The 57,671-nt window shown below is 70.5% G+C and carries 50 protein-coding genes (2 of these 50 only partly in view); 31 read left to right on the top strand and 19 right to left on the bottom strand.

All coding sequences use genetic code 11. The features are described from left to right. From OV207_RS15795 to OV207_RS15775, 5 genes are all read right to left on the bottom strand, one after another. Positions 1–224: the start of a GNAT family N-acetyltransferase gene (locus tag OV207_RS15795; protein ID WP_227027439.1), read on the bottom strand. The gene continues 373 nt to the left of window position 1, outside the view; the window shows 224 of its 597 coding nt (coding positions 1–224); it begins with the start codon at positions 222–224; the stop codon falls past the left edge of the window. 73 nt (positions 225–297) lie between these two features. Beyond that, positions 298–1,203 (bottom strand): response regulator, encoded by a 906-nt coding sequence (locus tag OV207_RS15790; protein ID WP_267556033.1) that lies wholly within the window; start codon positions 1,201–1,203, stop codon positions 298–300. Between the two features lie 14 nt (positions 1,204–1,217). Further along, the gene (locus tag OV207_RS15785; protein WP_267556032.1) at positions 1,218–2,801 is read right to left on the bottom strand and encodes a sensor histidine kinase; all 1,584 of its coding nucleotides are present in this window, start codon (positions 2,799–2,801) and stop codon (positions 1,218–1,220) included. 102 nt (positions 2,802–2,903) lie between these two features. After that, positions 2,904–4,154: an OmpA family protein gene (locus OV207_RS15780; RefSeq protein WP_267556031.1), complete on the bottom strand. Its 1,251-nt coding sequence runs from the start codon at positions 4,152–4,154 to the stop codon at positions 2,904–2,906. 33 nt (positions 4,155–4,187) lie between these two features. Next, positions 4,188–4,553 (bottom strand): DUF4398 domain-containing protein, encoded by a 366-nt coding sequence (locus OV207_RS15775; protein ID WP_193349827.1) that lies wholly within the window; start codon positions 4,551–4,553, stop codon positions 4,188–4,190. Positions 4,554–4,808: 255 nt separating this feature from the next. Between OV207_RS15775 and OV207_RS15770 the strand changes: the two genes are divergently transcribed. The 4 genes from OV207_RS15770 to OV207_RS15755 all read left to right on the top strand — a co-directional run bounded on the left by OV207_RS15770 (position 4,809) and on the right by OV207_RS15755 (position 7,605). After that, entirely contained in the window at positions 4,809–5,693 is an 885-nt protein-coding gene (locus OV207_RS15770; RefSeq protein WP_267556030.1) for a 5'-3' exonuclease, read from the top strand. Positions 5,694–5,703: 10 nt separating this feature from the next. Continuing rightward, positions 5,704–6,144 (top strand): group II truncated hemoglobin, encoded by a 441-nt coding sequence (locus OV207_RS15765; protein ID WP_227027438.1) that lies wholly within the window; start codon positions 5,704–5,706, stop codon positions 6,142–6,144. A gap of 41 nt (positions 6,145–6,185) precedes the next feature. Continuing rightward, a complete protein-coding gene (locus OV207_RS15760; protein ID WP_267556029.1) occupies positions 6,186–7,016 on the top strand; it encodes a hypothetical protein in 831 nt (276 codons plus the stop codon). A gap of 109 nt (positions 7,017–7,125) precedes the next feature. Next, a complete protein-coding gene (locus tag OV207_RS15755; RefSeq protein WP_267556028.1) occupies positions 7,126–7,605 on the top strand; it encodes a DUF4126 family protein in 480 nt (159 codons plus the stop codon). 13 nt (positions 7,606–7,618) lie between these two features. On the opposite strand, the gene OV207_RS15750 is transcribed toward OV207_RS15755, so the two are convergent. Then, positions 7,619–8,470: a hypothetical protein gene (locus tag OV207_RS15750; protein WP_193349823.1), complete on the bottom strand. Its 852-nt coding sequence runs from the start codon at positions 8,468–8,470 to the stop codon at positions 7,619–7,621. Positions 8,471–8,599: 129 nt separating this feature from the next. Between OV207_RS15750 and OV207_RS15745 the strand changes: the two genes are divergently transcribed. The 6 genes from OV207_RS15745 (at position 8,600) to OV207_RS15720 (ending at position 16,109) form a co-directional block, all read left to right on the top strand. Further along, complete coding sequence (locus OV207_RS15745) at positions 8,600–9,319, top strand: sterol desaturase family protein (protein WP_267556027.1); 720 nt, start codon at positions 8,600–8,602, stop codon at positions 9,317–9,319. 46 nt (positions 9,320–9,365) lie between these two features. Further along, positions 9,366–11,159, top strand: coding sequence for an amidase (locus OV207_RS15740; RefSeq protein WP_267556026.1), 1,794 nt, complete (start codon positions 9,366–9,368; stop codon positions 11,157–11,159). Positions 11,160–11,211: 52 nt separating this feature from the next. Further along, positions 11,212–11,790 (top strand): TetR/AcrR family transcriptional regulator, encoded by a 579-nt coding sequence (locus OV207_RS15735; protein ID WP_267556025.1) that lies wholly within the window; start codon positions 11,212–11,214, stop codon positions 11,788–11,790. A gap of 93 nt (positions 11,791–11,883) precedes the next feature. Further along, positions 11,884–13,002, top strand: a complete 1,119-nt coding sequence (locus OV207_RS15730) for an aldo/keto reductase (protein ID WP_267556024.1) — start codon at positions 11,884–11,886, stop codon at positions 13,000–13,002. 118 nt (positions 13,003–13,120) lie between these two features. Beyond that, positions 13,121–14,899 carry an alpha-12C2-mannosidase gene (locus OV207_RS15725; protein WP_267556023.1) on the top strand — a complete coding sequence of 593 codons (1,779 nt, stop codon included), beginning with the start codon at positions 13,121–13,123 and terminating at the stop codon, positions 14,897–14,899. 91 nt (positions 14,900–14,990) lie between these two features. Next, complete coding sequence (locus OV207_RS15720) at positions 14,991–16,109, top strand: spore photoproduct lyase family protein (RefSeq protein ID WP_267556022.1); 1,119 nt, start codon at positions 14,991–14,993, stop codon at positions 16,107–16,109. 194 nt (positions 16,110–16,303) lie between these two features. Here OV207_RS15720 and OV207_RS15715 read toward each other — a convergent pair whose 3' ends face one another. Both OV207_RS15715 and OV207_RS15710 read right to left on the bottom strand, forming a co-directional pair. Further along, on the bottom strand, positions 16,304–16,585 hold the full coding sequence (locus OV207_RS15715) for a hypothetical protein (protein WP_267556021.1): 282 nt from the start codon (positions 16,583–16,585) through the stop codon (positions 16,304–16,306). Between the two features lie 206 nt (positions 16,586–16,791). Continuing rightward, positions 16,792–17,379, bottom strand: coding sequence for a Crp/Fnr family transcriptional regulator (locus OV207_RS15710; protein WP_267556020.1), 588 nt, complete (start codon positions 17,377–17,379; stop codon positions 16,792–16,794). Positions 17,380–17,444: 65 nt separating this feature from the next. On the opposite strand from OV207_RS15710, the gene OV207_RS15705 reads away from it, so the two are divergent. Next, positions 17,445–18,692, top strand: coding sequence for a sterol desaturase family protein (locus OV207_RS15705; RefSeq protein ID WP_267556019.1), 1,248 nt, complete (start codon positions 17,445–17,447; stop codon positions 18,690–18,692). 43 nt (positions 18,693–18,735) lie between these two features. Here OV207_RS15705 and OV207_RS15700 read toward each other — a convergent pair whose 3' ends face one another. From OV207_RS15700 to OV207_RS15685, 4 genes are all read right to left on the bottom strand, one after another. Next, positions 18,736–19,950 carry a methyltransferase gene (locus OV207_RS15700; RefSeq protein ID WP_267556018.1) on the bottom strand — a complete coding sequence of 405 codons (1,215 nt, stop codon included), beginning with the start codon at positions 19,948–19,950 and terminating at the stop codon, positions 18,736–18,738. 213 nt (positions 19,951–20,163) lie between these two features. After that, complete coding sequence (locus OV207_RS15695; RefSeq protein ID WP_267556017.1) at positions 20,164–21,396, bottom strand: hypothetical protein; 1,233 nt, start codon at positions 21,394–21,396, stop codon at positions 20,164–20,166. 54 nt (positions 21,397–21,450) lie between these two features. Next, on the bottom strand, positions 21,451–21,780 hold the full coding sequence (locus tag OV207_RS15690) for a hypothetical protein (protein ID WP_267556016.1): 330 nt from the start codon (positions 21,778–21,780) through the stop codon (positions 21,451–21,453). Beyond that, entirely contained in the window at positions 21,777–23,342 is a 1,566-nt protein-coding gene (locus tag OV207_RS15685; RefSeq protein WP_267556015.1) for an alpha/beta hydrolase-fold protein, read from the bottom strand. Before OV207_RS15685 ends, OV207_RS15690 begins: the two co-directional genes overlap by 4 nt. Before the next feature lie 328 nt (positions 23,343–23,670). Here OV207_RS15685 and OV207_RS15680 point away from each other — a divergent pair, with 328 nt between their 5' ends. The 10 genes from OV207_RS15680 to OV207_RS15635 all read left to right on the top strand — a co-directional run bounded on the left by OV207_RS15680 (position 23,671) and on the right by OV207_RS15635 (position 34,626). Further along, positions 23,671–25,812, top strand: coding sequence for a hypothetical protein (locus OV207_RS15680; RefSeq protein ID WP_267556014.1), 2,142 nt, complete (start codon positions 23,671–23,673; stop codon positions 25,810–25,812). Between the two features lie 16 nt (positions 25,813–25,828). Beyond that, the gene (locus OV207_RS15675) at positions 25,829–26,914 is read left to right on the top strand and encodes a hypothetical protein (RefSeq protein WP_267556013.1); all 1,086 of its coding nucleotides are present in this window, start codon (positions 25,829–25,831) and stop codon (positions 26,912–26,914) included. A gap of 34 nt (positions 26,915–26,948) precedes the next feature. Next, entirely contained in the window at positions 26,949–27,230 is a 282-nt protein-coding gene (locus OV207_RS15670; RefSeq protein WP_324291532.1) for an urease accessory protein UreD, read from the top strand. A gap of 82 nt (positions 27,231–27,312) precedes the next feature. Next, a complete protein-coding gene (locus OV207_RS15665) occupies positions 27,313–27,516 on the top strand; it encodes a YtxH domain-containing protein (RefSeq protein ID WP_193349810.1) in 204 nt (67 codons plus the stop codon). 236 nt (positions 27,517–27,752) lie between these two features. Then, positions 27,753–30,242: a sensor histidine kinase gene (locus OV207_RS15660; RefSeq protein ID WP_324291531.1), complete on the top strand. Its 2,490-nt coding sequence runs from the start codon at positions 27,753–27,755 to the stop codon at positions 30,240–30,242. Next, the gene (locus OV207_RS15655; protein WP_267556012.1) at positions 30,242–31,027 is read left to right on the top strand and encodes an AraC family transcriptional regulator; all 786 of its coding nucleotides are present in this window, start codon (positions 30,242–30,244) and stop codon (positions 31,025–31,027) included. The genes OV207_RS15660 and OV207_RS15655 overlap by 1 nt, the downstream gene beginning before the upstream one ends. A gap of 37 nt (positions 31,028–31,064) precedes the next feature. Beyond that, positions 31,065–31,442: a VOC family protein gene (locus OV207_RS15650; RefSeq protein ID WP_267556011.1), complete on the top strand. Its 378-nt coding sequence runs from the start codon at positions 31,065–31,067 to the stop codon at positions 31,440–31,442. Between the two features lie 62 nt (positions 31,443–31,504). Beyond that, on the top strand, positions 31,505–32,239 hold the full coding sequence (locus OV207_RS15645) for a hypothetical protein (RefSeq protein ID WP_227027436.1): 735 nt from the start codon (positions 31,505–31,507) through the stop codon (positions 32,237–32,239). A gap of 25 nt (positions 32,240–32,264) precedes the next feature. Beyond that, positions 32,265–32,852, top strand: coding sequence for a hypothetical protein (locus tag OV207_RS15640; protein ID WP_267556010.1), 588 nt, complete (start codon positions 32,265–32,267; stop codon positions 32,850–32,852). A 190-nt stretch (positions 32,853–33,042) separates the two neighbouring features. After that, entirely contained in the window at positions 33,043–34,626 is a 1,584-nt protein-coding gene (locus OV207_RS15635) for a response regulator (protein ID WP_267556009.1), read from the top strand. 15 nt (positions 34,627–34,641) lie between these two features. Here the strand turns inward: OV207_RS15635 and OV207_RS15630 are convergent, their stop codons facing one another. The 5 genes from OV207_RS15630 to OV207_RS15610 all read right to left on the bottom strand — a co-directional run bounded on the left by OV207_RS15630 (position 34,642) and on the right by OV207_RS15610 (position 38,679). Further along, on the bottom strand, positions 34,642–34,908 hold the full coding sequence (locus OV207_RS15630; protein WP_267556008.1) for a hypothetical protein: 267 nt from the start codon (positions 34,906–34,908) through the stop codon (positions 34,642–34,644). 5 nt (positions 34,909–34,913) lie between these two features. Continuing rightward, complete coding sequence (locus tag OV207_RS15625; RefSeq protein WP_267556007.1) at positions 34,914–35,669, bottom strand: RCC1 domain-containing protein; 756 nt, start codon at positions 35,667–35,669, stop codon at positions 34,914–34,916. After that, positions 35,651–37,084 carry a carboxypeptidase regulatory-like domain-containing protein gene (locus OV207_RS15620; protein ID WP_267556006.1) on the bottom strand — a complete coding sequence of 478 codons (1,434 nt, stop codon included), beginning with the start codon at positions 37,082–37,084 and terminating at the stop codon, positions 35,651–35,653. Before OV207_RS15620 ends, OV207_RS15625 begins: the two co-directional genes overlap by 19 nt. A gap of 177 nt (positions 37,085–37,261) precedes the next feature. After that, the gene (locus OV207_RS15615) at positions 37,262–37,990 is read right to left on the bottom strand and encodes a double-CXXCG motif protein (RefSeq protein WP_267556005.1); all 729 of its coding nucleotides are present in this window, start codon (positions 37,988–37,990) and stop codon (positions 37,262–37,264) included. 5 nt (positions 37,991–37,995) lie between these two features. Next, a complete protein-coding gene (locus OV207_RS15610; protein WP_267556004.1) occupies positions 37,996–38,679 on the bottom strand; it encodes a TIGR02269 family lipoprotein in 684 nt (227 codons plus the stop codon). A 158-nt stretch (positions 38,680–38,837) separates the two neighbouring features. Between OV207_RS15610 and OV207_RS15605 the strand changes: the two genes are divergently transcribed. From OV207_RS15605 to OV207_RS15595, 3 genes are all read left to right on the top strand, one after another. Continuing rightward, the gene (locus OV207_RS15605) at positions 38,838–39,764 is read left to right on the top strand and encodes an ABC transporter ATP-binding protein (RefSeq protein ID WP_267556003.1); all 927 of its coding nucleotides are present in this window, start codon (positions 38,838–38,840) and stop codon (positions 39,762–39,764) included. Further along, a complete protein-coding gene (locus OV207_RS15600; RefSeq protein WP_267556002.1) occupies positions 39,761–43,369 on the top strand; it encodes a M1 family aminopeptidase in 3,609 nt (1,202 codons plus the stop codon). Before OV207_RS15605 ends, OV207_RS15600 begins: the two co-directional genes overlap by 4 nt. Before the next feature lie 126 nt (positions 43,370–43,495). Next, entirely contained in the window at positions 43,496–44,185 is a 690-nt protein-coding gene (locus OV207_RS15595; RefSeq protein WP_267556001.1) for a hypothetical protein, read from the top strand. Here the strand turns inward: OV207_RS15595 and OV207_RS15590 are convergent. Beyond that, positions 44,182–45,675, bottom strand: a complete 1,494-nt coding sequence (locus tag OV207_RS15590; RefSeq protein WP_267556000.1) for a DUF4397 domain-containing protein — start codon at positions 45,673–45,675, stop codon at positions 44,182–44,184. The genes OV207_RS15595 and OV207_RS15590 overlap by 4 nt on opposite strands. A 393-nt stretch (positions 45,676–46,068) precedes the next feature. Here OV207_RS15590 and OV207_RS15585 point away from each other — a divergent pair, with 393 nt between their 5' ends. The 6 genes from OV207_RS15585 to OV207_RS15560 all read left to right on the top strand — a co-directional run bounded on the left by OV207_RS15585 (position 46,069) and on the right by OV207_RS15560 (position 52,917). Continuing rightward, positions 46,069–48,093, top strand: a complete 2,025-nt coding sequence (locus OV207_RS15585) for an alpha/beta fold hydrolase (RefSeq protein ID WP_267555999.1) — start codon at positions 46,069–46,071, stop codon at positions 48,091–48,093. A 110-nt stretch (positions 48,094–48,203) separates the two neighbouring features. Continuing rightward, positions 48,204–48,758 carry a hypothetical protein gene (locus tag OV207_RS15580; RefSeq protein ID WP_267555998.1) on the top strand — a complete coding sequence of 185 codons (555 nt, stop codon included), beginning with the start codon at positions 48,204–48,206 and terminating at the stop codon, positions 48,756–48,758. 218 nt (positions 48,759–48,976) lie between these two features. Continuing rightward, positions 48,977–49,447 (top strand): hypothetical protein, encoded by a 471-nt coding sequence (locus OV207_RS15575; RefSeq protein ID WP_267555997.1) that lies wholly within the window; start codon positions 48,977–48,979, stop codon positions 49,445–49,447. A gap of 45 nt (positions 49,448–49,492) precedes the next feature. Beyond that, positions 49,493–51,214, top strand: coding sequence for a hypothetical protein (locus tag OV207_RS15570; RefSeq protein WP_267555996.1), 1,722 nt, complete (start codon positions 49,493–49,495; stop codon positions 51,212–51,214). A gap of 10 nt (positions 51,215–51,224) precedes the next feature. Then, a complete protein-coding gene (locus tag OV207_RS15565) occupies positions 51,225–51,866 on the top strand; it encodes a hypothetical protein (RefSeq protein WP_267555995.1) in 642 nt (213 codons plus the stop codon). A 19-nt stretch (positions 51,867–51,885) separates the two neighbouring features. Next, positions 51,886–52,917, top strand: a complete 1,032-nt coding sequence (locus OV207_RS15560) for a hypothetical protein (RefSeq protein ID WP_267555994.1) — start codon at positions 51,886–51,888, stop codon at positions 52,915–52,917. A gap of 12 nt (positions 52,918–52,929) precedes the next feature. On the opposite strand, the gene OV207_RS15555 is transcribed toward OV207_RS15560, so the two are convergent. Further along, entirely contained in the window at positions 52,930–55,542 is a 2,613-nt protein-coding gene (locus tag OV207_RS15555; RefSeq protein WP_193349789.1) for a GAF domain-containing protein, read from the bottom strand. A 330-nt stretch (positions 55,543–55,872) separates the two neighbouring features. Between OV207_RS15555 and OV207_RS15550 the strand changes: the two genes are divergently transcribed. Then, a protein-coding gene (locus OV207_RS15550) for a potassium transporter Kup (RefSeq protein WP_193350035.1) crosses the window boundary here: on the top strand, positions 55,873–57,671 show its 5' portion. The gene runs 49 nt beyond the window's last position; only the first 1,799 of its 1,848 coding nucleotides appear in the window; its start codon is at positions 55,873–55,875; its stop codon lies beyond the right edge, outside the window.

Raw genomic sequence — 57,671 nt, 5'->3', positions numbered from 1 at the left:
ACGCGCAGGGACATGTCGTGACGGAAGTCCTCGCGGTCCTGCGCCAGGCGCGTGCGCCAGTAGGCGGTGGAGAAGAAGGTCGCCGGGCGATCCGGAGACACCGGCCCCAGGTGCTGCTTGTTCTCCAGTTGGTACGTGAGCACGCGCTCCGCCGCGTCGGGGGGCAGCAGCATGAGGTGGAGGCGCTCGGTGGTGAGCAGAAGGGGCGACTTGTCGGTCGACATGGCGGGGCCGGACTTCATCTCACCTCAAAGCTAGCGGCGGAGGGGGACTGCCGCCGCTGTGAATCAGGCGCGGTCAGGACTCGCTGTTGCCGCTCATGACCGCACTTTCGTGCAGCTTCTTGAAGGTTTCGTTGCGGTTCGCGGAGTGCACCAGTGCATCCAGTTCCGTGGGCCCAACGGCGACGACCAGGTGGTCATCCTTGCGGAAGGTGGCGGAGCGGCTGTGGAAGCCCTCGGTGAAGCCCCCCGCGGCGACGAAGAAGCCCAGGCGGCAGCGTCCACCCCGGTTCACCAGCTTGTCGCGGAAGATGATCAGCTCGCCGGGCCCTACGTGTTTCGACCAGTTCTTGCACTCGACGAGGATGTAGGAGCTGCGCTCGCCGGCCCAGAACGGGTCCTGGGATTCGTTGCGGATGATGATGTCGATCTCCTCATCCGCACTGGTCCGGTTGGTGCTGGTGTTCATCAGCCCGGGAACGGTTTTGAAGAGGAGGACGAGCAGTTCTTCCAGCAGGCGTCCCTTCCGGTTGCCGTTCGTTTCGGTCCGGCAGGCGTTCCACAACCCCCGGATTTCCTCTTCCCGCTGCGCGTCGCTGAGGGAGGCGAGCCTCCGCTCCCGCACGGCTTCGGAGGCATTGCGCACTTTGATGCGGAGCATCATGGGGAGGGTGGGGAGCTTCTCCAGGTAGTCGTAGGCGCCGTCCTTGAAGGCCCGCTCGATCATCTTCTCGTCGGCGTAGGCGGTCGCGACGATGACCTTCGCGCCCGTGGGGACGATCTCCGCGATGAGGTCGATGCCGGAGTCGCTTCCGGCGGAGCCCTGGAGGCGTTGGTCGAGCACGACCACGTCCCAGGTGGACTCCTGGAGCTTCGCCTGAGCGCTCTTGCGGTCGGCGGCCCAGTCGATGCGATAGCCCTCGGGGACCAGGATGTCCTGGTAGGTCTCGAAGAAGGCCCGCTCGTCATCAACGATCAGCACGTTGCCCGGAGGAATCATCGTGGGGTCCTCTCTGCCACAGGCAGTCGCATCCGGAAACGGGCACCACCATCGGGCTTGTCCACGCAGGCGATTTTTCCACGCAGTTCGATTTCGACCACCTCCTTGACCAGGGCCAGACCCTCGCCCGCGCCTCCAGAGCGCAGGGAGATGCCGCGCTGGAAGATGCGCTCGCGGTCCGCTGCGGGAATGCCGGGGCCGTCGTCGTCCACGGTCAGGAGGATGTTCCGGTTGTTGTCCTCCAGGACGCTCTCGATGAGGACCTGCTGGGCTCCCGCCTGCTCGGCGTTTCGCAGCAGGTTGACGATGGCGAGGACGAAGCGCTCCCGGTATCCGGAGAGCGCGGGAAGGTCGGTAGTGCCTTTCAGGTGGATGCGCAACGGTGTGGAGAGGCTAGACACTGCGTCCGCGAGAGACCGGAGGAGGTCGAAGGCTTCGGGAACCCGGGAGACCAATTCAGAGGTCTTGAGCAGGTCAGTCACGAACTTGAGCGCCCGGTCGATGCCTGGATCAATGCGAGGCCGGAACCGCTCAAGCGCGGCTTCGCTTTGGCTTCCCACGATTGAACTGTAGAGCGACCCCAATGCGATCCGGGCGGGAATCAAGGCGTTCCTGATTTCGTGGACGACGAGCCGCGCCTGCCGAGCGGTGGCCACAGCCGAGGAATCGAAGTTGGAACCCAAGCCACCTTGCTTTCCATCCCGATCCAATGCGGCCATTGCCTCATCTTGACTGAGTGTGGCGGCCAGTACGGAGAATGGACTTCCATTGGGCGCGAGCAACTCTTCGAGGATGCGCTTCCCGTTTGGAAGAAGGCGGTAGCCAAAGGAGTCTCCGCCGTATTCACCGTCGTCCAGAACGGTGAGGATTCCCAGCTTGCCAAGGCGACGAATGATTCTCCAGTGGTAGAGTGGTTCGTAATCCCAAGCCTCGGTGGACAGCTCCTCTTCTGGGGTCATCAGGAGGTGTTCGGCGGTGCTTCGGCTCAGACGCCAGACGTCTGTCGGCCCTGTCGACTGAGCCATTTCTATGTGTAGAAGCCAATGAATGGCGTCCCGGCCCGTGAGGGACAGGAAAACGTCACCGATGGGGGCAAGTTCAATGCCACCGTGCTTCGCTCGAGCAGCTCGGATTTCCAAGGCATAGTCTGGAGTTTCGCTGTCTTGGGCACGCTGTGGAGCCATGACGGAATGCCAGGCAATGTTCGAGAGCCTGGCTAGCTCCAGGTCGCGGGCGAGTGTGGCGGCAGCTTCATTCAGGCCCAATTGACGCGCCAGCGCGATGCGGATGTGCTGTTTGATGACATCAGGTGGAGCTTCGTGAAGGAAATTCTCTTGTAGGAGTGTCGCGAGAGCGGCTGAGTAGCGCAGGGTCCGCTCATCTTTGCTCCAGGTTCTGTGTATGTCCGTAATATTGTTGAGATTTGTTTTGGGTTGTTCGAGGTCGAGGCGCTCCAGAAGTTCGATGAAGGTGGTGTGGACCCAGTTGGAGTCTGGGGTGAACGGAGCGGAAGAGGTCTTTCTGGCCGGCGCACTTCGAATCTTTTGAAGATATTCTTTTAAGTCCTCAAGGAAGTTCATGGGGCAGCAGCATCTCATTGATCCGGCGGGCCATGGCAATGCGATGGGGGCTCGTCGCGGCTGAGCCGCGACGAGCCCCCATCCTAACCCTGCCTCATCTCATCACTCCCCGTGGTCCTGCGGCTGCTCGGGCGCCTGCTGCCGTGCTCCGCTGCCGCCGGTGCCCTGCTCCGGGGCCGGGGCCTGGTGGTCGATGCCCGCGCCATGCGGCTCCGGCGCCGCGCCGCCGCCACCCGTGCCGCCGGGCGGCTGCGCGTTCTGGCCGCTCTCCTTGTCGCCTTCCGCGGGCGGCTGCGCGCCGCTGCCGCCCACGCCTCCGGAGCGCGACGGCTGCGCGCCCGCCACGTTGCGCTCCACCACGATCTCCACGCGGCGGTTGTTGGCGCGGCCCTCCGCCGTGGCGTTGCTGGCCACCGGCCGGTCCTCACCCATGCCCCGGATGTCGATGCGGTCGGCGGGCACGCCCTGGTTGATGAGGAAGTTGCGCACGCTCTGCGCGCGCCGCTCCGACAGCTGCTCGTTGTAGCCCTCCGTGCCGCGCGAGTCCGTGTGGCCCTCGATGAGGAGCGGGTTCTGGGACTCCTTGAGCGCCGTGGCCACGTCGGACAGCCGGTCGCGCGCCGCGGGCAGCAGGTCCGTCGCGTCCGTCGCGAAGAGCACGCTCCCGGACAACGTCACCACCGTGCCGCGCGCCTCCTCGCGCACCTTCACGTCCTTGTCCTGCAACTGCGTCAGGGCCTGGGCCGCGCGCTGCTCGGCCTGGAGCCGCGCCTGCCGCTCCGCCTCCAGTTGCTGCGTGCGCTGCTGGAGGTCCTGGTTGAGCTGGGCCATCCGCTGCGCCTCGGCCTCCTGCTGCTGCCGCGTCTGCGCATCCGCCGTGCGCATGCGCTCCATCTCCTGCTGACGCTGGGCCTCGAACTGCTGGCGCTGCTGCTCGTATTGCAGCCGCTGCTGCTCGTACCTGGCGCGCTCCTCCTCCTGCTGACGGGTGAGCGTCTGCGCGCGCGACTCCTGCTGCTGGCGCAGCTCCGCCTCCGCCACGGCCCGCTGCTGCGCGGCCAGGTCCGCCTGTCCCCGGGCCTCCGCGATCTCCGCCTTGCGCAGCGCCACGTACGCCAGCGACCGGGTCTTCACCGAACCCTGGCTCTCCACGTACTCGTTCTCCGCCTCCTGCAACGCGGCCCTCGCCGCCGCCACGTCCGCCGGGCGCTCGCGGCCTTCGGGGCTGCGCGCCACCTCGTGGTACGCGGAGCGGGCCGCGGTCAGCTCACTGGGCGGAGGACCATGGGCGCACCCCACCGTGAGCGCGGAGGCCCCGGCAAAAGCCAACCATCCAAATTTCCAACGCTGCATGACGCTCTCCTCACAGACAAAAGGGGGTGGAACTCAGGGCTGACCACGGCGCATGGACTCGACCTGCTCGGACGCCCGACGCGCCTCGGTCCGCATGGGCACCGCGCGGGCCAGCGCCGACGCGAGGTCCGCGTCCGCCGCGGCCTGACGGAAGCGCAGCTCCGCGGCCTCCTGCTCACCTTCCTGGATCAACCGCTCCCCGTCGGAGATCTGCTGCCGCGCGAACTCCAGGTGCCGGGCCGCCTCCGGGATGTTGGGGGCCTGCGAGTTCTCAGCCGAGCGCAGGGCCGCCTCGGCCTGGACGCGTTGCTGGTGGGTGGCGTTCGTAATCACCTGCTTGCCTGCACAGCCAACGGTGGCGAAGCAGAGCAGGGCGGCGGCGAACAGCTTCGGGCGCATGGGTCACCTCAAGCCGGGTGGGTTGGAATGCTGGGACGCACCGGCGGCCCCAGGGGGAGTCGGTTCAGAAAATGGGGGGCGTCGGTCCGCTCGGCATCGGCGTCCCATTCCCCTCAGGCTCGCTGGCCAAGGGGGTTGACAGGCGTCGTGTAGGGAACGAGGCGCACAGGCGGCAGAAGCTCCGCCAGCGTGTCGCCGGCTGTCCGGCCGCACGGGCTGCTGGCCGCGCGGCGGGAGGGGCGCTAGAGGTGGAACATGCGCCTGCACCTCGTGGACGGCACGTATGAGCTGTACCGGGCCCACTATTCGCCCCGGCCGGGCACCACCGCGCCGGACGGGCGCGACGTGAAGGCCACGGCGGGGGTGATGGATTCACTGCTCTCGCTGTTGCACGACGACGCGGAGGCGGTGACACACGTGGCGGTGGCGTTCGACAACCCCATCCGCTCGTTCCGCAACGCGCTGTTCGCTGGCTACAAGGGGGATGACGGCGTGCCGCCGGAGCTGCGCGCGCAGTTCGACCTGGTGGAGCAGGCGGTGGAGGCGCTGGGCGTGCGCGTGTGGTCCATGAAGGACCATGAAGCGGACGACGCGCTCGCCACGGCGGCGGCGCGCTGGGCCGCCGAGGTGGACCAGGTGCGGCTGCTCACGCCGGACAAGGACCTGGGCCAGTGCGTGCGGGGCCAGCGCGTGGTGCAGGTGGACCGGCGCCAGCAGAAGGTGATGGACGCGGAGGCCGTGGAGGCGAAGCTGGGCGTGGCCCCCAGGAGCATCCCGGACCTGCTGGCCTTGATGGGCGACGACGCGGACGGCATCCCCGGGCTGCCGGGCTTCGGGGCGAAGGGGGCGGCGACGGTGCTCCAGGCCTACGGGCACCTGGAGGCCATCCCGGACAGCGCGGCGGAATGGACGGCGAAGCCCCGGGGGGCGGACAAGCTGGCGGCGACGCTGAAGGCACACCGTGAGAACGCGCGGCTGTACCGGACGCTGGCCACCCTGGTGGAGGACGCGCCGCTGCCGGGCACGCAGGCGCTGGCGGACCTGGAGTGGAAGGGCGTTCCGGAAGCGCGCTTCAAGGCGTTCTGTGAAGGATTGGGATTGAAGACCCTCCAGCGGCGACCAAAGCGCTGGGCGGTCTGAAGAGGAAACCATGAGCATCGAACTGAAGCCGCCGTCGTCGGATGACTGGGTCCCCACGCTGGAGGACACGCCGTTCGCCCGGGTGGGGGGCGAAGAGGCGGTCCACGCGCTGGCGGAGGCCTTCTACGACGTGATGGACGCGGAGGAGCCCGCGCTCGCGCACGTCCACGAACTGGATGCGCAGGGGAAGGTGAACCGGGGCACGCGCGAGCGCTTCGGCATGTTCCTGGTGGGCTGGCTGGGCGGTCCCCAGCACTACAGCGCGACGCACGGGCACCCCCGGCTGCGCATGCGCCACGGCCACGTGCCGGTGGACCTGTCGATGCGGGATGCCTGGCTGCGCTGCATGCACAAGGCGATGGACCGCCAGGGCATCACGGGCGGCCTGCGCCGCTTCCTGGAGGACCGCTTCGCCCACACGGCGAACTTCCTGCGCAACACGGAGGGGTGAGGCGGCGGCGGACGGTCTCCGGTCTGGCGTAGCATCGCGCCATGCGCACGCAGCCGCGGCCCCCGCGCCCTGAAGCCGCTTCCGACGATGATGCCTTCGCCAGCCCGTCCGTCGACGGGCTGGTGCCCCTGTTCGAGCGGGCGCTGGCGGATGCCACCAGCGCTTCGAGCAGCCGGCAGGTCGCGGCCCTCAATGCCTGCATCGAGCGGATGGCCCGGACGGAGGATCCGGAGAAGCTCGCGCCCGTCCTGCATGCGCTCCTCGCGAAGGACGGGGTGAACCGCCTGGTGGACGAGCAGGGCGTGCCCGTTGGCATCGCCGCCACCCGGGCGTTGCTGGCCCTGTCCTATCCGCATCCGCTGGAGGTCTCTCCGGAGCGCCTGGAGACCCTGCGCCAGTTCGACGACTTCATCGTGCCCCCGGCCCCGAGCGGCAAGCTGTTCGTCGTGCTGGCGGTGGCGGCCCTGTTCCAGGCGATGTTCTTCGTCACCACGCATGGCAGCCCCTTCTTCGAAGGGCTCAGCGTGGAGGCCCTCGCGGGAATGGACCCCGCGTCCCTGCCGCCCCCCACCCTCTGGGAGCGCATCAAGGACGGCCTCGCGCCCTTGGGGAAGGTCGTGAAGCCCGCGGTGCCGTGGATCCAGTTCATCGCCAGCGCCCTGGGCTACCTCTTCGCGGTCGCCATCGCGGACACGGCCCGGGAGCGGCTCCTGGCCCGGCGCGGTTTCGTGGTGCTGGGGACCCTGGGCCTGGCGGCGGGCTTCCTGTTGCCGCTGCATGGCTCCCAGCCCCTGGGGGCCTTCGCCTCCGCCATCGGGGCATTGCTCGCGGCGCACAACCTGCCGAAGCCCATCGACCGACGGACCGCCTGAGTGCCCGCCTGCTCCGTCATGGCCAGACGGACACGGCGCCCCCACCCTCTCCTTTTCACCAGCAGGGGCTCGCTGCTCAGGTCAGTGGCCCGGACGGGAGTTGGGACAGATGCGCTCGAACAATGATGTCTGGAAGGCGGCGGGCTTCGGGGTGCTGGCGGGCATGCGCACCATGACGGCGCCCGCGTTCCTCGCGGCCTCGCTGTCGAAGAAGCCCAGCCGCGTGTTGAAGCGGGCCTTGCCGGGCCTCACGTCGCAGAAGGCGGCCCACAGGCTGGGCCTGATGGCGCTCGGGGAGATGGTGGCGGACAAGTCGCCCAAGGCCCTGCCGCGCATCGACCGCAAGGTCATCGCCGGCCGCATCATCGCCGGGGCCATCACCGGCGCCGCCGTGTCGCGTGAGCGCAAGGGCGCCAGGCTGGGGCTCGCGCTCGTCGGCGCGGCGGCCGCCATCGCCTCCAGCTACTTCTTCTACGGCTTCCGCACGCTCGCGTCGGACAAGCTGAAGGTGCCCAACCTGCTCGCGGGCCTCATCGAGGACGGCCTCGCGCTGGCCCTGGGCTCCCGCCTCTCCGGACAGCTGCGCTAGCAAGGCCGCGGGCTCACCCCGGCGCCCTGCCGGCGGTGAGCCGCGCCTCCAGCCGCTCCAGCACCGCGTGCTCCGCCCGCGCCCGCTCCGCCAGGGGCGCGAAGAGCAGTCGCGAGCGCAGGCCCATGCCTTCCGTGAGTTCGAACCGGCGCAGGTCCTCCGGCAGCGCGAGCAGCACCTCGCCCAGCGGACGGACCCGGTGCAACTGATAGGAGCCCGCGGCCTCCAGGGCGCGCACCACGTCGGCCTCGGATTCGGCGCGTGAGAGGGCCTCGCGCGCCTGCTCCTCGTAGCGCAGCCCCGCCTCCACCCGCTCCTCCAGGTCCGCGAGCACCGCGGCCGAGGTGCGCTGGGCCTCCCTCAGGAGCCGCAGCGGATCCAACGCCCGCTCCACCCGGCGCCGCACCGCCGGAGACGGCGCCCGCGCGCGCCCCTCCACCCGGGACAGCACCGCGTCGCGGTAGCTCGCGGCGAAGCAGACCACGAACAGCGCCTCCTCCAGCGGCGCCCGCTCACGCCCGGCCAGCCCCTCCGACAACGAACCCAGGCCTTCTCCGGTGAGCACGTACCGGCGTCCCCGAGGCAGTCCCTTCACCGCCGCGCCCGTGGCGGCCTCCGCGTGGCCCGCGCGCACCAGCCGCTCCAGCGTCCGCCGCACCTGCGTGAGGTCGATGTCCTGCGAAGGCCGGGTGACGTCGTGCTCCACCCAGTTGGTGAACAGCAGGAAGAAGAAGCGCACGTCCGACACGCGGAAGCCGCCCGCCCGCGCCCCCGCGCCATGCGCCGCGAGCAGGGCCGCCTGCACGAACGTCGCCTGCGTGTCGATGTAGCCCAACCGCGCCGTCAGGGTGCTGTTCCGCGCCATGTCTCCCAGGATGCCAGCACCCGCCGCCGCCGTCGCCTTGCTCACAGGTGACAGTGTCAGCTCGGGTGGGGCACAGGAACTCCGGGTCCGCCCGTATGAAGCACAGCTCGCATTACCGGGAGGACACCCATGCTGCCCTGGCTCTTCGCCATCGCCGTCGTCTGCTTTTTCATCGAGCAGCGCTTCCATGGCTGGAGATTGCCCCGCGTGCGCGGCTGGCACCTGCGCGTGGTGATCATCAACCTGGCGCAGGTGGGCGTGGTGGTGCTGGCCGGCTACACCTGGGAGAGGTGGCTCTCCGCCTTCTCCCTCTTCCACCTGTCCCGGCACGTGGGGCCGGTGGTGGGGGGCGTGGTGGCGTACCTGGTGGCCACGTTCGTCTTCTACTGGTGGCACCGCGCCCGGCACGAGAGCGACCTGCTCTGGCGGCTGTTCCATCAAATCCATCACAGCCCCCAGCGGCTGGAGGTCATCACCAGCTTCTACAAACACCCGCTGGAGATGATGGCCAACAGCATCATCGGCGGGGTGCTCGTCTACACGGTGCTGGGCTTGAGTCCGGCGGCGGGCGCCATCTACACGGCCTGCTGCGCGCTGGGCGAATACTTCTATCACACCAACATCCGCACCCCGCGCTGGGTGGGCTGGTTCTTCCAGCGGCCGGAGATGCACCGCATCCACCACGAGCACGGCAAGCACCGCGACAACTACGGGGACCTGCCGCTGTGGGACATGCTGTTCGGCACCTACGCGAACCCCGCCACCTGGGACGCCACCTGCGGCTTCGACGACGCGCGTGAGCAGCGGCTGGGCGACATGCTCGCCTTCCGGGACGTGCACCGCCCATGAGCGGTGGCACACTGGCGCCCCCCGCTTGTTTCGTGAGGTTCGTCCCATGGCCAGCTCGCGCCGGCAGTTCCTGACCCACACCGTGATTGGACTCGCGAGTACCACCGTCTCCGCGGCCCCGGACGCGGGCTCGTCCCCTCCCGCCGGGGCCCCGCCCACCTTTGGCGCGGGTCCCACGGTGGGTCCGGAGGTCAGCCCCGTCACCTTCGCGGAGGCGGAGAAGCTGATGCAGGTCCAGCTCACGCCCGCCGAGCGCACCCAGGCCGCCAGCAACTGGCGCGTGTCCATGGCCCCGCTGCACGAGCGCCGCAATGGCCCCCGCAAGCTCGCGCTGGAGCCCACGCTGTCGCCCGCCTCCCAGTGGAACCCCACGCTGCCTGGACAGCAGGAGACGCGCCCCGCGAAGGCCCGCTTCGTCCGGAGCCGCGACGCGAAGACGCCCCTGCCCACGAAGGACGAGGACATCGCCTTCGCGCCGCTCTCGCAGCTGGCCCGCTGGGTGGAGTCGCGCGCCCTCACGTCGGAGCGGCTCACCCAGCTCTACCTGGAGCGCCTGAAGCGCTTCGACCCGAAGCTCCAGTGCGTCATCACCCTGACGCCGGAGCTGGCGCTCGCGCAGGCCCGGCAGGCGGACAAGGACATCGCCGCGGGCCGGTACAAGGGCCCGCTGCACGGCATCCCCTGGGGGGCCAAGGACCTGGTGGACACCGCGGGCATCCGCACCACCTACGGCGCCGAGCCCTTCCGCGACCGCGTCCCCACCACCGACGCCACCGTGGTGGACCGGCTGCACAAGGCGGGCGCCGTGCTGGTGGCGAAGCTCAGCCTGGGCGCGCTGGCGCTCAATGACGTCTGGTTTGGCGGCGAGACGAAGAACCCGTGGCTGCTGGAAGAGGGCTCCTCCGGCAGCAGCGCGGGCCCGGGCGCGGCGACGGCGGCGGGGCTGGTGGGCTTCTCGCTGGGCAGCGAGACGGGCGGCAGCATCGTGTCCCCGTCCATGCGCTGCGGCATCACCGGCCTGCGGCCCACCTTCGGCCGCGTGCCGCGCACCGGCGCGATGACGCTGTGCTGGTCGCTGGACAAGCTGGGGCCCATGACGCGCGGGGTGGAGGACTCGCTGCTGGTCCTCGCCGCGCTCAACGGCCCGGACGCGGGCGACGTGGCGAGCGTGCCCGCGAAGCTCGACTTCGACGCGAACGCGAGCGTGAAGGGCCTGCGCGTGGGCTACGTCCCAGCGTGGATGAAGGAGAGCCCCGCGACGGACGTGGACCGCGCGGCGCTGGAGGCGCTCAAGGGCCTGGGGATGACCCCGGTGGAGGTGCGGTTCCCCGACTGGCCGTACTCCGCCCTCAACGTCATCCTCTTCGCGGAGGCCGCCGCCGCCTTCGAGGACCTCACGCTCAGCCACGGCGTGGACGCGCTGAAGATGCAGGTGCCCGACGCGTGGCCCAACCTCTTCCGCCAGTCGCGCTTCCTGTCCGCGGTGGACTTCGTGCAGGCGGACCGGCTGCGCCGCAAGGTGGCCCAGGAGATGGCCCGCGTCATGTCCCAGGTGGACGTGCTGCTCGTGCCTTCCCTGCGCGACGAAGCCCTCACCATCTCCAACCACACCGGCCACCCGTCCCTCACCCTGCGCACCGGCTTCGTGGAGGTGTCCAAGGCCCGCAGCGACTGGGCCCCGGACCCCAGGCGCCCCATGCCCACCTTCGCCACCCCGCGCCGCGTGCCCCACGGCGTGACGCTCATTGGCCAGCTCTTCGACGAAGGCACCCTGGGCCGCGTGGGCATCGCCCTGGAGCGCGCGGCCGGCGTCGCGAAGGAGCGCCCGGCCGGCTTCTAGGCCTCTGGGCGATTGATTTGACAGGTCAGTCCAGAATCCTTAAGTAGTCCCCATGGCTCGCACGAAAGAGTTCGACCGCGATGAGGCCGTCCGGCGGGCCATGACCGTGTTCTGGGAGCAGGGCTACGAGGCCACGTCCACGGACGACCTGCTGCGCGCCATGGGCATCGGGCGCCAGAGCATGTACGACACGTTCGGGGACAAGCACGGCCTCTACCTGGAGGCCGTGCGGCGCTACCAGGCGGAGTTTGGCGCCAACATGATGGAGCGCCTGCGCTCCAAGGCGTCGCCCCTGGCCTGCATCCGGGAGTTCCTCCTCTCCATCCCCAATGGCAGCCCCAGGGAGCGCGCCCGGGGGTGCTTTTCGGTGAACGCCACCACGGAGCGGGCGCACGCGGATCCAGAGGTCGCCTCGCTGCTCAAGTCCAACGTGGGGCCGGAGGTGATGACGCGCGTCGTGCGCGAGGCCCAGCAGAAGGGGGAGCTCAACCCCCGCCTGGACGCCCGCGCCGCCGCGAACCTCCTGCTCACCACCACCGCGGGCCTGCGCGTGAGCGCCAAGGCGGGGCTTCCTCCCGAAGCCCTCCGCGACGTCGTGGACCTCACCCTCGCGGGCCTCAAGGCCCAGTAACCCCGCCTGCCTTCGTCGAAGACCCGGCTGGCGTCTTCGCATGCCTTTATCTGGATTGTTCAGTCAAATATCCGCCGTGAAGGAGTCCACACCATGTCGATGGATCGCTACTACCTGTTGGGCCGCTCGGGGCTGCGGGTCAGCCCGCTCTCGCTGGGGACGATGACGTTCGGGAAGGACGGGCCGTACGGCGGCGCCTGGGGTTCGACGGACGCGACCTCCCGGGCGTTGTTCGACCGCTACCTGGAGGCGGGGGGCAACTTCATCGACACGGCCGACTACTACACCGCGGGCACCAGCGAGACGCTGCTGGGGAAGTTCATGGAGGAGCGGGGCGTGCGGGACCGCGTCGTGCTGGCCAGCAAGTACTCCTACAACAGCACCACGCCGGGCGACCCCAACGCGGGGGGCAACGGCCGCAAGAACATGATGCGCGCGGTGGAGGCGTCGCTGCGTCGGCTGCGCACGGACTACATCGACCTGTACCTGCTGCACACCTGGGACCGCATCACGCCGGCGGAGGAGGTCGTCCGCACGTTCGACGACCTCGTGAGGGCCGGGAAGATCCGCTACGCGGGCCTGTCCGACGTGCCGGCCTGGTACGCGGCGCGCGCGCAGACCTGGGCGGAGGCCCACGCGCTGACGCCGATCATCAACCTCCAGCTCCAGTACTCGCTGGTGGAGCGCTCGCTGGAGCCGGAGTTCGCGCCGCTCGCGCAGACGCTGGGCATGGGCATCACCGCGTGGAGCCCCCTGGGCATGGGCCTGCTCTCCGGCAGGTACAAGCCCAGCGAGGGCCGCCCCCAGGGCGAGGGCCGGCTCACGTCGGCGGTGGGCGGTGAGCATTTGGGCTTGTTCAACGAGCGCAACTGGGGCGTGGTCGCCACGCTGGAGAAGGTGGCGAAGGAGCTGGGCCGGGACATGTCCCAGGTGGCGCTCAACTGGGTGGCGACGCAGCCCGGGGTGGGGTCCGTCATCATCGGCGCGAGCAGCCTGACGCAGCTGGACGGCAACCTCGCCGCGCTCGACTTCACGATCCCCGCGGGCCTGCGCCAGCAACTGGAGGAGGTCAGCGCTCCGGCCGTGCCGTTCCCCCACGGGATGTTCTCCAATCCCTACCAGCTCAACATGCACGGCAACGCGGCGGTGGGGGACAAGCCCGCGGGCTACACGTCCCCGGTCTTCACCGGCCTGGCGCCCACGGTCGGCTAGGACACGTCCGTCCCCTCCAGCGGGGCGGGGGGGACGGCGAATCCGCGTCCGCGGAGCCACTGGGCTTCGTGGACGCGCGCCTACACCTTTCCACGCTTCTTGAAGCCAGGGAGGGTGTATGTCATTGAGACGATCAGGGGTGGGGTTGTGGTGGACGCTGGCGCTGCTGGTGGCGCCGGGCGCCCATGCGTTCAGTGATGCGGACGCGGTGCGGGTGTTCACCTTCGCCCGCGCGCAGCTCGCGGACACCACGGCGGAGATGCCGAGCGTGAACCGCTCGCCCAAGGCCTCGCTGTCCAATGGGACGTGGACCACGGTGGCCAACACCGACCGCATCGCCTGGACCCAGGGGTTCTTCCCCGGGAGCATGTGGTTCATGTACCAGGTGGCGAGCGAGCCCGTCTGGCGCGACCGCGCGGACCTGTGGACGCGGCCCCTGGAGGTCCAGAAGACGAACACGGAGACCCACGACCTGGGCTTCAAGATGTTCCTGAGCTACGGCAACGCCTGGCGACTCACAGGCAACACGTACTACCGCGACGTGCTGCTCACCTCCGCCGGGTCGCTGGCCACGCGCTACAACAGCACCATCGGCATCATCGACTGTTGTGATTGGAACTCGAGCTGGGACATCCCGCTCGTCACCGACACGATGGTGGACATCGAGCTGCTGCTCTGGGGCGCGCAGAACGGCGGCCCGGCCGTGTGGCGCACCATGGCGGTGAACCACGCGCTCAAGACGCTCGCGGACGCGGTGCGCCCGGACGGCAGCTCGTACCACTACGTGGACTACCGCGCGAACGGCACCATCCGTTCGCGCGGCACCTTCCAGGGCTACTCCAGCACGTCCACCTGGGCGCGCGGGCAGGCGTGGCTCATCTACGGCTACACGATGGTGTACCGCTACACGGGCGACGCGCGCTTCCTGGATGCGGCGCGCAAGGTGACGGACTACTACCTGGCGAACCTGCCCGCGGACCGCGTGCCCAACTGGGACTTCAATGCGCCCAGCCAGTCCAAGGACTCGTCCGCCGCGGCCGTCGTCGCGTCGGCGCTGCTGGAGCTGAGCGCCCTGGAGACGGACGCCGCCCGGCGCACGACCTACCGCAACGCCGCGCTGGGGATGCTCGACTCGCTGGTGTCGCCCGCGTACTTCGCGCAGGGCACCAACAGCCCGGGCCTGCTGCTGCACGGCGTGGGCAACTTCCCCGCGGGCCAGGAGATCAACGTCAGCCTCATCTACGGCGACTACTACTTCCTGGAGGCGCTGCTGCGCTTCAACCCGCGCCCCAACTACCCCTGGTACTCGAAGCTGGACTTCTACCGGAGCCAGCACCTGCTGGGCACCACCAACACGGGCATCCGCAACGTGGAGTTCGACCTCACACCGCTGGCGGACAACCTCAACGGCGGCGTCGTGGGGTGGGCGGACAGCTCCACGGAGGTGACGTCCTTCACGCGGCTGAACATGGCGGTGCGCATGAGCCCGGAGGGCATCTTCCAGGTGCGCAACGGCGGGGGCTACTCGTGGATCCGCCGGGTGCCGTACGTGCGGGGCCAGACGTACCACTTCCGCATGCGCGTGGACCTGAATGCCCGGCGCTACACCGTGTGGGTGACGCCGCCTGGCGCCGCGGAGCTCCTGCTGGTGGACAACGTCGCCTTCCGCTCGGATGCGCCGGCCATCAACGACCTGGGCCGCGCCGCGGTCATCTCCACCGTGGTGGACAGCGACTTCCGGGTGAACAACCACCGCGTCTTCGCGCCCGCGCTGGCCCCGGGCGTGACGCAGGCCGCAGGGGCGGCGCCACCCGCGCCCCTGCCTGAGGCCCTGTGGCGGGAGCTGGATGCCCCGGAGCGGGTCTCTGCCGGGCCCGCCGGGCCGTCCGAGCGCTGACGGCACGTCCGCCGCCCGGTGGCCCGCCCGTAGGGAGGGATGGGCCGCCGGGGATGCGTCGGGCCCCGGAGGCGATTAAATCCGCCGGGTGATGAACCTGGACCTCTTCCCCCCGGAGCCGCCTGCACGCCCCCCGCCGGGCCCTGGCCCGCTCGACCGGCTGCTCAAGGTGTCGCGCATCTACCTGGAGCCGGCGGTGGAGGAGCACGCGCGCGGCCGGGAGATTTTGGCGCGCTTCCCGGACGCGGAGCGGGTGGTGGTGCCTTCCCACCAGAACATCCCCGGCCTGTTCGGCAACGCCGGCAACGTGGAGTCGTGGAACCGCATCAAGGGCAGCACCCTGGTGCTGGGCGTGAAGAAGACGCTGTCCTTCATCGCCAATGATCGCAGCTCGGACTTCATCGCGCCCTCGACGGCGAACGGCTGCGTGATGGCGTGCGCGTACTGCTACGTCCCGCGCAACAAGGGCTATGCGAACCCCGTCACGGTGTTCGTGAACATCGACGGCATCGCGGCGGCCCTCCGCAAGCACGCGCACAAGCGGGGCCCCAAGCTCGTGCACAACACCGTGGATCCGCGCTACTGGGTCTACGACATCGGGTGCAACAGCGACTGCTCCGCGGACGCCGCCCTCAGCGACAACGTGAAGGACCTGGTGCGGCTGTTCACCACGCTGCCCAACGCCAAGGGCAGCTTCGCCACCAAGCTGGTCAACCGCGAGCTGCTCACCTACGAGCCCAAGGGCAAGACGCGCGTGCGCTTCAGCCTGATGCCCCATGCGCAGGCGAAGCTGCTGGACGTGCGCACGGACCCCATCGCGGAGCGCATCGCCGCCATCGACGACTTCGTGGCCGCCGGCTACGAGGTGCACCTCAACTTCTCTCCCGTCGTCCTCCAGGAGGGCTGGCAGGACGCCTACGCGGAGCTGTTCCAGCAGGTGGACGACGGAATTGGCGCCGCGGCGAAGGCGCAGCTCGCGTGTGAGATCATCTTCCTCACGCACAACGCCGGCCTGCACGAGGTGAACCTGCGCTGGCACCCGAAGGCGGAGGCGGTGCTGTGGACGCCGGACATCCAGGAGACCAAGGTGTCCCAGGGCGGCGGCGTCAACGTGCGCTATCGCACCGGTTTCAAGGGACGCCACGTGGCGGAGTTCCAGGAGCTGCTCGCGCGGCACCTGCCGTATTGCCGCGTGCGGTATGCCTTCTAAGTTGGAGCGATGCACGGGCTGCTGCGGGCCGCTGCTGCGGCTGGAGAGCGCGCCTCCTGCACCTGGGTCTGCTCACCCCTCACGACGCGCACTGCGGCCACGCTGACGAGCCTCTCGTGGCCCTCGGAGGCCGCAGGCCTTACCGAACGCCATCTGGATCCGCGCCCCGCGCGGCCTGCCTCTCCACATCTGTCCTAAACCAAGGGGAGCCGTGCCGTCAGGAAGCGCACGGCCTTGTCCGACAGACGCAGCGGCTGCGGACCGCCCCCCTCCAGGAACTCCCTGACGCCAGGGCTTGCCTCCTTGCGGCCGCCCACGAACACGATCCAGGTCCCGTCGCCACGGTAGTCGTGAGCGTACCGGGCGACGAGCGTCCCCTCGCGGAAGATTTCATAGTGATAGTCGCCGAATGGCTCGCGGCCGTGGCCCACCTGCTTGACGGTCAGCCGTGGAGGCGGCGCGGACGTACGTTTCATCGCGGGAGACTCACTGTGGCTTCGGGCCTGGGGTGGAGCATGAGGTGGAGTGAGTCATTGCGTGGTGGGTGCATTGACGTTCCCACATCCGCTCAGCCCCAGGCCAGACATGGCTGGTTTCGAGGCCGGGGGTGAGGTCGGGCCTGGCTTGGGCCTTCGCTCCCGTTTCCCGCCGCATCCGTAGCGCTCACCAGCAGCGGGCCCGCTCACTCCGCCCGCTTGCGGCGCCGCGACATGATGCGGCTCAGGGCCACCTCGGTGATGCCGAGGTAGGCCGCCACATCGCGCTGGGGAATCCTCCCCTTCAGGTGGGGGTGCTCCTCCCAGAACTTCACGAGGCGCTCCTCCGCGGACAGCTCCAGGAAGTCCTGCTCACGGCGCTCCTTGAGGACGAAGTGCTGCTCGGCCACCCGGCGCGCCAGTCGCTCCCAGCACACGTGGCCCCGCTCCAGTTGCTGGAAGTCCTGCGTCTGGAACACCAGCACGTGGCTCGGCTCGAGCGCTTCAATCGAAGTCATGGACGGCAGCCGCTGCAACATCTCCGCATAGGCGCCGATCAGCTCTCCCTCGGCGCGGAAGGCCTTGATGGACTCGACCCCGCTTGGCGACACGCGCACGCCCCGGAAGACGCCCTGGAGCACCACGGCGAACCGGTCCGCCGGGTCCCCTGGACGCATGAAGTGTTCCCGCTTCGCGAGCGACTGCTCCTTCGCCACGGCTTCGGCCTTCGCCCACTCCTCGGGAGGGAGCGGGACCAGGGTGGCGAGGCGCTCGAAGAGCTTCGGGAATCTCACGTCGCGGGACCTGGGCTTGACCTGGGTTAAGGCGGAGGCGGCTTCGGGAAACATATACCGGGGGCATGTCCCTCAACGTCTATGCCGTGGCCACGCCCTTCGTCATCGCCCTGGCCCTGGCGGAGTTCGCCTGGTGCGTGGCGCGGCGCAACGGCTACTACAGCTTCCAGGACTCCATCGCGAGCATGGGCACGGCGGTGATGAACCAGTGCGTCAACGTCGCGGTGGCCCTGCTGGTGCTGCCCCTCTTCACGCAGCTGGGCCAGTACGCACCGTGGCAACTGGACGCTTCGTCGCCGCTGTCGCTGGTGGCGCTCTTCCTGGGCGTGGACTTCCTCTTCTACTGGTTCCACCGCTTCGGGCACCGCACCAACATCGGCTGGGCGGCCCACTCGCCGCACCACTCCACCGAGGAGCTCAACTACGCGGTGGCCTTGCGCGCGAGCGTGACGCAGCGCCTCTTCTCGTTCCTCTTCTACTGGCCGCTGGTGGTGGTGGGCTTCCCGCCGGAGGCGGTGCTGGCGATGGTGGCCTTCCACCTGGTGCTCCAGTTCATCCCGCATACGCGGGTCATCCCCAAGCTCCCCCGGTGGGTGGAGTCGTGGCTGAACACGCCGTCGCACCACCGCGTGCACCACGCGCGCAACGACGCCTACATCGACAAGAACTACGCGGGCTTCCTCATCATCTGGGACCGGATGTTCGGCACCTACGCGGAGGAGACCGAGGAGTGCTCCTACGGCCTGACCACCCCGGCGAACACCTGGGACCCGACGGCCATCAACTTCCAGGGGTGGGCCCGGCTCGTCGCGGACGCCGTCGCCACGAAGAGCCTGTGGGACCGGCTGCGCATCTGGGTGATGCCCACGGGCTGGCGGCCCTCGGACCTCCCTCCGCGCGCGTTGGGGTACTGGAAGCAGGAGGGCGTGGAGGTGAAGTACCACTCCCAGGAGCTGTCCGGCGTCCGTGGCTACCTCGTCTTCCAATTGTTCGCGTCGATGCCGTTCATGCTCCTGGTGAGCCACCATGCCTCACCGCTGTCGGGCTGGCAGAAGGTCGCGTTGAGCCTGCTGCTCTGGGCGATGGCGACCGCCTGGAGCGGGATGCTGGAGTCGAAGCGGTGGAGCGAACCGCTGGAGCTCGCGCGGGTGCTCGCCATGGGCGTGGGGGTGACGCTGTGGCTGGTGGGGGCCAGCGCGCCCCCGGCGTGGAGCGCGCTCACGGCGTCGTGGCTGATGGTCTCGCTGGTCTGGCTGCGGGTGGCGCGCGGTGGCGCCGGCCGGAAATCCCAGACGACAGCCTTCCCAGGCTGAGAGGAGCGCGTGCCCGCTCCCCTGGGGGGCGGCCGGCACGGGCTCAAGCGCCCTGCGACGCGATGAGCGCGAGGTTGCGCGGAGACAGGCGCGGATCAAAGAGCTGGAGGAGTTCGACCTGGAAGCCCAGCTCCTCCAGGAGGAACGCGCGATCCAACAGGAGCACGACCTCCAATGGCCTCGCGAAGCGGTCTCGCAGCAGATGGCAGAGCAGGAGGTCCCGCGTCTCGGCGCGAACGGACACCTCGAAGGCATCCAGCTCGGCGTCCGTCATGCCGGGATCGAGTTCCAGGCGCTCCAGGCGGTCGCGTGCGTAGACGGCGAAGCGTCCGTCATAGAGCGCCCGGGGCGCGTCTCCTGCCCTCACGAAGCCGCGCTCCGGAAAGCACCGCCTCGACAGGAGACCGAACGCGAAGCGCCACGCGTACACCCGCTTCATCCGCGCGAACTCCGCCTCGGTCTTGTGATGCCGTCCCCGCGTCGTCAGCGCCAGCGCATGCGGGGTGAAGGGCAGCGGATGCACGCCCCCGAAGCGGGAGACGGGGTAATCCCGAGGGGCCTCCAGCTTGTCGTAGCAGCAGCCGATGTTCAGGACGAAGCCCGCCCCCTGGCTCTTGCGGAGCTGCGTGAGGGCGAGCGGCCCGCAGGTGTGCAGGCCGATGGAGGCCCGGTCCCGGCCGGAGAAGAGCGGATCAATCCGCGGTTGGAGCCCGTCCTCGACGGAGGCCTGGATGAAACACAGGGTGTCCCCGTTCAGGGAGTGGGTTCTCGTCAGCCACCGCCGGCCCTTGTCCTGCAACGCGGCGTCCCGGTCGATGCTGTGGAAGGTCCACCCGAACGTCCGCGCACAGAGGCGGGCGAGGTGTCCCATGCCGCCGCCGATATCGACCGCCTCGCGAATGAAGCGCGTCCTGGGCGCGAGCAGGTCGAGCACCCGCCCGAGCTCGTGGGTCTTCTTGGCGCTGAGCCCCTGCGTCTGGGCGACCGTCAGCGCGTGATGGCCCTCGTGCCAGGGCAGCGCCGTCAGTTCCTGGAGCGCGCCCAGGAGCGTGCTCAAGGACGGAGGCGGGACGCCCACGAGCGCCCCCTGGTCCAACTGGCGCTCGCCCGCTTCATCAAGCGACCGGGCATAGGCCAGCCAGTCCTCGGGCCAGGCGGCGCCGGACCCGGGCCAGCCCTGGAGGATGGAGCGGGACCAGAGCGGGGACCAGGGCCGGAGTTGGTGCGTGAGCGCCTCGAGTCGCGCCTGGAAGTCCATGGCGGCGCATCCTATGCGCCACCGCTCCGACAGTTCGTGATGACGGGGCCGAACTCCCAGGGGATTGGAGGCGATCCTTCGGAAGCGCGCGGAGACCCCGGGGTGAAGACGAGAAGGCCCCCGGTCCACGATGCGCGGGCAGGGGGCCTTCAGGACAGCTCAGGTCAGCGGTTGGCGTCAGGCGCACCGCATGCGCATGTCACCGGCCCTGGCTCAGATTTCGTGCCGGATGAGCCAGAACACCGCCGTCTGGTGCGACACCGGGAAGTAGACGACGTAGACGCCGTGGTAGTCCTTCGCGCCCGGGGCCACCGGCTCGCTCGCGTAGAAGCGCGCCACCTGCGCCACCTCCGTGCCATTGCCCAGCGCGCCCGGCAGCGCGGCCACCAGCTCCGGGAAGAACTGCTCCACGTGGTCACCGAACTCCGCGTACGTCAGGTCCTCCAGGCGTTCGAACTGGAGGTTCTGGTTCGCGCTCAGCGCGGGGATGGACGCGAACGCCCCTTCCGCCACGCGGTCCAGGGACACGGGCGGCGTGCCGACCACGGAGGGCACGTTGAGGGCCCACAGGGACTCGTCACACCAGTTCTCGCCCGTCTTGCAGCGCGTGTGGCCCGCCGCCTGCGCCGCCTGGAGCGTGCTGCCCAGCGGGAGCTGAGTGAGGGGCAGCGGCCCCGCGCCGTAGTAGCGGTGGTAGAAGTCCTTGCACACCGGCCACATCTTCGTGGTGAAGGCCGCCTCGCCGTCCGCGCACCAGGGCTTCGCGCCGGAGGACACGAGGCAGTTCTCCACGAAGGCCGCGTGCGCGTCCTGCGCGTCCGTGCACTGCGGGAGCGCCTGCGCGGGCGTGATGCCCTGCGTCTCCACCACGCTCTCGTCACACACCTCGATGCGCGTGGCCACGTCCAGGTCGCAGGCCGTGAACAGCGACGGGTCCACGCAGGCGCTGTTGAGGCAGCCCAGCACCAGGCGGAACTGCTTGCCCGCGCCCGTGCCGGTGCTCACCACCGCAAGATACTCGCCGCCCTGCGCCAGCGTCAGGCTGTTCACCTTGCTGAGCTGGCCATAGCCCGCATCGTCGTCCTGCGCGCGCAGCGTGGTGCCGTAGCCGCCGTTCGCGTCCTTCGGGCCGTAGACGAACAGGCCCGTGTCCAGGCCCATGCTGCTGCCCCCGTGCGTCACCTCCAGGCGCACCTGCGCGCCGGCGGCCACCTTGAAGCTGAACGACAGGTATTGCGGGTTCGTGGTGAAGCCCGTCTGCACGAAGCTGTTGAGCCCCAACGGGCCCAGGAACGCCGTGCTGTCCACGATGTCTCCGCTGGACGGCGCGGGCGGCGGATACAGCACGGCCTGCGCGCTCGTGCCGACCTCGTCGGCGGGCTCCACCGGCTCCTCCGACGGCCCGCATGCCACCAGCAGCAACGACGGCAGGAGCCACGACGACATCCGATTCCACGCGTGACGCATGAGGCACTTCCTTGGCTTGGGGGGAACGACAGCTCAGGGGACGGCGAGGTCCCGGAACCACGCCGCATACGGCGTGTTGCGCACGAGGTGCCGGTTGAAGTCCGGGGCACCGTCGGTCCACCACGGCGCGCCCCGCTCGCCCAGGCCCACCTTGGCGCGGTGGACGCGGGCCCGGGCTCGGCGCTCGGCCGCCGCGTCCTTCGCGCGCTTCGCCCGGCCCACGTCCGCGCGGGCCCGCATCAGCGCGGCCACCAGCAGCTCGCGCTGCCGGGGCCCGAGCGCCGGGTTGGAGCGGCGCCACAGCCGCCCCTCCATCACCAGGTAGCGTCCATCCGGGGTGGCGGGGAGCGGCGCGTGCGTCACGGTACGGGGGGGAAGAGGAAGCGCAGCACGTCACCGAAGCGCGCGGACCAGGCCGCCTCGTTGTGCTGGCCGCCCTGCACCACGGTGTACTTCAGGTCGGTGTCCAGCACCCAGCCCCGAGCCACCAGCGCGTCGCGCAGCGCCTGGGCATCCTCCACCGTCTCCGCCTGGCTGCCGGTGCCCTCGTTGGTGCCGATGTCCTCCCAGATGCGCAGCGCGGGCTTCGAGCCCAGCGCCTCCACCGTGCGCACGATGTCCCGGTCCGCCCACCACACCGACGGCGACATCACGCCCAGGCGGCTGAAGACGCCCGGGTGCTTCAGGCCCAGCGACAGCGTCACCAGCCCACCCAGCGACGAGCCCGCGAGCCCGGTGGACTCCGGCCCCGGCTTCGTCCGGAACTCCGCGTCGATGCGCGGCTTCAGCTCGTGGATGAGGAACTGGCCGTAGGCGTCCGCGCGGCCCGCGTCCGGGTACTCGGGCGGGAAGGGCACCGGCGTGTACTCCGCGATGCGGTCGGACGTGTTGTAGATGCCCACGAGGATGAGCGGCTCCACCTCACCGGCCTGCACCAGCGCCTGCGCCGTCTCATCCACGTTCCACTCCCCGGCGAACGCGGTGGCGACGTCCATCAGGTTCTGGCCGTCGTGCAGGTAGAACACCGGGTAGCGGCGCTGGGTGTCCGCTTCATAGCCGGGCGGCAGCCAGACGATGACGTCGCGCGGCTTCAACGTCGCGTCCGTGGGCGTCACGGCGCGCAGGTAGCGCACGTCTCCGGTGAGCGTGGGGTCCACCGGCGGCGGGGTGGAGAGGTCCGCCCACCCGCCCACCACCACGGACACGCGTTCGAAGCCGGCGCCCGTCGTGAAGGTGTGGTTGGCCACCTCCGCGCCCGTGTCGCTCTTCTCCACCGTCTCCCACGAGCCGCGCGTCACCTTGAACTCCAGGGCCGACCCCACCGGGAAGGTGACGGCACCGGCATGAGCGTTGTCCACGGCCCTGGAAAGCGCCACCTCCGCGCCGTTCCAGTTCCCCAGCTCCGGCTGGTTCCCGGACAACCACACCGTGGCATCCCGGGGCGTGATGTCCGGCGTCTTCACGATGAACACGGTGCGGGCGCCTGTCTCCCCCTCCGCCGGTCCGAAGCGCTCCACCGACAGTGCGACATTCTCCTCGTTCTCATGGACGGTGACGGTGCGGTCCGCCTCCGGCACCCCCGTGGCATCCAGCGCCACCCGGGCCACGGGCGCCGTCATCCGCACCGCGTAGGTGAAGGCGGTGCCCTTGGGCAGCCGGGCCTTCAGGCTGAACACCCGGCCACCCTGGTAGACCATCTCCAGCCCCGGTCCCTCCGGGCCTCCGAACGTGGCGCTGGGGCCGGTGAGGAAGATGGCGGCGTCGACCGGCGTCTCCGGCGGCACCGTCAGGTCGAACTGCACGTCGGAGAAGGGCTGTTCGGCCGGGACCTGGGAGTCGGCGTGACGACAGCCCCACAGGGCGGCCAGGGCCAGGATGAGGAGGAGCCCGGGCCGGAAGTGCCGGGGAGGGGACGAAGAAGACATGGGCGGGAGAGCCTCCGGGGGCCGCGACACGGCCCCACGCGAAGGCGCACCGTAGCAGCGCCCTCCGACACCCAGGAACTTGACCTCCTGGAGCCGCTTGTCGAACAGGAGCACTGCCGGCTCTTCAAAGCCGCGTCTGGTTTGGGGCCTTGCTCCTTCCTCCTCCTGACCCCGCTGGCCCCAGACGCCACCCTCCGCGGAACCTCCCGGGGCCTCGCGCGGACCCTACCGGGCAGGTCCCGGTTTCACGGACAGTCGCGCCTAATTTTGTATGCAAGTAAAAATATGCTTCCATCATAATCCTGCCAGGGCCTACCAGGAGCGATGCATGTTCGATGTTCACATCGGGTTCATGGACGAGGAGGTCAAGCCCGTCCTCAACCAGCTGTTGAAGCTCACCGCGTCACCCCCGCCGAGCTTCGAAGCCGTGATGCACCGGCTCTTCCTGGTGAACCGCGAACGGCCCATCTACGTCATCGAGCGTGACGACGTCATGGATGGAAGCAGCCTCTTCCAGATGATCGATCATCAGTATTCGTTGCCCTGGGAGTACAAGGCGGTGGCGCTGCTGCCGAAGACCCGGGATGCAGTGCTGTCGCCGCCTCGCATGGCCGTGCGCGGCGACAGCCGGGTGACCAGGGGCGCCGCGTTCGCCTTCCAGCTCGCGAAGACGCTGACCAAGGCGGCCCGAGAGACGGACTTCAACGCCCAGGCCACCTCGCTGTGGAATTCGGGGGCCAAGACCAAGCTCGCCCTCAAGGAGCAGATGGCCTACACGGTCTACGCCTTCAATTGCAAAAGCCGCGCGGTGGACCACCGCAACCCCGTGGTCATCGTGCGCGCGCCGGAGATGGGCCTCCAGCCGGAGCTCATCCGGCTGAACCTGAAGACCATCATGCTGGCGTTGGGGCAGATCAAACTGCCCGGCAACAAGTCCGACCGCAGCGCCGCGAACGTCTACATGTACGGGGCGGGCGGCGCGATGGGCAGCGGGACGAAGCCCGGCAAGCTGCAACACATCATGGGCAGCGTCTACATCGGGGCGGAGGTGGACGCCTTGAGCGTGGAGGGCAAGGCGGTGGGGCAGGAAGGGTCCCGCAAGGACCGCACCGAGGACCTGAAGCAGAAGTGGGTGGGGCTGGTGGCCTTCTCCTGCCCGGACTCGCACATCGTCCTCTACCGGTCCGCGCCCCAGGCCTCCAACGCCGAAGCCCTGGAGCTGGCGAAGGCCGAGTTCCTGAGCAAGCGCCTGATGGCGCCCCTGGCGCAATGCCAGAAGCTCGTCGAAAAGCTCTACCCTTCGTATTCCATCAGCCTGACCGCCAGCACCTTCATTGGCGGAGACCTCAAGGCCGCGGCCCGCGAGCAGGGGCTGGGGGGCGACTGCAACATGGAGGACTACCACGTGCTGCGCATCCTCCATGAGATGCGCTTCGGCGTGGGCATGCCCCAGCTCTTCAACCATGGACTGGCCCGCATCGACTGCGATCCTCCCCACATCCCACCGAAGCTGTTCGACACGTTCATGAAGTGGGCGAAGGAGGCGCGCTGGACGAAGGCCCACTACGTCGCGGGCATCCTCTGGGGACTGCAAGGCGTCACCGAGGCCTCCGTGAACTGGACCTTCGCCAACTGGACCTTCGCGCAGCGTCAGGAGTTGAGGAACGGGGTGTCGCTCGACACGTATTTCTACATCGTGAAGGGCAAGGTGCTGTGTCCCTTCTTCACCGAGCTGGCGTGTGACCTGTTGGAGACCACGGTCAGCAGCACCTCGGAGAAGGTCTTCGGAGATCATCACAAGGCCGTGGTGGGATTCATGGAGCTGCAGCAGGCCGCGGTGGTGCTCCAGGGCCGGGCCGTGGAGCTGCTGAGGAGTCAATCCGGGATGAGGGAGCTGTTGACCCTGATTGGCGGCTTCGTCGACCTCTTCGGGGGCATCCTGGAGGGCGCGGGGCTCAAGCAGAAGGGTGAAGACGTGTGGCCCATCTGGGCCCGTCCGGGCTGGGCCGGCGCCGGGTGGAAGAGTCCGGAGGCGTGGGCCGTCGTCAACGTCGGCAAGCCGGAGCAGGCCGAAGCCCTCATCAAGCAGGTCTGGGACGAGCACTTCCCTGACAAGAAGCCCAATGGCAACCTGGACCGGGCGCTCTACAAGTCGACGAACATGATGGCGCTCCAGGTGCTCGCGCCGACGGGGGGCGAGCAGATCGTCCAGGGCCACAAGTGGACGAACGTCATGGACGAGCTCAAGAGCAAGCACGACACGCAGTGGAAGGCCCGGCTCGCGCAGAAGGACTGGGACCAGGTGGACGAGCAATTCGAGACGCGGCGGCAGCTCACCGGCGCGGTGTGGAGGCAGCAAGCCGAGGCGTTCCAGAAGCTGTGGGGCAACATCAACGAACGGCTGAGGGCGATGAACTCCTGCAAGCCCCCTTCTCCGTTCATGGACGACGGCCCGCCCTCGGTCTTCTGACGAAAGCGATTGCCCGATGCCATTGCCTCACATCCAGGACGGCGACATCGTCGTCCCTTCGTATTGGCCCAGCCGTGGCTGGGCACCCTGGCCGGACAATCCGGTTTTCCAGGTGGCGGAGCTGCCCCGGGGCTCGCAGATGTTCCAGGCCCTGGAGCGCTACATCAATGGCAACATCCAGGCGCGCTCCTTCCGGGCGAAGAAGGCGGAGCGCACCCGCATGCAGCGGGCGGAGGCCATCCTCAATGACACCACCGGGCGCTACAGCTCCCTGTGGCGACAGCGCGCCGCCTACCGGCTGAGGGAGAAGCCGGAGCTGGGGGGCACCACGCCGCCGCCTGAGTCGGGCCCGGTCGACGTGTCGAGGATCCTCATCATCCAGAACGAGGCGCTCTGGGAGAAATACGAGAAGAAGCGCTACCAGTTGCGCTCCCGCGCCGGCACCAGCCTGCGCTCCATGGTCGTGGAGCTGGATCCGATGCGCTCGCAGCCGGGCTACAACACCCTGGCCCCCGTGCAGTGGACCTATTCGGTGGAGCACCCCTGTCCGGGCTGGCGCTCGCTGCCCGTGCTGGATGTGCTGCGCGGCGAGGTGCTGATGTTCCACGGCACCTCCAAGGACGTCATCCCGCTCATCGCCGCCGGAGGCTTCGACCCCAATCGCTGCCAGGACCGGGGAAAGGTGACGCCGGACTATGGCCTGCTGGGCAAGGGCGCGTACTTCACGGATTCGTTCTCCAAGTTGATGGTGTACACGGGTTGCAACAAGTGCGGCGAAGCGGAGTGTGATTGCCTGTCCATGAAGCATGGGCTGCCCACGAACCGTTACTCGCTCATGTGCCGGGTGGTGCTGGGCAGCCTCAAGCGCCGCAAGCCCTACGAAGACCTGTTGTCGGATGAGATCCGCCGCGAGGACCTGGACTCCTTGAATGGGTCCGCCTTCGATTCGGTGATGGGCGTGGGGCCGGACAACCGGGTGGACACGCAGATCAACCCGACCAATGAATTCATCATCAAGGACGCCACGCAGGCGTACCCGGAGTTCATCATCTACTGGCGCCGGCGAACGCTGACCCCGACCTTCAGGATGTCGAGCCTGTAGGCGCGTCCCCTCCGAACGCTGCGGTCCGCGCATCGTGGTGCGCACGGCGCTGCTCGCGACCCAGGGCGCCAACCGCGTGTACCGCTCCCCTCACGGCTGTCGCGGCGACCTGTTCGCGCGCGTGGGCCCGGACGTGCTCTTCGCGTGGGTGCCGGACCCCACCGTCTGTTTCACCGGCGCCCGCTATTCCCAGGCGGTTCCTTTGCGTGCATCGGGTCACGACACCGGGGGGCCGGGTGTACGAGGGTTGCGGCCGTGGAGGTCCTTGGGCGGGCGCCGGGGAACCGTCCCCGGGGACAGGCCACTTGGCAGATGACGGACAGTGCCTACCTTGCGCCCCGCACAGCGGACCCCGGGAGGCATCCTCCGGGGTCCCTCAAGCGAAGGAGTCGCACCTCATGAAGAAGCTGACGCTGCTGGCCTTGACGCTGGGTTCGATGGTCGTGGCGACGGGCTGCCACCGCAACACCCGCGACGAGGCGAAGGACGACGTGGAGGAGGCCGGCGACAAGGTGAAGGACACCGCCGAGGACGCCGCCGACGCCACGGGCGACGCGGTGGAGAAGGCCGGCGACAAGGTCGAGGACGCGACCGACAACTAGGCCGTCCCGGGCGGAGGCCCGTGGGTCCGGGGCGTCTACCGGAGGCGGGTCGGGCCGCAGGGACGTGGACACCCTGGACGCCGGACACCCTTCGCGGTGCCGGCCTCCGGGGTGTCGTCGTTTCACCAACGTCGTTGTCTGGAAACGAGGGCGCGCGGCGATGTGAACCCAACGGGCGGGCGACCTCCCGGGCACTCCGGCGCTGACAGCCCGGGCGTGTTGTGTACTCTCCGGCCGTGGAAATCCTGGAGCGGGCACGCGTTGAATGGTTCGCGGCGGCGTTTGGCCTCGTGGTGGGCACCACGATGGTCTTCGTCCCCTATGAGTTCGGGGCCGCCCTGTTCCAGCACATCTACACGCACGTCCGCCCGCTCGGCAGCCTGTTCCTGGTGGGCTCCGCGACGATGCTCGTCGCGCTGCTGTACCCGTCCTGGCCCGGCGTCGTGGGGTGGGCGGGCCGGGCGCTCTTCGTGGGCGCGGTCTCCTTCTACTGGTGGTCCACCACCGTCCTGAACAACAGCATGACAGGGGGCATCCTCTATCCGCTGATGGTGGCGGCGCTGCTCCTGGAGCGGACGTCCCGCTTCCAGGGGCGGGGCCTGCTGGCCGTGTTCACCGCGGTGGTGGCGCTGTGCTTCGGGATGCTGATGACCCTGAGCCCCCAGGTCTACCTGCGCTTTTCGCTGCTGCCCGTCGCGCCGCTCGTGCGGCTGATGGGCGTGCTCTTCCTGGCGTCGGGGTCGCTGCTGGCGGTGGGGCTGTGGCGCAAGCAGCCCGGGGTCTGCCGGCTGGCGCTGGCGGTCCTGGGGCTCCTGTTCCTGAACATGCTGCTCGCGCTGGGCGCGCGGGGCTCGTGGGCGGGGATGGGCGTGTACTCGGTGCTGGCCCTGGCCTGCTGGGTGTTGCTGCTGATGCGCCAGATGCCCTCGCCGGTGGGCGTGCGCTGGCGGCTGTTTCGCGGCATGGCCCTGGCGTCGGTGCTGCCCATCCTGGGGCTGGGCGCGGTGACGTCCACGCTCGCGCAGCGGGCCCTGGAGGCGGAGCTGCGGGAGAAGGCGCTGCAGGCGGTGGCGGCGGAGACGGCGTGGTTGGAGCAGACGGCCACCATGGCGCGCTCGCTCCTGCGCGCGCAGAGCCGGGACGTGGCCTTCGTGGCCACCGCGCGCTCCGGGGACCGGGAGGCCCTGCGCGAACGGGTGGACCTGCTGGAGAACGACTCCGGGCTGTTCGACGCGGCGTGGGTGCTGGACGACACGGGCGAAACGCTGGTGCCCTCCACGCGGCTGGACCGGCGCACCGGCAACTTCTCCGCGCGGGAGTACTTCCAGCACGCGCTGAAGGGGGGCGACGAGGTGCTGTTGTCGCGGCCCTTCCTCACGAGCGCGGGCCTGCCCTTCGTCGTCTTCACCGCGCCGGTGGACCTGGGGACGGGCCGGCGGCTCATCCTGGTGGCGGGGCTGTCGTTGCGGCGGCTGGGGCTGCATCCGACGCTGGCCTCGCGCAGCTACCACGTGGAGCTGTTCGACCGGCGGGATGGCAGCCTCCTGCGGGAGACGGACCGGGGCGACGTGCTCAGCCGCGCGCCCGCGCTGGAGCTGCTCGCGCCGGGGGCCCTGTCGGCGGCGGAGGGCATGGCGGAGGCGTTCGACCCGAAGGGGCGCCGGCTGATGGTGGCGCACGCGCAGGTGGCGGGCACGCCGTGGACGGTGGTGGTGACGGCGCGGCTGCGCGAGGCGTTCGCGCCGGTGACGCGCATGGGCGCCTGGGTGGTGGTCATCGCGCTGGTGGCGGGCGCCATCGCGCTGGTGCTGTCGCAGTGGGTGGGACGGGACGTGGCGGGGCGGCTGGAGGCGCTGCGGGACGGCTTCGCCGCGCTGGGCACGCCCGCGCTGGAGGGCGGCCAGCGGGTGCAGGCGCGGGGGGACGACGAGGTGTCGCAGCTCGCCTCGGGCTTCAACGAGATGGCGGCGCGCATCGACCGCACGCAGAAGGAGCTGCGGGAGGCCATCGCCATCCGGGACCAGTTCCTGTCCATGGCGAGCCATGAGCTGCGCACGCCGCTGACGCCGCTGAAGGCGACGTTGGACCTGCTCATCCGCCAGTCCGAGTCCGGCCAGGAGCTGAACCCGGAGCGGCGGCGCGCGACCTTCTCCCGGCTGAACCGGCAGGTGGACCGGCTGACGCGGCTGATTGGCGACATGCTGGACGTGTCGCGGCTGCAGTCCGGGCGCTTCACGCTGACGGTGGCGCCCATGGACCTGGGGACGCTGGCGCACGAGGTGGTGGAGCGCATCGGGTCCGCGCGGCCGGAGCGCCAGGGCCTGGTGTCGCTGGAGGTCCCCTCCTCGCCGCTGATGGGCCGCTGGGACGAGCAGCGGTTGGATCAGCTGCTCACGAACCTGGTGGAGAACGCGCTCCGCTATTCGCCGCCGGAGACGCCCGTGCGGGTGCGGGTGGTGGAGGAGCCGGGCGGGGTGCGGGTGGACGTGGAGGACCGGGGCATCGGCATTCCGCAGGAGAGCCTGTCGCAGCTCTTCACGCCCTTCTACCGCGCGCGCAACGCCACGGAGCACTACGCCGGGGGCCTGGGGCTGGGGCTGGCCATCTGCCGTGAAATCGTGGAGCGCCACGGGGGCCACATCCAGGTGAGGAGCGCGGGGCCAGGGCAGGGCTCCTGCTTCACGGTGCGGCTGCCCCGGGCCGCCGTGGCGGACGCGGCCGCCTGATGCGCTACGTGGAGGTCCTCCCCTGTCCGGCGCTGGCGCCGTACGTCCGGTGCTACTGGGCGCTGGAGGCGTCGGGGCCCCAGGGGGCGCCGCACCGGGTGATGCCGGACGGGTGCCTGGACATCCTGGTGGACCTGTCGGACGGGGTGCGGCCCCGGGCGGTGGGCGCGATGCGGACGGCGGCGGTGGTGCCGTTGACGTTCCCCACGTCCATCCTCGCGGTGCGCTTCCGGCCGGGCGGGGCGCGGCCCTTCCTGGGGCTGCCGGTGCAGGAACTGACGGACGCGCAGGTGGCGCTGGAGGAGCTCTGGCCGAAGTCCGCGCGCGAGGGGTGGGAGCGGCTGGCGGAGGCGGGCGGGCTGCGTGCGCGCTTCGCGTTGCTGGAGCGGTTGTTGCTGGAGCGGCTGCCAGCGCGGGCGGAGGACCCGGGGGTGGCGCACGCGGTGGCGCTCATCGAGGCGGCGAGGGGGCGGGTGGCGGTGCGGTCGCTGGAGCAGGTGATGGGGGTGGGGGCGCGGCAGGTGGAGCGGCGCTTCCTGGCGACGGTGGGCCTGTCGCCCAAGGTGCTGTGTCGCATCGAGCGGCTCCAGCACGCGCTGGCGTTGCTCCAGGGGCCGCGCGCGGTGGAGGGCGCGGAGCTGGCGTTGGCGGCGGGGTACTACGACCAGGCGCACCAGGTGCGGGAGTTCCGGGCGCTGGCGGGGCTGACGCCGGGGGCGTACGCGCGGGAGCGGGCGCAAGCGGAAGTCGGATTCGTACAATCCCCGGACGCGGCGGGTGCGTAACGTAGGGGCGTTCCCTTCCTGGAAGAGAGGCCTCCCCATGTCCACGACCACGACCCCCGCAGAACAGCAGGCCGAGCAGCACCACCGCATCGACTACATCGAGTTCCCCGCCCGGGACACCGTGGAGGCGAAGCGCTTCTACGGCGACGTCTTCGGCTGGAGCTTCGAGGACTACGGTCCGGCCTACACGAGCTTCAAGGACGGCCGGCTGAATGGCGGCTTCGATGCGTCCCTGCCGGCGGGCAAGGGCGGCGTGCTCGTCGTCCTGTACTCCAAGGACCTGGAGGCGACGCACGCGAAGGTGCTCGCGGCGGGAGGGCGCATCGTGAAGGACACGTTCTCCTTCCCCGGAGGCAAGCGCTTCCACTTCGCGGACCCCACGGGCAACGAGCTGGCGGTGTGGACCGAGCCGTGATGCGCGCAGGGTGAGGCAGGTCCAAGGGTGTGCTACGTTCGGTCGCGTCCATGGGGGAGTGCTTGAAGCCCTGGTTCCTGCTGACCTTCCTCGTAGCCCTGACGGCGTGTGCACCCTCCGGCCCGGCTTCCGGCGTGTGGCGGCCGGGGGCGGATGCGCCTCCGACCACGCCCATTCCCGGGCCATTGCCTGGCTTTGGTCCCTTTCACTCCTTTTCAGAGGCGTTGCAGGCGGCGTGTCCGTTCATCCTGTCGAAGCCCAATGCCGTCGCGGGTCACCTGCGGGACCGGGACCCGCGACTGGCTTTTCGTGCGTCGACCGAATACTGCGCGTGGCTCTATTACACTCCGGATCATCTCTACGAGATGAGCATGCTGACGGATCAATCCGCGCCTGACGACCTGGTTTCGGGCAAGCGAAGCTGCATTCTCCCAGCGGTCGTGGCGGATGCCCGCTATGCACCTGGCGAACTCAAGTACATCTTCGCGCTGCACAACCATCCGTTCGGAGGGCCCCCATCTCCTGGCGACCTCCGATTCACGGATGAGATGGCGCGCATGCATGCCTGGGCCATCGAAACGCGGGACAGCAAGGTGCTGCTGTCCATCATCGCGTTCTTCTCGATGTCGGGAGACGCTGAGAACCCGACCTGTGACGGCTTCTACCAGTACGTTCCCGCGACCCGCGACATGTTGAAGTGGGCCCGCGCCGACAAGGGGTGGACGCGTGAGACCCTGGGCACGGTGACCTGGATCAACACGACCACCTATCGCCTCGACAAGAAACCGCGTCGATGAGCACCGACCTGGACTTCCGATGACGATGCGACAAGGAATCCTCCTGCTGGCGCTCTTCTCCATGGGCTGCATGCGCACGCCCAGGTCCCCACCCGTCCCGGTGGAGGACGACAGGTCCATCACCTTCCCGGCGTACGCGGACGCGGACGTCGTGACGGTCCAGCCTTCGCAGCACCCTGTCGTGCTGGAGGGCGTGCTGCTTCGGGCGCTGATGATCGCCACGCAGGATTTCCTACCACCGGCCTCGAAGGAGACTCCCTGCCAGCACAGGCCCGAGGCACAGCGGTACCAGGTCATGCGTCAGGGCGATCTCTTCTTCATCCACATTTCGGAGGACCCCACCGCCTGCGGAAAGACCTACCCGGCCCTGGATTCAGGGGCCTGGTATGCCGTCGACAAGGCTGGGCGCATCCGTCGGCGCGTCCTGGATGGAATGCCGGATGCGCCGGTGGAGGTGCGCACGTCTGGTGGAGATTCCGAGCGCGTCCCGGCGGAACCGGGCGTAGCCCCCGCGCTGGATTCCGTCTGGAACGACCCCTCGCTCCCGTGGCCTGAAGCGCTTCGGGATGGAGGCCCGGGCGAGGCGCCCTCCACCGGACGTGACGCGGGCTGAGCGGAGCCTGTCCCGTTCGGTCGCCTGTCTTGCGGGCAGGCGGCCGAGCCCATGTCTCGGGTCCAACAGTCCTCCTGTCCCAGCGTCCAGGCCCCACGAAAGGATGGCTGTATCCACGGCGTCCGGGTTCCTGCACCTCCCAGACGCACGGTAGAAACCCGGCCAGGGTTCGCTCCTGGGAAAGTCGCTCGTGATCGCCAACGCCAACGCCACCATCCTCCACGTCAACGACACGCCGGCCAGCCTCTACCTGGGCACCTATTCGCTGCGCCAGGCCGGCTACCACGTGCTGGAGGCCATGACGGGCGGCGAGGCCCTGAAGGTCGCGCTCGAAGGGCGCCCCGACGTCGTCGTGCTCGACGTGAAGCTGCCGGACCTCAGCGGCTACGAGGTGTGCCGCCTCCTCAAGGCGGACCCTCGCACCCGGGAGACCGCCGTCATCCACACCTCCGCGACGTTCATCACCGCGGAGAAGAAGGTCATCGGCCTGCGCGCGGGCGCGGACGTCTACCTGACCCAGCCCTTCGACCCCGAGGAGCTCATCGCCACCGTCAACAGCGTCCTGCGCCTGCGCCGCGTGGAGCGCGAGGCCCTGGCCAACGCGGCGCGCCTGGAAGAAGCCGACCGCAAGAAGGACGAATTCCTGGCGATGCTCGGCCATGAGCTGCGCAACCCCCTGGCCTCCATCGCCCTCGCGGTGCAGATGCTCGGACAGAAGGACTCCCACGGCCTGTCCGAAGCGGACTCGCGCCGCCGGGACATCATCGAGCGACAGGTGAGCCACCTGCGCCACCTGGTGGACGACCTGCTGGACGTCAGCCGCATCACCCGGGGCAAGTACGCCCTGCGCCGCGGTCGGCTGGACCTCAACACCGTCCTGCACCATTCGCTCGCCGCCGCCCGGCCGGTGATGGAGGAGCGGCTGCTCGTCCTGAAGGAGGCCCTGCCCGCGGAGCCCTGCTGGGTGGACGGCGACCGGACGCGGCTGGAGCAGGTCTTCACCAACCTGCTGGACAACGCCGCGAAGTATTCCCCCGAGGGCAGCGTCATCACCGTGGGCGCCCACGTGGACGCGGACCACCGCGTGCTCGTGTCCGTGCAGGACACCGGCATCGGGCTTCCCCAGGGTGAGCAGGAGCGCATCTTCGAGCTGTTCGCGCAGCTGGACACCGGGCTCGCGCGCAGCCGGGGCGGGCTGGGCATTGGCCTGACGCTGGTGCGCCACCTGGTGGAGGAGCATGGCGGTCAGGTGTCCGTGTTCAGCGAAGGTCCCGGACAGGGCAGCACGTTCACCGTCACGCTGCCCCTGCTCGCGGACGCCGTGCGGCCCGAGGCGCGCGTGGAGCGCGTGGAGGCGCAGAAGGGCGAGTGGCGCATCCTCCTGGTGGATGACAACCCCGACGCGCGCGAAGGCCTGAGCGAGATGCTCCAGATGTGGGGCCACACCGTCGTCGTCGCCGCGGACGGCCACGAGGCGCTCACCCTGGCGACCCCGGGCTCCTACGACGTCATCATCCTGGACATCGGACTGCCGGGGCTGAGCGGCTACCAGGTGGCGGAGGAGCTGCGCCAGCGCGTGGCGTCCGACGCGCACCTCATCGCGCTCACCGGCTACGGGGCGCCGGAGGACCGGGCCCGCAGCGAGGAGGCGGGCTTCGACCTGCACCTCGTCAAGCCCGTGGAGCTGGTGGAGATTGGCCGCGTGCTCGCGCAGCTGGGCCCGGTGAAGCGCGGCGCGCACCCCCGTCAGCGGGTGCGCGCCAGGAGCGCGTGAGCGGCGCGGAAGCCGTCACCGCGCCGGGACGCGCAGCACCAGCCCGGCCGGAAGGTCCAGGATGTTGGCGCTGAGTCCCCAGGCGGTGACGGTGCCGTCGCCGTGGAGCGCCATGTCGGCGAAGCCCGGGCCCGTGACCAGGGCCACCACGTCGTTCTGATTCGGCGGAGGCACGCCCGTGCCCAGGACGTCGTTCACGTCGCCCCAGGCGATGACGCGCGTGGCCGACGTGGCGGCCAGCCCGTAGTTGTCCCCACTCCGGCTCAGGGCGAGGGCCGTCACGCCGCTCAGGCCCGGCGGCAGGGGTTGTCCTGCGGGATGAAGCCCCACTGGACCAGGCTCCCATCCGCCTTGAGGGCCGCGCTCAGATAGCGCCCCGCGGCCACCTGGACGACGCCCGTGAGCCCCGCCGGCACCGTGGACTGGCCGAAGCCATTGGCGCCCCACGCGACCACCGTCCCGTCCGCCTTGAGCGCCAGCGTGTGACTCGCGCCCGAGTTGATGGCGATGACGTCCGTGAGCCCCGCCGGCACCGAGGACTGACCGGAGCCATTGGCGCCCCATGCGGTGACCGTGCCGTCGTCCTTGAGCGCCACGTTGAAGCTGAGCCCCGAGCTGATGGCGATGACGCCCGTGAGCCCCTCGGGCACGTTGCCCTGCGCGCTGCTGTTGCGGCCCCAGGCCACCACACTCCCGTCCTCGCGCAGGGCCAGGGCGTCCTGCTCCCCGCCGGACACGCTGAGGATGCCCGTCCTGGCGCGCTCGGGGATGTCCTGCACCGGCTCACTGGAGAAGGCGGAGGAGTAGGCGAGGGTGCCGTCGGGCTTGATGCCAAGGGCCCAGGAGGTGCCGCTGGTCAGCGTCGTCGGCGCGACCACGCGCAGCTGCGCGGAGAACGTCCGGGCGGGGTCTTCCGTCGTCATCACCACCTCGCGCATCCCCGGTGGGACGGCGTGAGGCAGGCGCACGACGACGCGCGTGTTCGTCCGGGAGAGGATCTCCGTCGCGGCCACGCCCCCCACCGTCACGCGGAAGGGTCCCACGAGTAGTCCAGGTTGACGCCCGTGAGGGTCAGCCGGCCGCCCTGCACGCCGCGCTCGGAGACGGCGGTGAGCGTGGGGGGCTGAAGGCGCGTGAGCAGCAGCGTGGGGGTGGCCGTCGAGTTCGCCGTCACCTCCACCGACTGCGTCAGCGGCGAATGGTGCTCCTTGCGCGTCGCCAGTGCGTAGGTGCCGGTGGGAATGCCCTCCAGCATGAAGCGGCCCTGCGCGTCCGTGGTGGCGCGCGTGTTCGTGCCGGACAGTGACACGGTGAGGCCCGACGCGTCGGCCCCGTCCGACAGCAGGACCTGGCCTTCAATCCGGCCCCGCAGCCGCGCCAGCGTCAGCTGGGTGGACGTGCTCTGGTTCGCCAGCAGGGTGACGGACTGGCGGTCCTCCAGGTAGGCGTCGCGCCGGGCCTGGACTTCGTACGTCCCCGTGGGCACCCCGGTGAAGACGAAGCCGCCCGTGTCGTTGGTGCTGGTGGACAGGGGGGAGCCCGGCAGCGCCAGGGTCACCGTGATGCCGCCGTTGTCCTGGGGCCCGACGTCATCGCGCAGGACGGTGCCGCGCAGCTCGCCCTTCAGTCGCGCCAGCGTGAGGGTGAGGGACGTGGCCTCCGCCGACTTCACCTCGACCGGCTGGCGGGCCGTCGCGTACAGCTCCTTCTCCGCCTGGAGCGTGTACGTCCCGGGCGCCAGGTTCTCGAGGGTGAAGCGGCCCTGCGCGTCCGTGGTGGCGCGCTCGCTCCGGCCCTCCAGGGACACCTGGAGACCTTCGGGGTTCGCACGGCCTTCCAGCAGCACCTGGCCCACCACCTGGCCGCGGAGGCGGGCCAGCACCTGGGTCACGGACTGGGCGTTGCCCTCCTGCACCTCCACGGACACACGCAGCGGGGTGTAGCCGTCCTTCGTGGCGACCAGCTCGTAGGTCCCCAGGGGCAGGTTCTCCAGGGTGAAGCGCCCCTGGGCACTGGTGGTGGCGGCCACGGTCGTGTTCGTGAGGGTCACCGCGATGCCGGCGGAGGTGCTGGCGCCCTCCAGGGTGATGACGCCGCTCAAGCGGCCCCGGGCGACCTTCAGCGTCAGTGACAGGGCCGCGGACTCTCCGGCGCTCACGGACACCGTCTGGCGCACCGTCGTGTAGCCCTGCCTGGCGGCGGTGAGCTCATGGGTGCCGGGCGGGACCGCCTCCAGCAGGAACGCGCCCTGGGCGTCCGTGCTGGCGTTCAGCGTGGTGCCCGTCAGCGCCACGAGGATGCCCTCGGGGGACGCGGCGCCCTCCAGCGCGACCTTGCCCGTGAGCCGGGCGGTGGTGGTGGGCTGGGGCGTGGATGGCTCTTCCGACCCCTTGCAGGCCGCGAGGGTGAGGGCGAGGCCCAACAACAAGACAGACGGCGACAGGCGCATCGGACGCATCGGGTATTCCTGAAAGGGGCGACGGAGAAGGGACCAGGTCCCGGGGGCCGCCAGGACACGCGATGATGGGAGACCGGGGGCGAAGGCTGTTGCTACCCCTCGCTGGGTGGCCGGTCGACGTGCGCCAGAGGCATATTATTCATGTCCGGGCGCACTTCCATGGGAGGGGCTGTCGCGTCACCGCGAGCTGGGAGCGGCTACGGGCAGCTCGCGGAAGACGACGTCGCTGACGCCCAGGCGGTGGACTGCCTGCACGAAGCGCTCGGTGACCACGATGTACGTGGTCGCATTCACTGGGCGGAAGGCATCCAGTCCGGTCGGGAGCAGGGTGGCTTCCAAGGCATGTTCGGGCGAAATCCGTACTTCCCGCCATCCGCAGGTCCTGCACCGGGGGCCCTCCAGCACATCCCGCCCGTCCAGGAGTCCAGCGGTGGGAAGCTCCAACTCGTACATGAGAGGGGCTCCAGGGCCGAGCCCTTGAAGCTCCGCGCGGACCGGGCTTCCTACATGGATGCCCTCCCGCTCGAGCCGGGTGAGGGCATCTTCCCTGACCAGCAGGTCCCATCCCTCCTGGGTGGTCAGCGGACCGAAAGCTCCCTGGGACGTGCCACGAAGGGGGCCCAATTGCATGCCCGGCTCGGGCGTGATGCCTTGTGGAAGTCGTGGGGCCAGCCCCTGCACGAGGGGCGGGAAGGTGTCGTAGGGCACGACCCGGGGCTCACGCAGCAGTGCTTGTCGAGGCAGGTCGGACAGGTCAACGGAGGGAAACGCCTGTTGCCCGCTCCAGGTTTCCCCGCAGGTCGAACATTCGACGCCGGGCAGTGTCCAGGTGTGTTCCGCCACGAAGTGGCCCGTCCAGTGTCGTGGGAGGTCCGGCCGGAGGATGTCGACCTCGTAGAAACGCATGGGACTCAGCCCTCGTTCACGGGCACGGGCCCGAGGTCGATGCTCTGCCAGTAGGTCATCGTCAAACCGAAGAGACCGTACTTCTGGATCAGCAGCGAGGCATGTTCGAAATGAGCGGGTTTGCTGGCGGTGCCTCGGGTTGTTCGTCGGAACTGCCGCCATTCCTCGTTCCAGGGCGCACCATTCGCATCACGATGGATGCGCTTGTGGAGTTCGGCGTCGATCGCGATGACGTAGTCGTGGACGTGGATGCCCTTGGATTGGAAATAGGGCTTCAGCGCCTGGGGGAAGATGTGGTGCCGCTCCTTGGGACGTGACGCCCATTCCTCCATGGCGCGCCGCCGCTTCAGCTCGCTCGGAAGAGGCTCCTTCGGATGCCAGCGGAAGACAGGGACAGGCAGTGATTTTCCGGGAAGGTCCTGTGCACTGCCCCAGTTGCGCCGCGCGGTCCCTCGTGGCGCGATGAACACAGGAGCACCGCCGCGGGTGCGCACGATGCTGCCCGGGGCGACGGCATCGCATCGATAGAGACCGCAAACGCCGCCCTCGCAGAGAGGGGCGAGGCAGGGGCCCTCGGGGGCATCCTCGCAGTCCTGCGCCTCCGCTGCTTGCCACTCCGTGGACGGCGCTGTGGAGTGAGAGGCCGTGTCGGCCGCGCAGCCATGGAGCATCGCGACGAGCAGCAGCAAACAAGGGCGCATGCGGTCTTCACCTTGAAGCAGGAATGGGGCGAGGGCCTCCTCTGCTCCCAACGCATGCCTTGTGCAAGAGGGCTGACTGAAAGGCTTCCCAGGATGAGGCAGGAAGATGGAAATGGGGAGCCCATCCCTGGCGTAGAAGGGGCCTCATGCTCAGCCTGCGCAATCTGGTGAAGGTGTACCCGGGGCCGGTGACGGCCCTTCGCGGCGTGGACCTGGACGTGCCCCAGGGGATGTTCGGGTTGCTGGGCCCCAACGGCGCGGGCAAGTCCACGCTGATGAAGATCCTCGCCGGCCTGCTGGAGCCCACCTCCGGTGAGGTGACGCTGGACGGCCTGGACCTGGTGCGCCACCCGGAGGCCCTGCGCCCCCACCTGGGCTACCTGCCGCAGGAGTTCGGCTTCTACCCGTACCTCTCCGGCCAGGACATGCTGCGCTACCTGCTGGAACTCAAGGGCGTCACCGCGCCCCAGGGCCTGAAGGCGCTGTGCGCGCAGTTGCTGGAGCGCGTGAACCTCACGTTCGCGGCGAAGCGCAAGGTGAAGGAGTACTCGGGCGGCATGCGGCAGCGGTTGGGCATCGCCCAGGCCCTGGCGGGCAATCCCAGGCTCATCATCGTGGATGAGCCCACCGCGGGCCTGGACCCGGAGGAGCGCCAGCGCTTCTACCGGCTGCTGGCCGAGATCGCCCATGAGCGCACGGTGCTCCTGTCCACGCACATCGTGGAGGACGTGGCCATGCTCTGCCCGCGCTTCGCCGTCATCCGCCAGGGCCGCGTGGTCGCCATCACCCGCCCCAGCGAGGCCAAGGCCGCCCTCCACGACACCCTCTACGAAGGCACCGTCCCCCCCGCCGACATGGCCGCCTTCCAGCACGCCCACCGCGTCACCCAGGCCGTGCTCTTCGAGGGCCGCAACCGCGTGCGCATCCACGCCCCGGCGGGCGTGCCCGTGCCCCCCGGCTTCGAGCGCACCCCGCCCACGCTGGAGGACGCGTACCTGCTCCTGATGAAGGACGCGCCCGGGCCCGAGGCGCAGGCCCCGGCTCCGGCTCCGGCTCCGGCGGTGGGCGCATGAACCCGTCCAGGCTGGCCCGCGTGGCGCGCACGGAGTGGCGCCACCAGGTGCGGCGCCCGCTGTTCTGGGTGCTGCTGGTGCTGCTGGTGCTCGTGACGTGGGGCGTGTCGTCCGGCAGCGTCACCATCTCCTCGGGCAGCTCGGAGGTGGGCGGCAAGAAGGCGTGGCTGACGAGCGAGTTCGCCGTCGCGCAGACGGTCCTGCTCCTCACCTTCCTGCTGTTCACCTTCTTCGTGTCGGTGGGCGCGGGCATGTCGGTCATCTCCGACGACGAGGCCCGGGTGCAGCCGCTCCTGCACACCACGCCGCTGACGCCCGCCGAGTACGTGTGGGGCAAGTTCCTCGCGGTGCTGGGCGCGTACGTGCTGGCGCTCGGGGCGCTGATGGGGCTGCTCGTCTTCTTCCACCACGTCGTGCCCGCGGGCGAGTCCGCGGAGTTCCGGGGGCCCTTCGCCCTGCGCCACTACGTGCTCCCCGCGCTGGCGTTCGGCCTGCCGCTGCTCGTCTTCATGGCGGGGGCCGCCTTCGCCGTGGGTGAGCGCACGCGCCGCGCGGTGCCGGTGTACTTCCTGCCGGTGGGCCTGTTCTTCCTCTGCGCCTTCTTCCTGTGGGAGTGGTCCCCCGGCGGGTTGGATCCGCGCGTGAACCGGCTCCTGATGGCGGTGGATCCGGCAGGCTTCCGTTGGCTCACGGAGACGTGGATCAAGGTGGACCGGGGCGTGGACTTCTACAACACGCAGCCGGTGGGACTGGACGCGCTCTTCGTCGCCAGCCGGTGCGTGTTCATGGGCCTGGGCCTGGGCGCGGTGGCGTGGAGCGAGCGCCACTTCCGCCGCGTGCTCCGGGGCGAGGTGCGGGTGCGCCCCTCGCGAGCCGCCCGGAACCGCTTGGTCGAGCCGCCCCCCGCGCAGGTGGCGCTGTCGCACGCGGAGGCCCCGCTGTCCGCGCTGGGCATGGGCGTGAGGCCGCCGGGCTTCTGGGCCGGGCTGGCGACGGTGGCGCGGGCGGAGGCGCGGGGCCTGCTGTCACAGCCGGGGCTCGTCCTGTTCCTGCCGCTGCTGCTGATGCAGCTGGTGTCCCAGGCCGCCACGGCGGTGGGCCCCTTCGACACGGAGCTGTTGCTGGTGCCGGGGCGCTTCGCGGTGCGCTCGATGAACGCGGCGTCGGTGCTCGTGTGTCTGTTGTTGATGTTCTACGTGGTGGAGTCGCTGGAGCGGGAGCGGGCGAGCGGCTTCTCGCCCATTCACGACGCGCTGCCGGTGCGGACCCTGTCGGTGCTCCTGGGCAAGGCGCTGGCGAACGGGCTCGTCGCGGTGGTGCTGCTGGGCCTCATGGGGCTCGCCGGCACGCTGGTGCAGGTGTCGCAGGGCACCGTGCCCCTGTCGCTGACGCCCTACGCCGTCGTGTGGGGCCTCTTGCTGCTGCCCACGTTCGTCCTGTGGACGGCCTTCATCCTGGCCGCGCGCGCGGTGACGGGGGGCCGCTTCGGCACGTACGCGCTCGCGCTGGGCGCGCTGGGCCTCACGGGCTTCCTGGCCGTGCGCGACGACCTCACCTGGGTGACGAACTGGCCGCTGTGGGACGCGGTGCGGTGGAGCGACCTGGGCGCCTTCCAGGTGGACCGCGCCGCGCTGGTGCTCAACCGGGTGGCGGCGCTGGGCGTGGCGGGCTTCTTCGTCGCGCTGGCGGTGCGCCTGGACGGCCGGCGCGCGCGGGACGCCGTGACGACGCTGGAGGGGCTGCGGCCCTCGGGGCTCGCGCGGGGCGCGTGGCGGCTGGCGCCGTACCTGGTGGTGCCCGTGGTGGCGCTGGGGTGGCTGGGCGTGCTCGTGGGGCAGGGCCACCAGGGGGCGGCGGCGAAGAAGCGCGCGAAGCAGTACTGGCAGAAGAACCTGGCGACGTGGAAGGACGCGCCGCAGCCCATGCTGGCGGACGTGGACCTGGACGTGGACCTGGAGCCCGCGGCGGGGGCCTTCCGCATGAAGGGCACGTACACGCTGGTGAACCGGCAGGACGCGCCGCTCGCGCGCTTCGCCCTCAGCGGGGGCGATGCGTGGACGGACGTGCGCTGGACGCTGGAGGGCCGGGACGTGACGCCGGAGGACCGCGCCGGCCTGTATGTCTTCACGCCGTCCGCGCCGCTGAAGCCGGGAGACTTGGTGAAGGTGGGCTTCCAGTACCAGGGCCGCGTGCCGGACGGCGTGTCCCGCGCGGGCGGCGCGCTCAAGGAGTTCATCCTGCCCTCGGGCGTGGTGCTCACGAGCGAGGAGGCCACGTTCGCGCCGGTGGTGGGCTACCAGGAGGAGCGGGGCGTGGAGCCCCGGGAGAACCGCTACGAGCCGCGCGTGTACCCGGACGACTTCCACGAGGGGCGCACGGAGGCCGCCTGGGGCAGCGGCCTGCCGTTCCCCTTCCGGATCCGCCTCTCCGGGCCGGAGGCCTACACGCTCAACTCCGTGGGCGTGCGGGAGAGCGACACGGTGGAGGACGGGCGCCGCACCACGGTGTGGCGGAGCGACCACCCGGTGAGCTTCTTCAACGTCATCGCCGGGCGGTGGACGCGGGTGGATGCCGGAGGCACGTCGGTGTTCCACCACCCGGAGCATGGCTACAACGTGCAGGAGATGTCGCGGGGGCTGGAGGCCTCGCGCCGGTACTACTCGGAGTGGTTCCACCCGTTCCCGTGGAAGGAGCTGAAGCTGTCGGAGTTCGCCGGCCTGGACGACTATGCGCAGGGCTTCCCCACGGACATCACGTTCTCGGAGTCCATCGGGTTCCTCACGCGCGCGACGCCGGAGTCGAACGCGGTGCTGCTCGTCACCGCGCACGAGGCCGCGCACCAGTGGTGGGGCAACCTGCTCATCCCGGGCAAGGGGCCGGGCGGCAACGTGCTGTCGGAGGGGCTGTCGCACTACTCGGCGCTGAAGCTCATCGAACAGTTGGACGGGCCGCGGGCGCGCGAGCAGAACGCGCGGCGGATGGAGGAGCGCTACGCGAAGGACCGGCGCGTGGACGGAGAGCAGCCGCTGGTGAAGCTGGACGGCTCGCGCGAGGGCGACACCGTGGTCCTCTACGAGAAGGGCGGCTGGACGTTCTGGATGCTGGAGGACCTGATGGGCCGGCCCGCGATGCACGCGGGGCTCCAGGCCTTCCTCCAGCGCTACATGAACAACGAGGACCACCCGGTGCTGCAGGACTTCCTCGCGGTGATGCGCCCCTTCGCGCCGGACGCGGCGGCCTTCGACGCGTTCACCCGTCAGGCCTTCTTCCAGGTGGTGGTGCCCGAGTACCGCGTCACCGGGGCGACGGTGACGAAGGAGGGCGCGCGGTGGATCACCACGGCGATGGTGACGAACGTGGGCAGCGGCCGAATGCCGGTGGAGGTGGCGGTGGTGAAGGGCCAGCGTCCCGCTTCGGCCGTGGCGCGGACGGCACCGGCCCCTGACTTCCACGAAGCGCGGGTGCGGGTGGCCCCGCTCGCGGGGGAGGGGACACGGGTGACGGTGCGCTCGGACTTCGCGCCGGAGCGGCTGGTGGTGGATCCGGACGTGCGCGTGCTCCAGCTCCGCCGCGAACAGGCCCTGGCCCCGCTCACGGCGCCGTGACGCGATGACAGCGGCGGGGCTCGCGCCGTGGACCCGATGTCACGGCGCGGGACGTCTTGACGGTTGCCTGCCCCGGGGAGGGGATGGCACATGCCTTGCGATAGGGCCTCGCGAGGGGCCGGCTTCATGAAGGGGATTCTGCACATGGTGGCGATGCGGACGTGGGGGCTGTTGCTGTCGTTGGTGTCGACGCCGGTGTTCGCGCAGGAGGGCATCACGACGGGGTCGTTCCCCGTGGCGCGGCGCAACGTGGTGTCGCTGTCGCTGCCGCTGGAGGGGATGTATCCCCAACTGGCCATCGAGGGGGAGCGCGTGGTGGGGGAGCACGTCTCCGTGAGCCTGGGCGTGTTCGGGTCCTTCGAGCACGGCCGGCAGCGGCTGGATGATCCTCCGCCCACCGGGTACGAAGGGCAGGACAGCACGCGGTACCGGTTGGGACTGGCGCCGGCGGTGCGCTTCTACCTGACGGGCCCCGCGCCCCAGGGCGTCTGGGTGTCACCGCGCCTGGAGCTGAGCTACGGGGGGGATGACACCGACCAGGTGGGGGACCTCCCTCCGGGCGGAGGCTTCTCGCTCTTCGCACGGGAGTCGGAGGTCTGGTCCCTGGGGGGACTGGCGCTGGTGGGCTACAGCGTGGTGCTGGAGTCCGGCTTCACCGTGCAGGCCGGCGTGGGGCTGGGCGCGCGGCGTGAAGCCCTGTCCTACGACACGGCCGGGCTGCTGTCGGGCGGGGGGGAGACTCCCGTCGAGAGGGCCCATCAGACGACCTGGATCTTCACCCAGCGCGTCCTCGTCAACCTGGGCTGGGCCTTCTAGGGCTCGCGAGGCTGCGCGCTCACGGTCCACGGCGTGCGGGAAGTGTCCACGAGCAGCAGCTGGAGGTCCCAGGCTCCTGGCGTGGCGCCCGGCAGGTCGGTGGCGACGGCGAAGACGCGCGTGTCCGGCCGGGGCGTGACGTTGAAGGTCGCGCGCGGCGCCCGGTTGGCATCGTCGGAGGGCACCACGCCCAGCGTCACGGTGCCGCCGGACGGCAGGGGCAGGCCATCCGGCGCGGTGGCGCTGGCGAAGGGCACGCCGAGGAAGGGGGCGTCGGCCAGCACGCGGCGCTCCGAGCCCAGCGGGCCCACGTCCACGGTGGGCGTGTCCGACGCAGCGTGCACCCAGCGCAGGCGCAGGTTGGTGGGGTCGTTCGCGAAGCGCTCCGTGAGGGACAGCAGCGTGAACGCGTGCGCGGAAGGCATGGTCGGCGTGAGGTAGCCCGAGGCGACCATCAGGTAGCGCTCGCCCGGGACGAGCACGGGCGTGGTGGCCGACGCCACCGGCGCGACCGACGGGCGGGTGGTGCCCGGGGTGCTGGCGAAGAAGTCGAGCGCGTAGGTTCCCGGCGGCACCTGGAGCGGGCGGGACAGCGCGCCCTGGGGCAGGGCGTGGGTCAGCTCGCGGTCGCTGGCGAAGAGGTCCAGCGGCGGCGCGTCCGGGGACGCGTTCAGCACGTACAGCGTGGGGTTCTGCCGGAGGATGGCCAGGGTGCCGTCGCGGCCGGCGGTGAGCAGCGAGAAGCTGTCGCCCGCGCGCGCGGGTTCGGCCCAGAGGCCGGTGAGGACGAGCAGCGTGTCGGTGCCCGAGCCGAGCGCGGGCACGGTGAAGGACGTCAGCACCCGGTCCGTGCCGCCGGTGAGGAGCCCCACCTGGAGCGCGGCGCCGGAGGGCACCACCAGCGCTTCGTCTCCGGAGTTCTGGAAGCGCGACAGGGACGCCACCTCCACCGAGCCGTCCTGGCCCAGGTCGACGCCCACGTCCCGCACGTCGGAGCCCGCGTGGACGATGCGCACGCGGGACTGGCCCTGGTCCGCGGGCACGGGGTTGTCGCGCAAGAGCACCGTGCGCAGCGCCGCTTCGGAGTCCGAGGCCTGGAGCTGGCCAGCGGCCACCACCGTCCAGCGCGTCCCGGCCTCCAGGCGCACCTGCGTGGAGGCCACGGGCTGCGAATCCGGAGCCGCGCCCGTGGGCCGCAGCTCCACCGTCACGTCCGCGGGCTCGCGCGTGAGATAGGGCGTGGTGGTGCCATAGGCCACGGCGCGGGCCAGGGGCGTGGCGTCACCGGCGACGTAGAGGTCCATCGCGGGCGCGCCCGGCGCGGCCTGAACGATGCGGAGCTGCGCGGTGGTGGGCGGGACGATGACCGGCCCGTCCTGGACGGGCTGCGAGTCGGGGTCCTCCGCCGCGCCGCCTCCGCACGCGGGCGCGAGCAGGCCCAGCGACGTGAGCGCGACGACGAGCAGTGTCTTTCCCCGCATCCAGGCCATGTCGAAGTCCCCTCCTCGGCGGGCCGCGGACGCGACACGACACCGATATCGACGAAGGTTAGGGTGGGACCCCTCCCACACGGGGGCTACCCCCCGGAGGCAGGGACTGTCGGCGCCCGACGTTGTGCACCGGCGCACGTCGCAACCCGTGGGCATCAGGGGACTTCACGCCGGACGCCCCGGCGCGGTGCCGGGCCGCGGGCTCGGAAGTTGGCCTGGAGGCGGCTCGGCGCTGGCCCGGAAGTGGGATCGCCACGCCTGCCCGGTCGCCGCATGGCGCCACGCCGTGTTCACTGCGTGGCAGGGGAGGCGCGACGCGGCCCGGGACGCGCGGTGGGAACGTCACGCGTCGATGTCGGGGAACGCGACGGCGCTGGTAGGGTCGGCGGCACCATGACCTTCGCGTCCCTTCCGCTCCTCGTGACCCTGCTCACGGCGCAGACGCCCGCGCCGACGAAGCCCCCGCCCGCGCCTGCTTCCACGAAGGCGCCGTCCGCCGTCGCCGGCATCGCGCCCCTGCCCGGCCGGCCCAACCTGTGGGCGAGCGGCGTGCCGGCGGTGCCGCCCGCGCTGGCCCAGCGCGTCCAGCAGTACCTGGAGTCCCGCTCCGCGCAGCTGCTGGACGTGAGCGACGACGGGCAGCAGGTGCTCATCTCCACGCGCTTCGCGGACGTCAGCCAGCTGCACCTGGTGGAGATGCCGCTGGGCGCACGCACGCAGCTCACCTTCACGAAGGAGCCCATCAACCGGGCACGCTTCATGCCGGGCAACCCTCGGGTGGTGTTCTACCTGCAGGACACGGGCGGCGGAGAGTTCTTCCAGGTGTTCAAGCTGGACCGGGGCACGGGACGTTCGGAGCTGCTGACGGACGGCAAGAGCCGGCACCAGGAGCTGCTGGTGTCGCGGGACGGGCGCTGGCTCGCGTACGCGGGCACGGGGCGCAACGGCAAGGACACCGACGTGTACGTGGCGCCCACGGCGGATCCCCGTCAGGCGAAGCGGGTGACGGAGGCGGAGGGGAGCTGGGGGCCGGTGGACTTCTCGCGCGACGGCTCGAAGCTGCTGGTGCGGCAGTACCGCGCGGCGGACGACGCGGACCTGAGCGTGGTGGACCTGAAGACGAACGCGCGCACGCAGCTCACGCCCAAGGAGGGCAAGGGCAGCGTGCGGGCCGCGCTCTTCACGCACGACGGGCAGGGCGTGTACGTGGCGACGGACCGCTACAGCGACTTCGCGGAGCTGTACCGGCTGCCGCTCACGGGCGCGCTCCCCGCCGCGCCCGTGTCGCTGACGAAGTCGGTGCGCTGGAACGTGGAGCGCCTGGAGCTGTCCGCGGACGGGCGGAAGCTGGCGATGGGCGTCAACGAAGAGGGCTATGGCCGGCTGTACCTGCTGGACACGCGCACGCAGGCGCTGTCCCCGGTGGAGACGCCGAAGGGCGTGATGGGCGAGCTGCGCTTCCCCGCGAAGCGGTCCGACCGGGTGGCGTTCTCGCTGACGTCGGCGCGGGTGCCGCTGGACGTCTTCACCGTGGACCTGGGCACGAAGAAGACGACGCGCTGGACGCGCTCGGAGGTGGGCGGGCTGGACCCGGAGACGTTCGTGGAGCCGGAGCTGGTGCGCTACCCGTCCACGGACGGCGTGAAGGTGCCGGCGTTCCTGTACCGGCCGAAGAACGCGAAGGGGAAGGTGCCCGTGGTGGTGGTGTTCCACGGCGGGCCGGAGGGGCAGAGCGTGCCGGGCTTCAGCTCGCAGACGCAGCTGATGGCGGCGGAGCTGGGGCTGGCGGTGCTGTTGCCCAACGTGCGGGGCTCGGAGGGGTACGGCAAGGCCTACCGGGCCATGGATGACGGCGTGAAGCGGGAGCAGAGCCTGGCGGACATCGGGGCCACGCTGGACTTCATCGCGTCGCGGCCGGAGCTGGATGCGTCGCGGGTGGGCGTCTACGGCGGGTCCTACGGCGGCTACCTGACGCTGGCCACGGCGGCGTTCTTCCCGGAGCGCATCAAGGCGGCGGTGGACGTGGTGGGCATCTCCTCGCTGCCGTCGTTCCTGCGCAACACGCAGGCGTACCGGCGGGACCTGCGGCGCGCGGAGTACGGCGACGAGCGCGACCCGGCGGTGCTCCAGGTGCAGGAGCGCATCTCGCCGCTGGGGTCGGTGAAGCGCATCCAGGCGGCGCTCTTCGTGCAGCAGGGCGCGAACGACCCGCGCGTGCCGCAGTCGGAGGCGGAGCAGATCGTCCAGGCGGTGGCAGGGAAGGGCTCGGACGTCTGGTACCTGCTGGCCACGGACGAGGGCCACGGGTTCCAGAAGAAGGCCAACCGGGACCTGGCCCAGACGACGGCGCTGATGTTCCTGGAGAAGCACCTGCTGCGCCCGGCGACCGGGCAGGGGGGCGGGGCGGGAGGCATGTAGCCCTCGGCGCGCAGCGAATTCCGGCGCGGCGGGTGTGGCCGCGCCGGGGGCGTTACACATTGTGGATTCATGACCACGTGGGCCCGGGAGGGCCTGGGAGGACATCGTCCATGAAGCGCGGGGCTGGGTCGTTGCGTCGGGGAGTGCTGGGCCTGGGCGTGCTCGCGGGGCTCGCGGGGCTCGGAGGGGCGGTCGCGGCGGAACCGCGGGAGGCGATCTCCGTGCGCCTCCCGATGGCCGGGTACGACCTGCTGATGAGGGAAGGGGATGTCACGGGGCTCGCGTTCCAGTTGTCCCGCCTGCCAGGGGAGCTGCGTGGCCGGGTGGGGGACGTGACGGTGGCGTTGCGGCTGAAGGATGGGCAGGTGAAGGGGACCCTCGGCAGCTCTCCGGTGAACCTGGACGTGAAGAAGGAAGGCGACGTGCTGAACGCGAAGGGCGGCTTCTGGGGCCGCCCCGTCACGCTGAAGCTGTCGCCGCAGGAGCTGACGGTCTACGTGCGCGACTGCACCTACCGCTTGAAGGCGACGGAGCCGGGCCGGACCTACGAGGGTCGGCGCAGCTGTGATGCCTCCCTGCGGCCTCCCTCGGTCGTGTCGCTGCCGGACATGTTCCTCGCGGCCTCGCCGGAGGAGCAGGCGTCCCTGCTGCTCCTGGCGCTGTAGGGCTCCGCGCGGGTTCGGGCGCGTGGAGGCGCGTCCGCCGCGCGATTCACGCGGGTCCGACCGATATGTCCTCCACCGGGAGCGTTACACCGTGTCGAAGCAGGTGACACGGGGCCCCTGGGGGGGCCGGGAGGACAGGGTTCATGAAGCGCTACAGCCAGTCATTGCATCGGGTTCTGGGAGTCCTGGCGCTGCTCACGGGACTTGGAGGGGCCGCCGTGGCGGCCCCGGCAAGCGCGCTGTCCTTCCGCATCTCGCAGTTCCAGTTCAACCTGCTGATGACCCAGGACAACGTGACGGGCCCTGCGTTCCAGGTGTCCCGGCTGCCAGGGCAGCTGCGGGGACGGGTGGCGGATGCTCCCGTGAGCTTGAAGCTGGGAGCGCAGCAGGTGAAGGGCAACATCGGCGCTTCCGTGGTGAACCTGGACGTGACGAAGGAGGGCGACGTGCTGAAGGCGAAGGGGGGCTTCCGGAGCCGCCCCGTCACGCTGACGCTGTCGCCGCAGGAGTTGACGATGTACGTGAGCGATTGCACGTACCGGCTGAAGGCGACGGAGCCGGGCCGCACCTACGAGGGCCGGCGCAGCTGTGACCGCGCGCTGACGCCACCCACGGAGATCTCGTTGCCGGGGGCGTTCTTCGCGGCCTCGCCCGAGGAGCAGGCGGCCCTGTTGCTCCTGGCGCTGTAGCTTCCCGGGTAGGTTCGGGGCGCGATGCGGCTCCCTGGAGGGAGGATGGCGAAGTCGTGGTACCGGATGCTGCCGGTGCTGGGGCTGTTGGGGGGGCTGGGGCTGTCGGCGTGCGCGAGCGATGGCGTCTTCGACCTGGACGAGGGTGGGGCGTCCCTGGAGGGGCTGGCGTCAGGGGATGACCCCCCGGCCGAACGCGCGGGGCTGGGCTTCACGTCGGAGGGCGCGTTGGAGCGCGCCGGTTCCGTGGGAGGGGAGCATGCCCGGCAGGCCGAAGCGGACCGGGTGGTGCGCGAGCTGTGGGCGGTCGTGGGGGCGCAGGGCGTCCCAGGCGAGACGTGGACCTTCGACTACCAGGCGCACGGAGGCGCGCTGACGCTGTTGTCCTTCCGTCGCACGGTGGTGGGACGCGGGCCCGGCACGCCCGTGGACTGGAAGGGGTTCTCCCAGGAACTGGCGCGGAGCCTGTCCACGCTGACGGGGGTGAAGAACCGACGCCTGCGCTTCACCCTGGCGCGGGACCTGGAGCGATGGCGCGTCGACCTGCAGGTGGTGCCCGGGCGGGTCGCGGAGCAGGCGCGGACGGTCCCGGAGTCGTTGCCTGGCACCACCGAACCCATGCTGTCCGATGCCTTGAAGGTGGCCGGACAACTGCTTCCCGTCCCGGAGGTCCCCTGGGAGGGGAGGGTGCGTCAGCAGGCGAGGGTGCACTTCGACGGCGTGCGGCTGCTCCGGGAGAGTGAACCCGGGCGCTTCGAGCTGCAGGAGGGCGCAGGGCGAAGGCGTGTCCGCGTGAAGGGGGATCCGCGCATGCCGCTGGTCCAGGCGTTGCTGCCCTTTGGGAACGCGGTGGGACGCCGCACGGTCGAGGTGGAGCTGGAGGGGCAGCACGCGCGCGGCGAAGCCGGGGCGACCTGGCGGGTGGTGGCGGCGAAGACGCTCGAGCCCCCGGAGCCACCCGAGGCGATGGAGGACATCGCGAAGGAGTACCGCGCGATGCACGAGGACATCCTGCGCCACTGGCGGCAGGAGGTGGGGGACAGCGCACGGCTCGCGGGGGCGTGGTCGTTCGAACAGCTCGCGTACTGGTACGTGGGGGGCTTCATCGCGAGGGGGACGCTCGGGATGTTCGAGTCCGTGGCGCCCACGGTGGTGGCGGTGGTGGGCAGGGGTGGAGCGAAGGCGGCGCAGTGGTTCCGCACGGTGCTGATCCGCACGCCGCCCGGGGAGCGCGAGGCCCTTCAGCGCCTCTGGATGAAGGCGGAGGCGGAAGGGGTGGCCGCGCTGGGTGTGGCGGAGAGGGCCGAGCTCCAGCGCATCCTCTCCCTGCTGGAGGACTCACTCCATGCGCCGCTTGACCGACAGGCGAAGAAGCGTCTGCGGCAATGGGCACGTCGTGAGTACTTCGAAACGCTGAACCCCCGGCTGGCGAAGGAGCTGGGGCCGCTGCGGATGGAGAACTACGAAATCCACCACCGCATCCCCTTGGAGTATGCGCGCTTGTTTCCGCGCATGGACATCAACCAGGGCACGAACCTGGCCGCCGTCGAACGGACGGTCCACAGGAGCATCAACCGGATCTGGGAGTCCGTGGGCCCCGAGGCCCGGCGGTTGAACAGCAAGCAGGTGGAAGAAATCTCCCGACTGATCGATCAGCACTACGGTTCATGGTTCCATCGCGTCCATGTGCCAACGGAATCCGCTTCGAGGCTCGCGGCCTCGGAGCAGAATGCGCTCCGTGCGGTGAAGACGTTGCTGGAGCGGTGAAGGAGCTCGGATGGAGTCATCCCTCAAGGGCCTCGAACGACTGATGGCGCTGTGCCGCGAATACGGGCTGCCGCTGCGAGAGGGCCTTCCCGTGGTGGAGGACTGGACGTCCCGGGAGCTGTTTCCGGGACAGCCCGTGGATCCCCTGCTTGCGGCCGTCCTCAAGCGGGTGGGCGATGCGAGGCTGGCGGAAGTCGCACTGCACGGGTTTGAAGGCGAGTACGGGCTTGTGGCCACCAATGGGATGCTCCGGGAGCGAGGAGACGCCCCGTTCCCGTCGTGCCTCGTGTTTGGTCGTGTTCCGAGTCTGGCCTATCGGTTCGCGCTCGTGCCCGGGCTCGCGGATGCACGGGGACTGCAACCCGTGGTCTTCATCGATGACCACCTCGACAAGGAAGTCCTGCCCGTCGCATCGAATCTCGACCGCTTCTTTGAAGCCTACGCGCGAAGCATCGAGCACTTCGCTGGCGGAAGACGCCTCGGCCCGGACCCCTGGAACGACCTGGACTTTCCGCGCTTCGCGCCCGAACGTGTCGCGGAGGACCGCCCGCTCGTGGACCTGATGCGCGCGGGGCGCTTCGATGGGCTCGTGACACAGGACGAGGAGAGCCAGCGATGGATGCGGCAGGTGCTCGCGGCGGGCCCAGGATGATGAACCCCCGGGGCACCCGGTGAACCCGCGCAGGCTCTGCCTCCTCATCGTCCTGCTCGCGGGCGTGTTCACGGTGGGCACGGCGACCTGGCTCGCGTGGCCGGGGCCGGACCTCACCGCCCAGGCCGACCTGTCCCGGCGGCCCGTCCAACTGGACCTCGGAAACCGCGACGCCCCCGACGACGGCTCCGCTGCCCCCGAAGCCCTGCCACCCGGCGCCGTCGTCCTGAGCAATGGCATCCAGCTCTCGAACGTCCCCCCCAACTGCCAGGCCGACGCTCAGGCCTCGCTCGCCTGCCGGGACCTCTGCGACGCGGACGCCGCGTGCCCCGAGGGCGAGGTCTGCGCGCACCGTCCGGACTTCGGCTTCCGCGAATGCCTCCCCCTGAGCCGCTACTGCGACGACGCATCGGACTGCACGGCGGCGGAGACCTGCCACCCCGTGGATCCTTCCGCGTCCGGGCGGAGCCTTGGCCGCTGCACCCGCCCGGGCACGCTGGGCGCCGGAGCGCGGTGCCCGGGGTTCTCCTCGACGCCGGAGGACACCTGCGCGCCGGGGCTCCTCTGCGTCCACGAGCACTGCGGCCCGCCCTGCGACGTGCACACCCCGGACGCCTGCGCCGCCGGCACCGAGTGCGCCCCCAACCGCTTCCGCGTGCGCGGCGCCTGCGTCCCCAGTTGCCGCGACCGCCCCTGCGCCGCCGGCCAGCGCTGTGAGACGGACTTCCCGGGCGACGTGCCCATCTGCCGCCCCTTCGTGGGCCAGGCCTGCATGGACGACGCGCCCTGCGCCGCGAACGAGGACTGTCTGCGCGGCTTCCTGGAGCCCAGCCTCGAAACCCAGGCCTTCGAGTGTCGCGAGCTCTGCACGAACCAGGCTCCCTGCACCCGGGGCCTCACCTGCGACCTGACCAGCGGCTACTGCGTCCAGCCCTGCACCCGGGACAGTGACTGCGCCGCCCCCCAGCGCTGTCACGTCCTCCACCCCCGGTCCCCCCAGCGCGGCTGCGGCCTCATCGCCGAGGGCCTCCCTTCGCTCCTCGACGACTGAGGCCCCTGGGGCTCACCCGCGCGGCAGCTCCACGCGGAACGTGGAGCCCTCGCCCAGGACGCTGTCCACCTCGATGTGGCCGCCCATCGCCTCGACGATCTGCCGGGCGATCCACAGCCCCAGCCCGAAGCCGCCGTAGTTGCGCTCGGACACCGCGCGCTCGAAGCGGTGGAACAGCCGCGGCAGGTGCTCCCGCGCGATGCCGATGCCGCCGTCCTTCACCCGCAGCCGCGCCGTGCCCGCCTCCACCTCCAGCTCCACGCGCACCGGGTTGCCCCGGCCGTACTTCAGCGCATTGGACATCAGGTTCGTGAGCACTTGATCCAACCGCAGCCGGTCCCACTGGCCTCGCGCCTCCGGCGCCAGGGTCAGCTCCAGCGGCGTGCCCGAGCGCGTGAACTCCGGCTCGAAGCGCTCCGCCACCTCCCGCACCAGCGTGCCCAGCTCCAGCGGCTCCAGCACCAGCTCCAGCTTGCCCGCGCTCAGGCGCGACACGTCCAGCAGGTCGTTCACCAGCAGCGTCTGCCGCTTCACCTGCCGGTCCACCCGCTCCAGGCCCCGCCGCAGGCGCTCCGGGTCGAACTGCGTGCCCGCCCGCGCCAGCCCCGCCATCAGGCTCTGCACCTGGAGCTGGAGCGCGCTGATGGGCGTCTTCAGCTCATGGCTCGCGATGGAGAGGAACTCCTCGCGCAGGCGGATGGCCTGCCGCGCGTCCCGGTGGAGGCTCGCGTTGTCCAGCGCCAGCGCCGCCCGCCGCGCCAGCTCCTGCGCCAGCGACTGGTCCTGCGCGTCGTACGCCCGCTTGGACGTGACGAACGTCAGCGCCCCCAGCGTGTGCCCCCGCACCCGCAGCGGCACGCACAGGTACGCGAACGTGCCGCCCGCGCGCGCGCTCGTCGGGTCCGCGTCCGACAGCCCGGAGCGCGTCTCCGGCCTCCCGGACTGGATGACCCGCGTCACCACCGCCAGCCCCGGCGGCGGCACCTCGCCGGGCTCGCCCCCGCCCGCCGTGGCCACGCACCGCACCCCGCCGGACTCGTCCTCCAGGAACACGCCGCACGTCTCCGCGTACGCCGGCACCGCCAGGTGCGCCACGCGCTCCAGCGTCTCCTCTTCCTCCAGGCTCCCCGCCAGCACCCCGCCGGCCTCCGCCAGGAAGCGCTGCGCCGCCTCCCCCCGCTGCCGCTCGGTGATGTCCACCATCATGCTCAGGCACTGCGGCGGCCCGCTCGCCGGGTGCACCCGACCCGTCCACACCGCCAACTGCACCGCGCTGCCGTCCCGCCTGCGCCCCGCCATGGGCGCGCCATCCAGCACCGTGCCCCGCGTGGCGCGCTCCAGGCTGTGCCGGAACGCATCCCAGTGCTCCGGCGGCACCGACGGCAGCACCCGGCCCAGCACCTCCTCCGCCGTCCACCCCAGCATCCGCTCCGCGGCCGGATTCCACAGCCGCACCGTGCCGTCCGGATCCAACAGCATGATGGCCGCGGGGCTCGCCTGGATGATGGCCTCCAGCGTCTGGTGCGCCTCCCGCAGCGCCGCCCGGGCCCGCTGCTCCTGCTCCAGCAGCCGCGCCCGCGACAGCGCCTGCGCCGCGTGGTGCGCCACCAGTTGGAGGAAGGCCCGCTCGTCGTCGTCGAACCCGTGCGGCACGTTGAACGCGAACACCAGCACCCCCAGCGCGCGGCCGTCCGCCACCAGGGGCAGGCACGCCGAGGACGGGGCCGGCTTCGCGGACCCTTCCAGCGCGTCCTCCGTCTCCAGCCACACCGGCCGCAGCTCCCGCAGGCAGTGGGCCGCCGGCGCCTCCCCGGGGAGGGGCGCCCGCCGCAGCCGCTCCTCCGCGTCCGGGGTGCAGCCCGCGCAGCGCAGCAGGGTGACGCGCGCGGTGTCCGGCTCCACCAGCCACAGGCCCCCGCCCGTCGCGTCCGCCACCGCCAGCCCCTGCTCCAGCACCACCTCCGCCACGCGCGCGGCGGTGAGCGCCTCCGACAGCTCGGCGGTGACGTGCTGGAGCCGCGCGAGCCTCCCGGCCGCCACCTCCGCCGCCTGCCGCGCCTGCCGCTCCGCCGCGTACGCCCGCGCCACGTCCAGCGCCAGCGCCGCCCGGTCCGCCAGCTCCTGCAACAACAGCTGCTCGCCCGGATCGAAGGGTTCGAAGGGTTCGCAGGCGCCCGGCGGCTCCATGGGCCGGGGCTCCGTCGCGTCCCGCCACACCGTCAGCGTCCCCATGGCGCGGCCCCGCGCCCTCAGCGGCAGCACCAGCACCGCCTCCACCCCCTGCGCCTCCCCCGTCTCCAGCACCTCCGCCGCCACGCCCTCGTCCGCGCGCATCCGCTGGGAGATGAGCGCCTGGAAGCGCGCCCGCGACTCCGGCAGCGCCGACGCCGACGCCACCGTGCGCAGCCACAGCCCGTCCTCCGACAACAGCCGCAGCGCGCACGCCGTCCCCAGCAGGGGCACCACCAGCCCGCACAGCCGCTCCATCACCGCGGGCGGCTCCAGCGACGCATCCGCCAACACCCGCGAGGCCTCGGCCAGAAGCGCCAGCCGCTCCTCTATCTCCGGAGCATGCGCCCCGAAGTGCCGCACCTCGCCCAGCCTGCTGGTCGCCACCATCGTCATGCCATCCCCCCGCTGCCACTCCATCGAAACACGCTTGAACCCGTAACGCTGGAGGTCCCAGGTCCCGCCATCCCCGCTTTCACGGATGCTGGACACCCCAAACCCCGGAACCGTTGGTGGCGCGCACGGGCCTCGTTCCCAGGAACGCCGCCCCGGGGGGCAGGAGGTGGGGCGCGCACATGGGAACACCTTGGAGGGATTGGAAAGCGGGGACGTGGCGCGGCTTCGGTTGCGGCGGCCCGGCGTTCGGCTAAAGCGGGGCCCGTGAACGCACCCTCGGATTCGACGGCCCCTTCTTCGGAGGGGCCGGATTCCCCCAAACGCATCGCGATGCTGGCACTGGGCGCGGTGGGCATCGTCTACGGAGACATTGGCACCAGCCCGCTGTACGCGCTGCGCGAGTGCTTCAGCGGCACCCACGGCGTCCCCCCGACGCCGGCCAACGTGCTGGGCGTGCTGTCGCTCATCGTCTGGTCGCTCATCATCGTCGTGTCGGTGAAGTACCTGCTGTTCGTGATGCGCGCGGACAACCGGGGCGAGGGCGGCATCCTGGCGCTGATGGCGCTGGCCATGCAGCGGCCCCGGGGGCAGTCGCACCGCGCGCGGCCGGTGCTCATCACCCTGGGCCTCTTCGGCGCGGCCCTCATCTATGGCGACGGCGTCATCACCCCGGCCATCTCCGTGCTGAGCGCGGTGGAGGGCCTGAGCGTGGCCACCCCCGTCTTCAAGCCCTACGTCATCCCCATCTCGCTCGTCATCCTGGCGTTCCTGTTCCTCGTGCAGCGCAAGGGCACGGCGGGCATCGGCACCGTGTTCGGCCCGCTCATGTGCGTGTGGTTCCTGGTCCTGGCGGTGCTGGGCGTGAAGGAGCTGGTGCACAACCCCGCGGTGCTCTGGTCGCTGTCGCCCGCGCACGGCGTGACCTTCTTCATGGACAACGGGGTGCACGGCTTCCTGGTGCTGGGCGCCGTCATCCTGGTGGTGACGGGCGGCGAAGCGCTCTACGCGGACATGGGCCACTTCGGCGCGGGGCCCATCCGGCGCGCCTGGTTCATGCTGGTGCTGCCGGCGCTGCTGCTCAACTACCTGGGGCAGGGCGCGCTGCTCCTGCGCAACGCGGAGGCCGCCCGGAACCCCTTCTTCCTGCTGGCCCCGGACTGGGCCCTGTACCCGCTGGTCGCCCTGTCCACGGCCGCCGCGGTGATTGCCTCGCAGGCGCTCATCTCCGGCTCCTTCTCCACCACCCGGCAGGCGATGCAGCTGGGCTACTGCCCGCGCATGGAGGTCGTGCACACGTCCGCGGAGGAGATGGGGCAGATCTACCTGCCCGGCCTCAACACCGCGCTGCTGGTGGGCGTGGTGGCGCTGGTGCTGGGCTTCGGCTCCTCCGGCCGGCTGGCGGCCGCGTACGGCATCGCGGTGACGACGACCATGTGCATCACCACGGTGCTGGCCTACGTGGTGGCCCGCGAGCGCTGGGGTGTCCGCCGCGCCGTGGCGCTGCCCATCGCGGGCGTGTTCATGCTGGTGGACCTGGCCTTCTTCGGCGCCAACGCCACGAAGATCGCCGACGGAGGCTGGTTCCCGCTGCTGCTGGCCGTCTGCGTCTTCACCCTGATGACGACGTGGAAGCGCGGGCGCGACATCCTCGCGGCCAAGCTGCGCGCGGCGAGCATCAGCCTCAAGGACCTGCTGGGCAGCTTCGGGGACCACCCGCCGGTGCGCGTGCCCGGCACCGCCATCTTCATGACGGGCAACCCGGAGGGCACCCCGCCCGCGCTCCTGCACAACCTCAAGCACAACAAGGTGCTGCACGAGCAGGTGGTGCTGCTCACCATCATCCCGGAGGAGATCCCCCACGTCGCGGGCGTGGAGCGCGTGGAGGTGGAGCCCCTGGAGCAGGGCTTCGTGCGCGTCGTCGCCCGCTACGGCTTCATGGAGAACCCCAGCATCCCGGACGTCCTCAAGCGCTGCCGGGAGAAGGGCCTCCAGTTCCAGCTCATGGGCACCAGCTTCTTCCTGGGCCGCGAGACCCTCATCCCCACCAAGAAGCGCGCCATGGCCGGCTGGCGCGAGGCCCTCTTCTCCTGGATGAGCCGCAACGCCCGCAGCGCCACCGCCTACTTCCG

Origin of the sequence: Corallococcus sp. BB11-1, from assembly GCF_026626625.1 — a bacterium.
In the GTDB taxonomy this organism is placed as follows: domain Bacteria; phylum Myxococcota; class Myxococcia; order Myxococcales; family Myxococcaceae; genus Corallococcus; species Corallococcus soli.
This window is presented reverse-complemented; position numbering and strand designations above follow the sequence as displayed.

Bases quoted from the DNA above. Each gene is read 5' to 3' on its own strand.
- OV207_RS15760 (WP_267556029.1), top strand. From the start codon at position 6,186: ATGCGCACGCAGCCGCGGCCCCCGCGCCCTGAAGCCGCTTCCGACGAT.
- OV207_RS15725 (WP_267556023.1), top strand. From the start codon at position 13,121: ATGTCATTGAGACGATCAGGGGTGGGGTTGTGGTGGACGCTGGCGCTG.
- OV207_RS15595 (WP_267556001.1), top strand. From the start codon at position 43,496: ATGAAGGGGATTCTGCACATGGTGGCGATGCGGACGTGGGGGCTGTTG.
- OV207_RS15555 (WP_193349789.1), bottom strand. From the start codon at position 55,542: ATGACGATGGTGGCGACCAGCAGGCTGGGCGAGGTGCGGCACTTCGGG.
- OV207_RS15735 (WP_267556025.1), top strand. From the start codon at position 11,212: ATGGCTCGCACGAAAGAGTTCGACCGCGATGAGGCCGTCCGGCGGGCC.
- OV207_RS15600 (WP_267556002.1), top strand. From the start codon at position 39,761: ATGAACCCGTCCAGGCTGGCCCGCGTGGCGCGCACGGAGTGGCGCCAC.
- OV207_RS15620 (WP_267556006.1), bottom strand. From the start codon at position 37,084: ATGCGTCCGATGCGCCTGTCGCCGTCTGTCTTGTTGTTGGGCCTCGCC.
- OV207_RS15765 (WP_227027438.1), top strand. From the start codon at position 5,704: ATGAGCATCGAACTGAAGCCGCCGTCGTCGGATGACTGGGTCCCCACG.
- OV207_RS15570 (WP_267555996.1), top strand. From the start codon at position 49,493: ATGGCGAAGTCGTGGTACCGGATGCTGCCGGTGCTGGGGCTGTTGGGG.
- OV207_RS15650 (WP_267556011.1), top strand. From the start codon at position 31,065: ATGTCCACGACCACGACCCCCGCAGAACAGCAGGCCGAGCAGCACCAC.
- OV207_RS15565 (WP_267555995.1), top strand. From the start codon at position 51,225: ATGGAGTCATCCCTCAAGGGCCTCGAACGACTGATGGCGCTGTGCCGC.
- OV207_RS15675 (WP_267556013.1), top strand. From the start codon at position 25,829: ATGCCATTGCCTCACATCCAGGACGGCGACATCGTCGTCCCTTCGTAT.
- OV207_RS15700 (WP_267556018.1), bottom strand. From the start codon at position 19,950: ATGGACTTCCAGGCGCGACTCGAGGCGCTCACGCACCAACTCCGGCCC.
- OV207_RS15585 (WP_267555999.1), top strand. From the start codon at position 46,069: ATGACCTTCGCGTCCCTTCCGCTCCTCGTGACCCTGCTCACGGCGCAG.
- OV207_RS15755 (WP_267556028.1), top strand. From the start codon at position 7,126: ATGCGCTCGAACAATGATGTCTGGAAGGCGGCGGGCTTCGGGGTGCTG.
- OV207_RS15615 (WP_267556005.1), bottom strand. From the start codon at position 37,990: ATGCGTTTCTACGAGGTCGACATCCTCCGGCCGGACCTCCCACGACAC.
- OV207_RS15780 (WP_267556031.1), bottom strand. From the start codon at position 4,154: ATGCAGCGTTGGAAATTTGGATGGTTGGCTTTTGCCGGGGCCTCCGCG.
- OV207_RS15665 (WP_193349810.1), top strand. From the start codon at position 27,313: ATGAAGAAGCTGACGCTGCTGGCCTTGACGCTGGGTTCGATGGTCGTG.
- OV207_RS15580 (WP_267555998.1), top strand. From the start codon at position 48,204: ATGAAGCGCGGGGCTGGGTCGTTGCGTCGGGGAGTGCTGGGCCTGGGC.
- OV207_RS15720 (WP_267556022.1), top strand. From the start codon at position 14,991: ATGAACCTGGACCTCTTCCCCCCGGAGCCGCCTGCACGCCCCCCGCCG.
- OV207_RS15730 (WP_267556024.1), top strand. From the start codon at position 11,884: ATGTCGATGGATCGCTACTACCTGTTGGGCCGCTCGGGGCTGCGGGTC.
- OV207_RS15680 (WP_267556014.1), top strand. From the start codon at position 23,671: ATGTTCGATGTTCACATCGGGTTCATGGACGAGGAGGTCAAGCCCGTC.
- OV207_RS15685 (WP_267556015.1), bottom strand. From the start codon at position 23,342: ATGTCTTCTTCGTCCCCTCCCCGGCACTTCCGGCCCGGGCTCCTCCTC.
- OV207_RS15640 (WP_267556010.1), top strand. From the start codon at position 32,265: ATGCGACAAGGAATCCTCCTGCTGGCGCTCTTCTCCATGGGCTGCATG.
- OV207_RS15740 (WP_267556026.1), top strand. From the start codon at position 9,366: ATGGCCAGCTCGCGCCGGCAGTTCCTGACCCACACCGTGATTGGACTC.
- OV207_RS15770 (WP_267556030.1), top strand. From the start codon at position 4,809: ATGCGCCTGCACCTCGTGGACGGCACGTATGAGCTGTACCGGGCCCAC.
- OV207_RS15695 (WP_267556017.1), bottom strand. From the start codon at position 21,396: ATGTCGTCGTGGCTCCTGCCGTCGTTGCTGCTGGTGGCATGCGGGCCG.
- OV207_RS15715 (WP_267556021.1), bottom strand. From the start codon at position 16,585: ATGAAACGTACGTCCGCGCCGCCTCCACGGCTGACCGTCAAGCAGGTG.
- OV207_RS15775 (WP_193349827.1), bottom strand. From the start codon at position 4,553: ATGCGCCCGAAGCTGTTCGCCGCCGCCCTGCTCTGCTTCGCCACCGTT.
- OV207_RS15605 (WP_267556003.1), top strand. From the start codon at position 38,838: ATGCTCAGCCTGCGCAATCTGGTGAAGGTGTACCCGGGGCCGGTGACG.
- OV207_RS15745 (WP_267556027.1), top strand. From the start codon at position 8,600: ATGCTGCCCTGGCTCTTCGCCATCGCCGTCGTCTGCTTTTTCATCGAG.
- OV207_RS15750 (WP_193349823.1), bottom strand. From the start codon at position 8,470: ATGGCGCGGAACAGCACCCTGACGGCGCGGTTGGGCTACATCGACACG.
- OV207_RS15590 (WP_267556000.1), bottom strand. From the start codon at position 45,675: ATGGCCTGGATGCGGGGAAAGACACTGCTCGTCGTCGCGCTCACGTCG.
- OV207_RS15785 (WP_267556032.1), bottom strand. From the start codon at position 2,801: ATGAACTTCCTTGAGGACTTAAAAGAATATCTTCAAAAGATTCGAAGT.
- OV207_RS15705 (WP_267556019.1), top strand. From the start codon at position 17,445: ATGTCCCTCAACGTCTATGCCGTGGCCACGCCCTTCGTCATCGCCCTG.
- OV207_RS15655 (WP_267556012.1), top strand. From the start codon at position 30,242: ATGCGCTACGTGGAGGTCCTCCCCTGTCCGGCGCTGGCGCCGTACGTC.